The 56,859-nt window shown below is 72.4% G+C and carries 47 protein-coding genes and 3 tRNA genes (2 of these 50 only partly in view); 25 read left to right on the top strand and 25 right to left on the bottom strand.

Features of this window, described 5'->3' with window-relative positions:
• The 4 genes in view from SCK26_RS25440 to SCK26_RS25455 are tightly spaced (at most 38 nt apart) and all read left to right on the top strand, a layout consistent with a single transcriptional unit that may run on beyond the window.
• Positions 1–145: the 3' portion of a hypothetical protein gene (locus SCK26_RS25440; protein ID WP_318203637.1), read on the top strand. It extends 71 nt beyond the left edge of the window; the window shows 145 of its 216 coding nt (coding positions 72–216); its start codon lies beyond the left edge, outside the window; it ends in the stop codon at positions 143–145.
• A gap of 31 nt (positions 146–176) precedes the next feature.
• A complete protein-coding gene (gene recO, locus SCK26_RS25445; protein WP_030604856.1) occupies positions 177–923 on the top strand; it encodes a DNA repair protein RecO in 747 nt (248 codons plus the stop codon).
• A gap of 31 nt (positions 924–954) precedes the next feature.
• Complete coding sequence (locus SCK26_RS25450) at positions 955–1,803, top strand: isoprenyl transferase (RefSeq protein WP_318203638.1); 849 nt, start codon at positions 955–957, stop codon at positions 1,801–1,803.
• A 38-nt stretch (positions 1,804–1,841) separates the two neighbouring features.
• Positions 1,842–3,167 carry a histidine-type phosphatase gene (locus SCK26_RS25455; protein ID WP_318203639.1) on the top strand — a complete coding sequence of 442 codons (1,326 nt, stop codon included), beginning with the start codon at positions 1,842–1,844 and terminating at the stop codon, positions 3,165–3,167.
• Between the two features lie 37 nt (positions 3,168–3,204).
• On the opposite strand, the gene SCK26_RS25460 is transcribed toward SCK26_RS25455, so the two are convergent.
• From SCK26_RS25460 to SCK26_RS25475, 4 genes are all read right to left on the bottom strand, one after another.
• Complete coding sequence (locus SCK26_RS25460) at positions 3,205–3,618, bottom strand: Fur family transcriptional regulator (protein ID WP_318203640.1); 414 nt, start codon at positions 3,616–3,618, stop codon at positions 3,205–3,207.
• A gap of 62 nt (positions 3,619–3,680) precedes the next feature.
• Positions 3,681–4,583: a metal ABC transporter permease gene (locus SCK26_RS25465; protein ID WP_318203641.1), complete on the bottom strand. Its 903-nt coding sequence runs from the start codon at positions 4,581–4,583 to the stop codon at positions 3,681–3,683.
• On the bottom strand, positions 4,583–5,356 hold the full coding sequence (locus SCK26_RS25470; protein WP_318203642.1) for a metal ABC transporter ATP-binding protein: 774 nt from the start codon (positions 5,354–5,356) through the stop codon (positions 4,583–4,585). Before SCK26_RS25470 ends, SCK26_RS25465 begins: the two co-directional genes overlap by 1 nt.
• Positions 5,357–5,373: 17 nt before the next feature.
• A complete protein-coding gene (locus tag SCK26_RS25475; protein ID WP_318203643.1) occupies positions 5,374–6,333 on the bottom strand; it encodes a metal ABC transporter substrate-binding protein in 960 nt (319 codons plus the stop codon).
• Positions 6,334–6,493: 160 nt separating this feature from the next.
• On the opposite strand from SCK26_RS25475, the gene SCK26_RS25480 reads away from it, so the two are divergent.
• On the top strand, positions 6,494–7,876 hold the full coding sequence (locus SCK26_RS25480) for a glycine--tRNA ligase (RefSeq protein ID WP_318203644.1): 1,383 nt from the start codon (positions 6,494–6,496) through the stop codon (positions 7,874–7,876).
• Between the two features lie 65 nt (positions 7,877–7,941).
• Here SCK26_RS25480 and SCK26_RS25485 read toward each other — a convergent pair whose 3' ends face one another.
• Positions 7,942–9,003 (bottom strand): chitinase, encoded by a 1,062-nt coding sequence (locus SCK26_RS25485; protein WP_318203645.1) that lies wholly within the window; start codon positions 9,001–9,003, stop codon positions 7,942–7,944.
• A gap of 157 nt (positions 9,004–9,160) precedes the next feature.
• On the opposite strand from SCK26_RS25485, the gene SCK26_RS25490 reads away from it, so the two are divergent.
• The 3 genes from SCK26_RS25490 to SCK26_RS25500 all read left to right on the top strand — a co-directional run bounded on the left by SCK26_RS25490 (position 9,161) and on the right by SCK26_RS25500 (position 12,327).
• Positions 9,161–10,171 carry an aldo/keto reductase gene (locus tag SCK26_RS25490; RefSeq protein WP_318203646.1) on the top strand — a complete coding sequence of 337 codons (1,011 nt, stop codon included), beginning with the start codon at positions 9,161–9,163 and terminating at the stop codon, positions 10,169–10,171.
• 25 nt (positions 10,172–10,196) lie between these two features.
• Complete coding sequence (locus tag SCK26_RS25495; protein WP_318203647.1) at positions 10,197–10,793, top strand: TetR family transcriptional regulator; 597 nt, start codon at positions 10,197–10,199, stop codon at positions 10,791–10,793.
• A gap of 976 nt (positions 10,794–11,769) precedes the next feature.
• On the top strand, positions 11,770–12,327 hold the full coding sequence (locus SCK26_RS25500) for a DUF2690 domain-containing protein (RefSeq protein ID WP_318203648.1): 558 nt from the start codon (positions 11,770–11,772) through the stop codon (positions 12,325–12,327).
• 9 nt (positions 12,328–12,336) lie between these two features.
• Here SCK26_RS25500 and SCK26_RS25505 read toward each other — a convergent pair whose 3' ends face one another.
• On the bottom strand, positions 12,337–13,791 hold the full coding sequence (locus SCK26_RS25505) for an MFS transporter (RefSeq protein ID WP_318203649.1): 1,455 nt from the start codon (positions 13,789–13,791) through the stop codon (positions 12,337–12,339).
• A 156-nt stretch (positions 13,792–13,947) separates the two neighbouring features.
• Here SCK26_RS25505 and dusB point away from each other — a divergent pair, with 156 nt between their 5' ends.
• Complete coding sequence (gene dusB / locus SCK26_RS25510; RefSeq protein ID WP_318203650.1) at positions 13,948–15,081, top strand: tRNA dihydrouridine synthase DusB; 1,134 nt, start codon at positions 13,948–13,950, stop codon at positions 15,079–15,081.
• Positions 15,082–15,098: 17 nt separating this feature from the next.
• Here dusB and SCK26_RS25515 read toward each other — a convergent pair whose 3' ends face one another.
• From SCK26_RS25515 to SCK26_RS25525, 3 genes are read right to left on the bottom strand one after another with little or no spacing between them, the layout of a single operon-like run.
• Positions 15,099–16,817, bottom strand: coding sequence for a CDP-alcohol phosphatidyltransferase (locus SCK26_RS25515; RefSeq protein ID WP_412080781.1), 1,719 nt, complete (start codon positions 16,815–16,817; stop codon positions 15,099–15,101).
• A gap of 60 nt (positions 16,818–16,877) precedes the next feature.
• Positions 16,878–18,815 (bottom strand): glycogen debranching N-terminal domain-containing protein, encoded by a 1,938-nt coding sequence (locus SCK26_RS25520; RefSeq protein ID WP_318203651.1) that lies wholly within the window; start codon positions 18,813–18,815, stop codon positions 16,878–16,880.
• On the bottom strand, positions 18,812–20,281 hold the full coding sequence (locus SCK26_RS25525) for an MGH1-like glycoside hydrolase domain-containing protein (protein WP_318203652.1): 1,470 nt from the start codon (positions 20,279–20,281) through the stop codon (positions 18,812–18,814). Before SCK26_RS25525 ends, SCK26_RS25520 begins: the two co-directional genes overlap by 4 nt.
• A gap of 120 nt (positions 20,282–20,401) precedes the next feature.
• On the opposite strand from SCK26_RS25525, the gene SCK26_RS25530 reads away from it, so the two are divergent.
• Together SCK26_RS25530 and ppdK are read left to right on the top strand one after the other, a co-directional pair.
• Entirely contained in the window at positions 20,402–21,640 is a 1,239-nt protein-coding gene (locus SCK26_RS25530) for an ROK family protein (RefSeq protein ID WP_318203653.1), read from the top strand.
• 440 nt (positions 21,641–22,080) lie between these two features.
• Positions 22,081–24,801: a pyruvate, phosphate dikinase gene (gene ppdK / locus SCK26_RS25535; protein WP_318203654.1), complete on the top strand. Its 2,721-nt coding sequence runs from the start codon at positions 22,081–22,083 to the stop codon at positions 24,799–24,801.
• A 154-nt stretch (positions 24,802–24,955) separates the two neighbouring features.
• Here the strand turns inward: ppdK and SCK26_RS25540 are convergent, their stop codons facing one another.
• Entirely contained in the window at positions 24,956–25,441 is a 486-nt protein-coding gene (locus SCK26_RS25540; RefSeq protein ID WP_318203655.1) for an excalibur calcium-binding domain-containing protein, read from the bottom strand.
• A 180-nt stretch (positions 25,442–25,621) separates the two neighbouring features.
• Positions 25,622–26,200 carry a DUF4232 domain-containing protein gene (locus tag SCK26_RS25545; RefSeq protein WP_318203656.1) on the bottom strand — a complete coding sequence of 193 codons (579 nt, stop codon included), beginning with the start codon at positions 26,198–26,200 and terminating at the stop codon, positions 25,622–25,624.
• 215 nt (positions 26,201–26,415) lie between these two features.
• Between SCK26_RS25545 and SCK26_RS25550 the strand changes: the two genes are divergently transcribed.
• From SCK26_RS25550 to SCK26_RS25560, 3 genes are read left to right on the top strand one after another with little or no spacing between them, the layout of a single operon-like run.
• Positions 26,416–27,657 carry a sugar ABC transporter substrate-binding protein gene (locus SCK26_RS25550; protein ID WP_318203657.1) on the top strand — a complete coding sequence of 414 codons (1,242 nt, stop codon included), beginning with the start codon at positions 26,416–26,418 and terminating at the stop codon, positions 27,655–27,657.
• Positions 27,654–28,556 (top strand): sugar ABC transporter permease, encoded by a 903-nt coding sequence (locus SCK26_RS25555; RefSeq protein WP_318203658.1) that lies wholly within the window; start codon positions 27,654–27,656, stop codon positions 28,554–28,556. Before SCK26_RS25550 ends, SCK26_RS25555 begins: the two co-directional genes overlap by 4 nt.
• Positions 28,549–29,382: a carbohydrate ABC transporter permease gene (locus SCK26_RS25560; RefSeq protein ID WP_318203659.1), complete on the top strand. Its 834-nt coding sequence runs from the start codon at positions 28,549–28,551 to the stop codon at positions 29,380–29,382. Before SCK26_RS25555 ends, SCK26_RS25560 begins: the two co-directional genes overlap by 8 nt.
• A gap of 56 nt (positions 29,383–29,438) precedes the next feature.
• Here SCK26_RS25560 and nirD read toward each other — a convergent pair whose 3' ends face one another.
• The 4 genes from nirD to SCK26_RS25580 all read right to left on the bottom strand — a co-directional run bounded on the left by nirD (position 29,439) and on the right by SCK26_RS25580 (position 34,654).
• Positions 29,439–29,813 (bottom strand): nitrite reductase small subunit NirD, encoded by a 375-nt coding sequence (gene nirD / locus SCK26_RS25565; RefSeq protein WP_318203660.1) that lies wholly within the window; start codon positions 29,811–29,813, stop codon positions 29,439–29,441.
• A complete protein-coding gene (gene nirB, locus SCK26_RS25570; RefSeq protein ID WP_318203661.1) occupies positions 29,810–32,419 on the bottom strand; it encodes a nitrite reductase large subunit NirB in 2,610 nt (869 codons plus the stop codon). The genes nirD and nirB overlap by 4 nt, the downstream gene beginning before the upstream one ends.
• Positions 32,420–33,634, bottom strand: coding sequence for an NAD(P)/FAD-dependent oxidoreductase (locus SCK26_RS25575; RefSeq protein WP_318203662.1), 1,215 nt, complete (start codon positions 33,632–33,634; stop codon positions 32,420–32,422). It abuts the gene before it with no gap.
• A 132-nt stretch (positions 33,635–33,766) separates the two neighbouring features.
• The gene (locus SCK26_RS25580; protein WP_318203663.1) at positions 33,767–34,654 is read right to left on the bottom strand and encodes an NAD(P)-dependent oxidoreductase; all 888 of its coding nucleotides are present in this window, start codon (positions 34,652–34,654) and stop codon (positions 33,767–33,769) included.
• 98 nt (positions 34,655–34,752) lie between these two features.
• On the opposite strand from SCK26_RS25580, the gene SCK26_RS25585 reads away from it, so the two are divergent.
• Positions 34,753–35,097, top strand: coding sequence for a winged helix-turn-helix transcriptional regulator (locus SCK26_RS25585; RefSeq protein ID WP_318203664.1), 345 nt, complete (start codon positions 34,753–34,755; stop codon positions 35,095–35,097).
• 17 nt (positions 35,098–35,114) lie between these two features.
• On the opposite strand, the gene SCK26_RS25590 is transcribed toward SCK26_RS25585, so the two are convergent.
• The 6 genes from SCK26_RS25590 to SCK26_RS25615 form a co-directional block, all read right to left on the bottom strand.
• Entirely contained in the window at positions 35,115–35,744 is a 630-nt protein-coding gene (locus SCK26_RS25590) for a class F sortase (protein ID WP_318203665.1), read from the bottom strand.
• 117 nt (positions 35,745–35,861) lie between these two features.
• On the bottom strand, positions 35,862–36,398 hold the full coding sequence (locus SCK26_RS25595) for a hypothetical protein (RefSeq protein WP_318203666.1): 537 nt from the start codon (positions 36,396–36,398) through the stop codon (positions 35,862–35,864).
• Positions 36,399–36,721: 323 nt separating this feature from the next.
• Positions 36,722–38,371 (bottom strand): M4 family metallopeptidase, encoded by a 1,650-nt coding sequence (locus SCK26_RS25600; RefSeq protein ID WP_318203667.1) that lies wholly within the window; start codon positions 38,369–38,371, stop codon positions 36,722–36,724.
• Between the two features lie 193 nt (positions 38,372–38,564).
• Positions 38,565–39,398: an arylamine N-acetyltransferase family protein gene (locus SCK26_RS25605; RefSeq protein WP_318203668.1), complete on the bottom strand. Its 834-nt coding sequence runs from the start codon at positions 39,396–39,398 to the stop codon at positions 38,565–38,567.
• A 70-nt stretch (positions 39,399–39,468) separates the two neighbouring features.
• A complete protein-coding gene (locus tag SCK26_RS25610) occupies positions 39,469–41,910 on the bottom strand; it encodes a molybdopterin oxidoreductase family protein (protein ID WP_318203669.1) in 2,442 nt (813 codons plus the stop codon).
• Positions 41,911–42,014: 104 nt separating this feature from the next.
• A complete protein-coding gene (locus tag SCK26_RS25615; RefSeq protein WP_318203670.1) occupies positions 42,015–42,692 on the bottom strand; it encodes a vancomycin high temperature exclusion protein in 678 nt (225 codons plus the stop codon).
• A 154-nt stretch (positions 42,693–42,846) separates the two neighbouring features.
• On the opposite strand from SCK26_RS25615, the gene SCK26_RS25620 reads away from it, so the two are divergent.
• From SCK26_RS25620 to SCK26_RS25640, 5 genes are all read left to right on the top strand, one after another.
• Entirely contained in the window at positions 42,847–43,629 is a 783-nt protein-coding gene (locus tag SCK26_RS25620; protein WP_318203671.1) for a sirohydrochlorin chelatase, read from the top strand.
• A gap of 57 nt (positions 43,630–43,686) precedes the next feature.
• Positions 43,687–44,961, top strand: a complete 1,275-nt coding sequence (locus tag SCK26_RS25625; RefSeq protein ID WP_318203672.1) for a deoxyguanosinetriphosphate triphosphohydrolase — start codon at positions 43,687–43,689, stop codon at positions 44,959–44,961.
• Between the two features lie 104 nt (positions 44,962–45,065).
• Positions 45,066–46,331: an NAD(P)/FAD-dependent oxidoreductase gene (locus tag SCK26_RS25630; protein ID WP_318203673.1), complete on the top strand. Its 1,266-nt coding sequence runs from the start codon at positions 45,066–45,068 to the stop codon at positions 46,329–46,331.
• A 47-nt stretch (positions 46,332–46,378) separates the two neighbouring features.
• Positions 46,379–48,280: a DNA primase gene (gene dnaG / locus SCK26_RS25635; protein WP_318203674.1), complete on the top strand. Its 1,902-nt coding sequence runs from the start codon at positions 46,379–46,381 to the stop codon at positions 48,278–48,280.
• A 158-nt stretch (positions 48,281–48,438) separates the two neighbouring features.
• On the top strand, positions 48,439–49,578 hold the full coding sequence (locus SCK26_RS25640; protein WP_318203675.1) for an RNA polymerase sigma factor: 1,140 nt from the start codon (positions 48,439–48,441) through the stop codon (positions 49,576–49,578).
• Positions 49,579–49,608: 30 nt separating this feature from the next.
• Here the strand turns inward: SCK26_RS25640 and SCK26_RS25645 are convergent, their stop codons facing one another.
• The 4 genes from SCK26_RS25645 to SCK26_RS25660 all read right to left on the bottom strand — a co-directional run bounded on the left by SCK26_RS25645 (position 49,609) and on the right by SCK26_RS25660 (position 55,212).
• Positions 49,609–51,537 (bottom strand): ABC transporter ATP-binding protein, encoded by a 1,929-nt coding sequence (locus SCK26_RS25645; protein WP_318203676.1) that lies wholly within the window; start codon positions 51,535–51,537, stop codon positions 49,609–49,611.
• Positions 51,537–53,270: an ABC transporter ATP-binding protein gene (locus tag SCK26_RS25650; RefSeq protein WP_318203677.1), complete on the bottom strand. Its 1,734-nt coding sequence runs from the start codon at positions 53,268–53,270 to the stop codon at positions 51,537–51,539. Before SCK26_RS25650 ends, SCK26_RS25645 begins: the two co-directional genes overlap by 1 nt.
• A gap of 150 nt (positions 53,271–53,420) precedes the next feature.
• Entirely contained in the window at positions 53,421–54,860 is a 1,440-nt protein-coding gene (locus tag SCK26_RS25655) for an FGGY family carbohydrate kinase (protein ID WP_318203678.1), read from the bottom strand.
• 58 nt (positions 54,861–54,918) lie between these two features.
• Positions 54,919–55,212 (bottom strand): YtxH domain-containing protein, encoded by a 294-nt coding sequence (locus SCK26_RS25660; protein ID WP_318203679.1) that lies wholly within the window; start codon positions 55,210–55,212, stop codon positions 54,919–54,921.
• 157 nt (positions 55,213–55,369) lie between these two features.
• Here SCK26_RS25660 and SCK26_RS25665 point away from each other — a divergent pair.
• From SCK26_RS25665 to SCK26_RS25685, 5 genes are all read left to right on the top strand, one after another.
• A tRNA-Asn gene (locus SCK26_RS25665) sits at positions 55,370–55,442 on the top strand.
• Between the two features lie 6 nt (positions 55,443–55,448).
• A tRNA-Asn gene (locus SCK26_RS25670) sits at positions 55,449–55,521 on the top strand.
• Positions 55,522–55,698: 177 nt separating this feature from the next.
• Positions 55,699–55,772, top strand: a tRNA-Ile gene (locus SCK26_RS25675).
• A 118-nt stretch (positions 55,773–55,890) separates the two neighbouring features.
• Complete coding sequence (locus SCK26_RS25680) at positions 55,891–56,484, top strand: RNA polymerase sigma factor (protein ID WP_318203680.1); 594 nt, start codon at positions 55,891–55,893, stop codon at positions 56,482–56,484.
• Positions 56,481–56,859 carry the beginning of an MGMT family protein gene (locus tag SCK26_RS25685; protein ID WP_318203681.1) on the top strand. It continues 422 nt past the right edge of the window, so the window shows 379 of its 801 coding nt (coding positions 1–379); the start codon lies at positions 56,481–56,483; the stop codon falls past the right edge of the window. Before SCK26_RS25680 ends, SCK26_RS25685 begins: the two co-directional genes overlap by 4 nt.

The following is a 56,859-nucleotide window of genomic DNA, read 5'->3' on the forward strand; positions in this document are numbered from 1 at the left end:
GGGCCCGTACGTGCAGGTGAGACCGTACGGCGGTGGGCGCGAGTGGGACGCCGAGCCGGGAGCGCTGCGCTGCGCCACCCCGGCCGAGCGGCTCAGCGCGGCGACCGCCTACGCCAATGCCCGCAGCCGCGGGGAGGTGCTCTAGCCGGCCCCGCGCATGGGCGAGAATGGGGGGCATGAGTCTGTTCCGCGACGACGGCATCGTGCTGCGCACCCAGAAGCTGGGTGAGGCGGACCGGATCATCACGTTGCTCACGCGCGGGCACGGACGGGTGCGCGCCGTGGCCCGGGGGGTACGGCGCACGAAGTCGAAGTTCGGGGCCCGGCTGGAGCCGTTCTCCCATGTGGACGTGCAGTTCTTCGCCCGGGGGAGCGAGCTGGTCGGGCGCGGCCTGCCGCTGTGCACGCAGAGCGAGACGATCGCCCCGTACGGCGGCGGGATCGTCACGGACTACGCCCGGTACACCGCCGGGACGGCCATGCTGGAGACCGCCGAGCGGTTCACCGACCACGAGGGCGAGCCGGCCGTGCAGCAGTACCTGCTGCTCGTCGGGGCGCTGCGGACGCTCGCCCGGGGCGAGCACGCCCCGCACCTCGTCCTCGACGCCTTTCTGCTGCGGTCCCTGGCCGTGAACGGCTACGCGCCCAGCTTCGGCGACTGCGCGAAATGCGGCATGCCGGGACCGAACCGGTTCTTCTCCGTGGCCTCCGGCGGCTCGGTGTGCGCCGACTGCCGGGTGCCCGGCAGCGTCGTGCCGTCCCCGCAGACCCTCGTCCTGCTCGGGGCGCTGCTTACGGGAGACTGGGAGACGGCGGACGCCTGCGAGCCGCGGTACGTCCGCGAGGGCAGCGGGCTGGTGTCCGCCTACCTGCACTGGCACCTGGAGCGCGGGCTGCGCTCCCTGCGCTACGTAGAGAAGTAAGCACGGCTACGGTCGAGGAGACGAGAAGCACATGGTCGTACGCGGGATCCTGGGGCGCCAGCGGCGCGAGTACACGGCGCCGGAGCCGCATCCGTCCGGTGCGCGCGCGCCCAAGCTCCCCGGTGAGCTGGTGCCGAACCACGTCGCGATCGTCATGGACGGCAACGGACGGTGGGCCAAGGAACGCGGCCTGCCGCGCACCGAGGGCCACAAGGTCGGTGCCGAACGGGTGCTGGACGTCCTCCAGGGCTCGATCGAGGTCGGTGTGCGCAACATCTCCCTGTACGCCTTCTCCACCGAGAACTGGAAGCGCTCGCCCGACGAGGTCCGCTTCCTGATGAACTTCAACCGCGACTTCATCCGCAAGACCCGCGACCAGCTCGACGCCCTCGGCATCCGGGTGCGCTGGGTGGGCCGGATGCCCAAGCTGTGGAAGTCGGTCGCCAAGGAGCTCCAGATCGCCCAGGAGCAGACCAAGGGCAACGACCTGCTCACTCTGTACTTCTGCATGAACTACGGCGGCCGGGCCGAGATCGCCGACGCGGCGCAGGCGATCGCCGAGGACGTGAAGGCGGGCCGGCTCGACCCGTCGAAGGTGACCGAGAAGACCATCCAGAAGTACCTGTACTACCCGGACATGCCGGACGTGGACCTGTTCCTGCGGCCGAGCGGCGAGCAGCGCACCTCCAACTACCTGCTCTGGCAGAGCGCGTACGCCGAGATGGTCTTCCAGGACGTGCTGTGGCCCGACTTCGACCGCCGTGACCTGTGGCGGGCCTGCCTGGAGTTCGCCTCCCGGGACCGGCGCTTCGGCGGAGCCGTACCGAACGAGGAACTGCTCGCCATGGAAGCCGCCATGAAGGGCGATTCCACCTCGTAGCCACCGGCGGTTCACCCGGGCCGCCGAGGATGCGGATCATGAGACGTCTCGCCCCTGTCCTCGCCCTCGGCGCCCTGCTGCTCACCGCTCTGCCCGCGCACGCGGCCGAGGCCCCCGCGCACCGCGAGAGCTACGGCACGAAGGCGCCGTACGCGCCGCGGCAGAGCCCGCGCGCCTACCAGCGGCCCCCGGCCGGTTTCACGCCCGTCTTCACCGAGAACGTCTCCCGGCACGGCTCCCGCGCCGCGAGCGACGGCGCGGACGCCGATCTGGTCCTCGCGCTGTGGGACCGGGCCGAGGCCGAGGGGCAACTGACCGGCAAGGGCGAGGAGTTCGGGCCGGTCGTGCGCGGCCTGCGGGCCGCCATGGCGAAGACCGGCTACGGCAGCCTCAGCGGGCGCGGCCGGCAGGAGATGGCGGACACCGCCGTACGCCTGGAGCGGCGGCTGCCGGCCCTCTTCCGGCGCATCGCCGACGACGGGGAGAAGATCGATGTCGTCAGCTCCGGGCAGGGCCGGGCCGTGGCCAGCGGCACCGCGTTCACCAACGCCCTCGCCGACGCCGAGCCCGCGCTGAAGCCGCTGATCGGACCGGTGCGCACCGACAAGGACCTGCTGTACTTCCACAAGGCCGCGGGCGGCGCCGCCTACCGCGACTACATCGAGAACGACCAGCGCCTGAAGGACACCCTGGGCGGCATCACCGCAGGGCCGAGGACCCGCGAGGCCGCGCACGGCATCCTGCGGAAGATCTTCAAGGAGCCCTTCGTCGCGCGCGTCGACGACCAGGTGGCCGCGGCCCGGGCCGTCTACGAGCTGTACGCCATCGCCCCCGCCATGAGCGAGGAGAGCCCGGACGGCGGGGGCTGGGGCATGGAGCGGTTCGTCTCCCGGTCGGACGCGGCCTGGTTCGGCTATCTGTCCGACGCCGAGGACTTCTACGAGAAGGGGCCCGGGTTCGCCGGCAGCGACATCACCTACAAGATGGCGGACGTCCTGCTCGACGACTTCTTCCGGCAGGTCGAGGCCAAGCGGGCCGGCACCAGCGATCTCGGGGCCGAACTGCGGTTCAGCCACGCGGAGGAGATCATTCCGCTGGCCGCGCTGATGGGACTGCCGGGCAGTACGGAGCCGGCGGAGCCGGGAGAGGCGTACACGTACGCGGACAATCCCTGGCGGGGCGCGGACGTGTCGCCGCTGGGAGCGAACATCCAGTGGGACGTCTTCGCCAAGGGCGACCGGTACCTGGTCCGGATGCTCTACAACGAGAAGGAGACGCCGTTCAAGGCGGGATGCCGTCCGGTCGCCGAGGGCAGCGCGTTCTACGACCTGGACGAGCTGGAGCGCTGCTTCGGACGGGGCTGAGCCGGGGCCGTCCGCGCCCCGCGGGGGCGCGGACGGCTCAGGCCGTCGCCGCGCAGTCCGCGCAGGTACCGAAGATCTCGACCGTGTGGGCCACGTTGACGTAGCCGTGCTCCGCGGCGATCGCCTCCGCCCACTTCTCGACGGCCGGGCCCTCCACCTCCACCGCCTTGCCGCAGGCGCGGCAGACCAGGTGGTGGTGGTGTTCGCCGCTGGAGCAGCGGCGGTAGACGGACTCGCCGTCGGACGTGCGCAGGACGTCGACCTCGCCGGCCTCGGCGAGGGACTGGAGGGTGCGGTAGACCGTGGTCAGGCCGACGGAGTCGCCCTTGTGCTTGAGCATGTCGTGCAGTTCCTGCGCGCTGCGGAACTCGTCGACCTCGTCCAGGGCCGCCGCCACGGCTGCACGCTGGCGGGTCGCGCGACCCTTCACGGGCGGTCCAGCGGTCGTCACCGTTGCCTCCTTCGATGGCTCGCTTCTGCCCGGGCCATTGTGCCAGCCCGGGCCGGCAGCGGTCAGACGCCGATCTCGTCCGTCGCCCCGCGCGCGGCCGGAATCGTGCACTCCGCGGGGTCCGGGGCGGGTTGCGCCGCGGCCGCCGCGCGGGCGCGGCGCCGGGCCAGCGGGGTGGCGAGCGCGGTCAGCGCGATGAAGGCGGCGATGGTCAGCAGGACGATCGTGGCGCCGGGCGGCACGTCCTGGTAGTAGGACGTGACCGTGCCGCTGACGGTCACGGCCACGCCGATGGCCACCGCGATCACGAAGGTGACGGTGAAGCTGCGGGTGAGCTGCTGGGCCGCCGCCACGGGCACCACCATCAGCGCGGACACCAGCAGCAGTCCGACGACCCGCATGGCGACGGTCACGGTGACGGCCGCGGTGACGGCCGTCAACAGGTTCAGCGCGCGCACCGGCAGGCCGGTGACCCGCGCGAACTCCTCGTCCTGGCTGACCGCGAACAGCTGGCGGCGCAGGCCCAGGGTGACCAGCAGCACGAAGGCGGCGAGCACGCAGATCGCGGTCACGTCGGACGGCGAGACCGTGGAGAGCGAGCCGAACAGGTACGAGGTCAGGTTGGCGTTGGAGCCGCCCGGCGCGAGGTTGATCAGCATCACGCCGCCGGCCATGCCGCCGTAGAAGAGCATGGCCAGGGCGATGTCGCCGCGGGTCCGGCCGTACCAGCGGATCAGCTCCATCAGGACCGCGCCGAGCACGGAGACGGCCGTCGCCATCCACACCGGGGAGGTGGAGAGCAGGAAGCCGAGGCCGACGCCGGTCATGGCCACGTGCCCGATGCCGTCGCCCATCAGGGCCTGGCGGCGCTGGACCAGGTAGATGCCGACCGCGGGCGCGGTGATGCCGACCAGCACGGCGGCCAGCAGCGCCCGCTGCATGAAGGCGTAGTTCAGGAATTCCATCAGCTCAGCAGTCCCGTGCGGATCGGTTCGGTGCCCGCCGGCGCGTGCGGGTGTACGTGGTCGTGGCCGGGCAGGGCGTGCTGGCCGACCGCGCGCGGCGGCGGGCCGTCGTGCAGGACGCAGCCGTCGCGCAGGACGACCGCCCGGTCGATCAGCGGCTCCAGCGGGCCCAGCTCGTGCAGCACGAGCAGGACCGTCGTGCCGGCCTCGACCTGCTGCCGCAGGGTGCGGGCCAGGACCTCCTGGCTGGCCAGGTCGACGCCGGCCATCGGCTCGTCCATGATCAGCAGTTCCGGCTCGGAGACCAGCGCGCGGGCGATCAGCACCCGCTGGTGCTGGCCGCCGGACAGGGCGGTCACCGAGTCCTTGGCGCGGTCGGCCAAGCCGACCAGCTCCAGCGCGCGCCGGACGGCCTCCCGGTCGGCCTTGCGGAAGATCCCGAAGCGGGTGCGGGCGAGGCGGCCGGAGGAGACGACCTCGGTGACCGTCGCCGGGACGCCGCCCGCGGCGGTGGTGCGCTGCGGTACGTAGCCCACGCGCGCCCAGTCGCGGAAGGACCGGCGGGGGGTGCCGAACAGCTCGACCGTGCCGCCGCTGACCGGCACCTGGCCGATGGTCGCGCGGACGGCCGTGGACTTGCCGGAGCCGTTGGCGCCGAGCAGCGCGACGACCTCGCCGCGGCCGACGGTCAGGTCGATGCCGCGCAGCACGGGGCGGGCGCCGAGTTCGGCGGTCACCCGGCGCAGGGCTATGACGGGTTCGCTGGTGGTCATGGTCTCTCCCGTGCCGCTCACTCGGCGCCCAGGGCCTGCTGGAGCGCCTTGAGGTTGGCCCGCTGCACCGCGAAGTAGTCCCGGCCGCGGGAGTGGTCGGTGATGCCCTCGACCGGGTCCAGGACGTCGGTCTTCAGGCCCGCGTCGCTCGCGATGGTCTTGGCGGTCTTGTCGCTGACGAGCGTCTCGTAGAAGACCGTGGAGACGCCGTCGGCCGCGGCCGTCTTCTCCAGGTCCCTGACCCGGGCGGCGCTCGGCTCGGACTCGGGGTCGAGGCCGTTGATGGCCTCCTCGGTGAGGCCGTAGCGCTCGGCGAGGTAGCCGAAGGCGGCGTGGGTGGTGATGAAGACCTTGCTCTTCGTGTGCGCGAGGCCGTCCCGGAACTCGGTGTTCAGCGCGTTCAGCTGCTTCACCAGGGCGGCGGTGTTCTTCCGGTAGTCGGCCGCGTGCTTCGGGTCGGCCTTCTCGAAGGCCTTGCCGACGCCTTCGGCGACCTCGGCGTAGCGCACCGGGTCGAGCCAGATGTGCGGGTCCTTGCCCGCCTCCTCGCCGCCCTCGTGGTCGTCGTGCTCCGCCGCGTGGCCGCCGACCTCGTTGCCGTGGTGCTCCAGCGTGGTCAGGGCGGCCGCGTCGATCTTCGTGTCCACCGGGGACTGGTCCACGGCCTTGTCGACGGAGGGCTGGAGGTTCTTCAGGTACAGGACCGCGTCGGACTCCTCCAGGGAGGCGATCTGCCGGGTGCTGAGCTCCAGGTCGTGCGGTTCCTGGCCGGGGGAGGTGAGGGTGGTGACGTGGACGTGCTTCCCGCCGATCCGCTCGGCGAGGAAGGTCATCGGGTAGAACGACGCGACGACGTCGAACGTGGCGGTGTTGCCCGCTCCCGCCGCGTCGCCGGAGCAGCCGGCGAGGGTGGCGGCCCCGAGGGCGGTGACCGCGGCCAGCGCGGCGGTGGGTATGAGGCGTCGTCGTACGTTCATGACACTCATTTTCATCAAACATGGAAACCGTTGTCAACAACGCTCGTCATACGGTCTGTACCGGGGCCGATTTGGTCGTGGGGGAGCCTGCGCCGGTAACCTGAATCATTCGCTGGAAGCATCTCGCTTCAACGCCCGTCGTCGTAATGAAGAGAGCACCGTGGCCGCCGACAAGATCGACACCATCGTCAGCCTGAGCAAGCGCCGTGGCTTCGTTTTCCCCTGCAGTGAGATCTACGGCGGCCAGCGTGCCGCCTGGGACTACGGACCGCTGGGTGTCGAGCTCAAGGAGAACATCAAGCGCCAGTGGTGGCGCTACATGGTGACGTCGCGCGAGGACGTGGTCGGTATCGACTCGTCCGTCATCCTGGCTTCCGAGGTCTGGGTGGCCTCCGGCCACGTCGCCACCTTCACGGACCCGCTGACCGAGTGCACCTCGTGTCACAAGCGGTTCCGCGCCGACCACCTGGAGGAGGCGTACGAGGAGAAGAAGGGCCACGCCCCGGCCAACGGCCTCGCGGACGTCAACTGCCCGAACTGCGGCAACAAGGGCCAGTTCACCGAGCCCAAGCAGTTCTCCGGCCTGCTGTCCACCCACCTCGGCCCGACCCAGGACTCCGGCTCCGTCGCCTACCTGCGCCCCGAGACCGCCCAGGGCATCTTCACCAACTTCGCCCAGGTGCAGACCACCTCGCGCCGCAAGCCGCCGTTCGGCATCGCCCAGATGGGCAAGTCGTTCCGCAACGAGATCACGCCGGGCAACTTCATCTTCCGCACCCGCGAGTTCGAGCAGATGGAGATGGAGTTCTTCGTCAAGCCGGGCGAGGACGAGCAGTGGCAGGAATACTGGATGGAGCAGCGCTGGAACTGGTACACCGGCCTGGGTCTCCGTGAGGAGAACATGCGCTGGTACGAGCACCCGAAGGAGAAGCTCTCCCACTACTCCAAGCGCACCGCCGACATCGAGTACCGCTTCCGGTTCGGCGGCAGCGAGTGGGGCGAGCTGGAGGGTGTCGCCAACCGCACGGACTACGACCTCTCCGCGCACGCCAAGGCCTCCGGCCAGGACCTCTCCTACTTCGACCAGGAGGCCGGCGAGCGCTGGACGCCGTACGTCATCGAGCCGGCGGCGGGTGTCGGCCGCACCATGCTGGCCTTCCTGCTCGACGCCTACGTCGAGGACGAGGCGCCGAACGCCAAGGGCAAGATGGAGAAGCGGACCGTCCTGCGGCTCGACCACCGCCTCGCGCCGGTGAAGGTGGCCGTGCTGCCGCTGTCCCGCAACCCGGAGCTGTCGCCGAAGGCCAAGGGCCTGGCCCAGGCGCTGCGGCAGAACTGGAACATCGAGTTCGACGACGCCGGCGCCATCGGCCGCCGCTACCGCCGTCAGGACGAGATCGGCACGCCGTACTGCGTGACCGTCGACTTCGACACCCTCGAGGACAACGCCGTCACCGTGCGCGAGCGTGACTCGATGAAGCAGGAGCGGGTGTCGCTCGACCAGATCGAGGGCTACCTGGCGCAGCGTCTGCTGGGCGCCTAGTCAAGACCGCCTGATGCCGGGCGGGCCGTCATCGGCCCGCCCGGCATTCGCGTGTCCGCACCCGCTCAACGGCCCTGGAGCGCCTTGACGTTGTCGCCGAACGTCCAGTTCTTCGAGCCGTCCCAGTTCACGGACCAGGTCATCAGGCCCTTGAGCGAGGTGCCGTAGTTCCGCCAGGCCTGGGCGACCAGGGACGGGGACATGTAGCCGCCGCCGGCGCCGGGCTGGGCGGGCAGGCCCGGGACCTGCTTGTCGTAGGGCACCTTGATCGTCGTGCCCTGCACCACCAGGCCCTTGTTCAGGCAGTCGGTCTGCGCGGTGAAGCCCTGCACGGTGCCCGCCGAGTAGGAGTCGCCGGAGCAGCCGTACATGCTGCCGTTGTAGTACTGCATGTTCAGCCACCACAGACGGCCGTTGTCCGCGTACTTCTTGATGACGGGCAGGTACGCGCCCCAGATCGAGCCGTAGGTGACGCTGCCGCCGGTGACGTACGCCGTCTCCGGGGCCATCGTCAGGCCGAAGCCCGCCGGCATCTGGGCGAGGATGCCGTCGATGATGCGGATCAGGTTGGCCTGGGACGCGGACAGCTGGTTGATGTTGCCGCTGCCGACCAGGCCGGTCTCTATGTCGATGTCGATGCCGTCGAAGTTGTACTTCTTCAGGATCGGCACGATGGTCGCCACGAACCGGTCGGCGACCGCCTGGGACGACAGGTCGATGCCAGCCGCCGCGCCGCCGATGGACAGCAGGATCGTCTGGCCGGACGCCTTGGCCTGGCACATCTCGGCGGGCGTGGCCACCTTGACGCCGGCGTCCATGCCGTCCTCCCACAGCGCGGTGCCGTCGGAGCGGATCACCGGGAAGGCCGCGTTGATCACGTTGTAGCCGTGGGCGGCGATGCGGGAGTCGGTGATCGGGGTCCAGCCGAAGGGCGGGTGGACGCCGTTCGCGGAGCCGTCCCAGTTCTCCCAGTAGCCCTGGAGCACCTTGCCCGCCGGCCGTGACTTCACCGCGCAGGTGTCGGCGGTGGCGGAGGCGGACGCGGCGGGCGCGGTGGCGATGGCGAGCGGGGCGAGGACGGCGCCGGTCAGGGCGGCGGTGAGCAGGCGCAGGGTGCGGCGGAGCATCGGGCCTCCCGGCGGGGGTTCGGGTCGATGGGGTGTCGCAGACATGACAGTGCGCTGGTCCAGACCATTCGTCAAGAGGTCTGGACCAGGACCGTCGGCGGACATTGTTGGAGTGACAGATATTGAAATCTGTCAGCTGTCATGTCACAGTGGAGGCATGACGATGCGAACCCGCGCCCTCGGCGCCACCGGTCCCCAGGTCTCCGCCCTCGGCCTCGGCTGCATGGGCATGTCCGGCATGTACGGCGAGGCGGACCGCGCCGAGTCGATCGCCACCCTCCACGCGGCCCTGGAGGCCGGCGTGACCCTGCTCGACACCGGCGACTTCTACGGCATGGGCCACAACGAACTGCTGATCAACGAGGCGCTCCGCACGGCCCCGGCCGGTCTCCGTGAGAACGCGCTGGTCAGCGTGAAGTTCGGCGCGCTGCGCGGCCCGGACGGCGACTGGTACGGCTTCGACGGCCGCCCGGCCGCCGTGAAGAACTTCGCCGCCTACTCCCTCCAGCGCCTCGGCGTCGACCACATCGACGTCTACCGCCCGTCCCGGCTCGACCCGGACGTGCCGATCGAGGAGACCGTCGGCGCCGTCGCCGAACTGGTCGAGAAGGGCTGGGTCCGGCACATCGGGCTCAGCGAGGTCGGCGCGGACACCATCCGCCGGGCCGCCGCCACCGCCCCCATCGCCGACCTCCAGATCGAGTACGCGCTCATCTCCCGGGGTCCCGAGCGGGAGATCCTGCCCACGCTGCGGGAACTGGGCATCGCCGTCACCGCGTACGGCGTGCTCTCGCGCGGCCTCCTCTCCGGCCATGTCTCGGCCGGCCAGGGCTTCGCCGCGAACGACTTCCGCGCCCACTCGCCGCGCTTCCAGGGCGACAACCTCCGGCACAACCTCAACCTGGTCGAGTCCCTGCGGAAGATCGCGGAGGAGAAGGGCGTCTCCGTCGCGCAGATCGCCATCGCCTGGGTGCTCTCCCGTGGTGAGGACATCGTGCCGCTGGTCGGCGCCCGCACCCGGGAGCGGCTCGGCGAGGCCCTGGGCGCGCTGGACGTGACCCTGGAGGAGGCCGACCTCGCCGCCATCGAGGCGGCCGTGCCGGCGGACGCGGCGGCCGGCGACCGGTACGCGGCGGAGCAGATGGCCATGCTCGACAGCGAACGCTGACGGTCGTGCCGGGTACCGTCTAGACATGCCATCGACCAGCGAAATTCTGACCGCCGAGCGCATCCTCGAAGCCACCGAGGAGGTGCTGCGCCGCCACGGCCCGGCCAAGGCCACCGTGGTCGACGTGGCCCGCGCGCTCGGCGTCAGCCATGGCAGCGTCTACCGCCACTTCCGCACCAAGGCGGCCCTGCGCGAGGCGGTCACCAAGCGCTGGCTGGACCGCACCTCCGAGCGGCTCGCCGGCATCGCCGCCGCCGAGGACCTCGCTCCGGAGCGGCGGCTGCGGGACTGGCTCGCCGCCCTCTTCGAGGCCAAGCGGCACAAGGCGGGCGACGATCCCGAGCTGTTCGCCACGTACACCGTGCTCGTCGACGAACTCGGCGGCGTGGTCCACGACCACCTCGCCGACCTCACCGGCCAGCTGACCCGGATCATCGCGGCGGGCACGGAGTCGGGCGACTTCACCGTCCCCGACCCGGCCACGACGGCCCGCGCCGTCTTCCAGGCCACGGGCCGCTTCCACGACCCGGGTTACGCCCGCGAGTGGACGTCCCCGGGCATCGAGGAGGAGTTCGAGGCGGTGGTGGGGTTGCTGGTGCGGGGGTTGAGGGCGGCGGGGTAGGAGCCCTCGGGGCGGCTACGCGCGGCCGTCCGGTCGCCGGGCGGGCGACGGGGTCGTCCGGTGCGGCCGGTGCGCCGCAGGCACCAGTCCCGGACGGTGTCCCGGCCGCCCTTCGGGCCGGACGCCTCCGGCACGTGCCGGATCGTGCGGGACGCTTGTGATCCGAACCGCTGGCGGACCAGGGCGCCTTGGGAGATTCGCAGGCCGGTGACGGCGTCAGTGAACACGTCACCGTTCTCGACACCGCGCTGCCTCGTCCTTTGTAAGAGTGCTTTCGGGAAGCTTGGAATCCTTCATCGCACGGGCGGTGAAATTCATGATGCGTCCCGGAGGAACAGGGCGACGTTCAGCAGAGCGCTGGGAGAGGTCGGCGTCCGAGGAAATGGCGAACTCGGATCGCATACCGCTCCGCCGCCGACGGGCCCTCCGTCTGCGGGCAGCAAGGTCACGGCGAGGATGTCGCCAAGCACAGGGCGATCGGAATGAACCAGACGAGCAGCCCAGGAATGGCCTGAACGGACGCGTCGATCACGATAGCGGCGGTCCTGTCGGGAGGGGAATGGGAACGAGACCAGGGAAGGAGCCCATTGTGCAGGGCTTCTTCCCTCTGTGGTCGAAGGGGCGTATCAGCAGAAAGTGACCGGCGGGGTGTAGTACTTACCTGTGGTGGCGTCCATCAGGCCTGTGGCCGAGCAGTCCGGAGCGTACTTGGCTATGGACCGGGCGCCGAAGGAGTGCGTGCGTATTCCATCGACCGTGCCACTCCGTGAATCGCGGATAAATTCAAGCCATTCATGAAGAGGTTTAATAATTATGATGTGATGAAGTAATAACCATGCTGAGGGATCTCTCGTGGCGGTGTGGGGGCGCATGCGTCGGCAGTCGACGCGCCCTTCCGCTTCCGTGTGCGCCTTACGGCGGTGCCCGGCGGTGGTTGATCCTGGCCGTAAGGACCGGCTCATCAAGGTGGGTTCTCATGGCGACGGCCGACACCGGCGACAACTCCACCGCACCCGCGGACCCTCCGCCCCAGCCCCCGTGGTGGAAGAAATGGCTCAGCGGCCCGGCGGCGTTGGCGTACGCGGTCGCCATTGTCGGTGCGGGGGCCGCCGCCGTGATGACCCCGCTCGGGGACCACGTACTGAGTGCGCTCTTCGACCAGCCGACCTGCCCCGGCGACGGAGACGCCTGCGAGGGCAAGAACCCGCAGAACCAGGGATGCGGCGAGGACGCGCGCACCTTCAAGCCCACCGTGGACAATCCCGCGCTGCTCCAGATCCGCTACAGCGAGGACTGCGAGGCGGTCTGGGCGAAGATCGAGCAGGGGAATCCCGGCGACCGGGTGACGGTCCGCGTCTCGGGCGGCACGACGCGCTCCGCCGAGATCGAGTACGACAACGACCAGTTCACCCACATGGTGACGGTCCCCGACGGCGAGTTCCAGGTCACCGCGTGCGCGGTGCCGAAGGCCGGTGGCGCCAGCACCTTCGAGCGGTACTGCATCCACGCGACCGAGGCCACCGCCTGGCAGTGACCGCCCGGGTCACGCCCCCTTCGACGCCGTCTCCGCGACCGGGTGTATCCGGGCCGTCTCCAGGCTCGCCGCCGCCCGTTCCGCCGTGCGGCGGGCCCAGCGGCCGCTGCTCAGCAGGCCGAGGACCAGGACGGCCAGGCCGCAGCCGGTGAGGATCCACCAGCCGGGGCGGGCCGCCGTCACGAACGCCTCGCGGTACGGCGACGAGCCGATGCCGGAGGCGAGGGCCGCGCCGACCACCGCGACGCCGAGCGTCGAGCCCAGCTGCCGGCTGGTGGAGGCGACGGCGGCGGCGACCCCGGCCTGGGCGCGGGGCATGCCCGACACGGCCGTGTTGGTGATCGGCGCGTTCACGAAACCGAAGCCGATGCCGAACAGGACGTAGCCCAGCAGCAGGGTGGTGTTCGACGTCTCCGCCTCGAACGCGGCGAACAGGACACCGCTCGCGGTCATCGCGGCACCGGCCACCAGCAGGGAGATCCGGGGGCCGCGGCTGCCGACCAGGCGGCCGGACAGCGGGGCGCACAGGAACGTCGGCACGGCCATCGGCAGCATCCACAGGCCCGCGTGCAGGGCGTCGAGGCCGCGCACGTTCTGCAGATACAGGGTGGACAGGAACAGGAAGCCGCCCAGGGACGCGAACGCGCTGATCGCGATGACGGTGGCGCCGCTGAACGGAGCCGAGCGGAAGAAGCGCAGGTCGATCAGCGGTTCGGCGCGCCGGGGCTCGTACCGGAGGAGGGCCAGCAGGGCGGCCACGGCGATCACGGCGAAGGGGACGACCGGGCCGGCGCCGGACTCCGGCGCCTCGATGATCGCGTACGTCAGCGCGCCGAACAGCGCGATCACCAGCACCTGGCCGACCGGGTCGGGACGGCGGGCGCGGGGCGCGCGGGACTCGGGGACGAAGCGCAGGGTGAGCAGGAGGGCGGCCAGGCCGACCGGGAGGTTGACCCAGAAGATGGCGCGCCAGCTCACCGACTGCACCAGCAGCCCGCCGACCAGCGGGCCCGCCGCCATGGCGATGCCGACGACCGCGCCCCACACACCGATCGCGCGAGCGCGCTCACGCGGGTCGGTGAAGGTGTTGGTGATGATCGACATGGCGACCGGGTTGAGCATCGAGCCGCCCACCGCCTGCACCATGCGGAAGACGACGAGCAGTTCCAGGTTCGGTGCGAGCGAGCAGAGCACCGAGCCGGCGGTGAACACCGTCAGGCCCGCCATGAAGACGCGCTTGCGGCCGATCCGGTCGGCCGTGGAGCCGGCGAGCATCAGCAGCGAGGCCAGGACGAGCGTGTAGGCGTCGATCGTCCACTGCAGACCGGAGGTGGTGGCGTCCAGATCGCGCTGCATCGCGGGCAGCGCCACGTTCAGCGCGGTGGTGTCCAGGCTCACGATCAGCAGGCTCATGCAGCAGATCGCGAGCACGAGCATGCGTCGGCGATGGCTCAACTCGGGCATGCCCGTCATCGTACGCCCACTTCGATAGTGCGTCTAACTAATGACCGTTGCACGATTCGCCGGGCGGCTCGCCCGGCTGCCGGACGGGCGCTGCGCCGGGTGAGGGACAATGGGGTCCTGCCCCTGTCGCCGTAGATCCGTCCCGGAGCCCTGACGATGACCCAGCCTCTGTCCATCGGACCGCACGCCGTGACGCCGCCGGTCGTGCTCGCACCCATGGCGGGGATCACCAACGCGCCCTTCCGCACCCTGTGCCGGGAGTTCTCGGGCGGCAAGGGACTCTTCGTCAGCGAGATGATCACCACCCGGGCGCTGGTCGAGCGCAACGAGAAGACCATGCAGCTGATCAGGTTCGACGCGAGCGAGCGGCCGCGCTCGATCCAGCTGTACGGCGTCGACCCCGCGACCGTCGGCAAGGCCGTCCGCATGATCGCGGAGGAGGACCTCGCCGACCACATCGACCTGAACTTCGGCTGCCCGGTGCCGAAGGTGACGCGCAAGGGCGGCGGCTCCGCGCTGCCGTACAAGCGGAACCTGCTGCGGGCCATCCTGCGCGAGGCGGTCTCCGGCGCCGGCGACCTGCCGGTGACCATGAAGATGCGCAAGGGCATCGACGACGACCACATCACCTTCCTCGACGCCGGCCGCATCGCCGTCGAGGAAGGAGTGACCGCCATCGCCCTGCACGGCCGTACCGCCGCCCAGCACTACGGCGGCACCGCCGACTGGGAGGCCATCGCGCGGCTGAAGGAGCACGTGCCGGAGATCCCGGTGCTCGGCAACGGCGACATCTGGTCGGCCGAGGACGCGCTGCGGATGGTGCGGGAGACCGGCTGCGACGGGGTCGTGGTCGGCCGGGGGTGCCTGGGCCGGCCGTGGCTGTTCGCGGACCTGGTGGCCGGGTTCGAGGGGCGGACCGAGGACTTCGTACGGCCCACCCTGCGGGAGGTCGCCGACGTCATGGTCCGGCACGCCACGCTGCTCGGGGAGTGGAGCGGTGACGAGTCCAAGGGCGTGGTGGACTTCCGCAAGCACGTCGCCTGGTACCTGAAGGGCTTCGCGGTCGGCTCCGAGATGCGCAAGCGGCTCGCGATCACCTCGTCGCTCCGGGAGCTGCGGGCCGGGCTGGACGAGCTGGACCTGGACCAGCCGTGGCCGGCCGGGGCGGAGGGGCCGCGGGGGCGGACGTCCGGCAACAACCGGGTCGTCCTGCCGGACGGGTGGCTGAAGGACCCGTACGACTGCTCGGGCGTCGGTGAGGACGCGGAGCTGGACACGTCCGGCGGCTGACCTGCCGAGAGGGCCCGTCAGTTCCTCCTCGGGCCCGGTGTCGAGCCGTACGCGCTCAGGAAGCGGTCCCGGAAGGCGCTCATCTTCCAGACCGGGGCGTCGTGGGCGGGGCGCAGGCCGTCGGTCCAGTGCCAGCCGGCGATCCTGTCCAGCAGCTTCGGGTCCTTGGCGACGAGCGACACCGGCACGTCCCGGCCGGCGTGGTTGCCGCTGACCCGGGCGATGGGCTGGTGGTCGCCGAGGAAGACCAGCACGGTGTCCTTCGTGCCGTACCGCGCCAGCCACTCGGTGAGGGCGGTCACCGAGTAGCGGATCGACCTGCCGTACTCCTCGCGGGACCTGGTGGTGTCGGCGATGACGTCCGCCGCCTTCGTGCCCGTCGCCTCCATCTCCTCGAAGTCCGAGCCGTCCCCGAGCCGGTCCCAGTCCACCATCTTCGGGACCGGCGCCCAGGGCTGATGGCTGGAGGTCAGGATGAGCAGCGACATCCGCCCCTTGCCGGCGGCCGGGCGCTTGCCGTGCACGCGCTCCTGGTACTGCTGGAGCGCGTACTGGTCGGGCATGGTCGACCAGCTGAACTTGGGCCCGCGGTAGCCCAGCCGGAAGGCGTCGTAGACCTTGTCCAGGCCGTACCACTTCTGCTCCGGCCAGCCCTTCTGCACACCCGGCATCACCCCGACCGTCTCGAACGCGCCGGTCCTGCGGAACGCGCCCGTCAGGCTGAGGTGGTCGCTCGCCATGACCGTGCGGTAGCGCTGCTGGTTGCTGATCCACAGGCCCGACATGGTGGTGGAGTGGCCCAGCCAGCTGTTGCCGCCGTACGTCGCCGAGGTCAGCCAGCCGCTGCGGGCGTGGAAACCGGACTCGGCCAGGGCCTTGGTGCGGGCGTCGAGCATCCGGTCCACGCCGGGCGCCGTGACCGGGTCCTCGATCGCGCTGCGGCCGTAGCTCTCGACGAACGTGAAGATCACGTCCTTGCCGCGCAGATCGGGCACGAGCCGGCTGCCCGGAGTGTTCCCGAACGCGTCGACGCGGGCCGCCTCGCGGAACTCCGCCTCGTCCCGGAGGGTGTCGGAGACCCGGTGGACCTGGCCGCGCAGCGCGGTCACGGCGCCGTGCGAGGCGAGCGGCACGGCCGCCGGCCGGAGGCCGAGCGAGGCACAGACGACCCAGGCGACGGCGGCGACCAGGGTGCCGCGGCGGGCGGCGCCGGGATGCCGGGCGAGCAGTCCGGTCAGCCGCACCATGGACAGCGCCAGCAGCACGAAGAGCAGCAGGACCAGGCCGGCCGCCCCGCACACGGCGGTGAGAGCGACTCCGTGGCCGAGGGAGTCCTCCAGGTACGACTCCGCGTCACCGAGCAGGCTCCAGTCCAGCACCACGTCGAACGTCCGGCCGAGGTACTGCTCGAAGCCCATGTCCAGCGCGTTCAGCACGGTCAGCGCCGCGAGCAGCACCCCGCACACCGCCGCCACCGCCGTCCGGGACCGGCGCGGCAGCGCGGGCAGCACCGCCGCCCCGACGACGGCCTCCGCCGGTATCCGCACGAAGGCGGCGGGCCCGAGCCGGTCGACCGAGTCCGGCATCACGAGCGCTGCGAGCACGAGCAGGGCGGCGAGGCCGGTGAGGCCGGCGGACAGCGCGCGTGCCCTGCCCGGCCACCGCCACCACGCACCGCGTACGACGGACTCCTGCGGCCCGGCCGCCCCGGGCTCGACCACGACTGACTGACGCATGCCCGTGGGTACGGCCCGCGGCGGACCGCTGTTCACCGAGGAGCGCGGGACACCGTGCGCTCAGGCGCCCCCCACCGCCGTCAGCAAGGCGAGCGGCGCCGCCGCGGACCGGGCCTCGCGGCCGCACGCGTGCGGGTACGGGACCGGCTCGCCGTGGGTGTCCCGTCCGTAGCCGGCCCAGGCCTCCGGCAGCCGGTACCCCGTCGCCGCCGCCGCGTCGACCAGCGCGTGCGCCACCGCGCGGGCCTCGTCGTGCAGGCCGTAGCGCGCGAGGCCCAGCGTGATCAGCGCGTTGTCGTGCGGCCAGACGGAACCGCGGTGGTAGGACAGCGGATGGTAGGCCGCCTGCCCGGAGGCCACCGTGCGCACGCCCCAGCCGGAGAAGAAGTCCGGTTCCAGCAGCCGCCGGCCCACCACCTCGCCGTACTCCTTGTCCAGCAGCCCCGACCACAGCAGATGCCCGGCGTCGGAGGCGAGCGCGTCGACGCGCCGGCCCTGCCCGTCCAGCGCCAGCGCGGGAAACGACTGCTCCCGCATCCAGAAGTCCCGCTGGAACCGGTCCCGCAGATCGGCCGCCGCCTGCTCCAGCAGCGCCGCGTACGTCTCGTCGCCCCACACCCCGCGCGCCACCGACGCCGTGCGGCGCAGCGCGTCGTACGCGTAGCCCTGCGCGCCCGCCGCCATCACCGCGCCGGTGGGCCGGGTGCCGTCGGCGCAGCAGATCGCGCCGGGTGAGTCCTTCCAGTTCTGGTTGGCGAGGCCGCCCTCGTCGGCGCGGTAGACGAGATAGCCGCGCGAGGTCAGCCCGCCGTGGTCGAGCATCCAGCCGACGGCGGCCCGGGCGTGCGGCTCCAGCCGGCGGGCCAGGGCCGTGTCGCCGGTCTGCTCGACGTAGGCGCCGAGCAGGACGAGGAACAGCGGGGTGGCGTCCACCGAGCCGTAGTAGCGGCCGAACGGCACCTGCCCGAAGTGGGCCAGCTCCCCGTGCCGTACCTCGTGCACGATCTTGCCGGGCTGGGCCACCGGGGAGTCGCCGGCGCCGGTCGCCTGCGTGGCGGCCAGGGCGAGCAGGGTGGCGGCGGCCAGCCCGGGGCGGTAGGGCAGGACGAACAGGGAGGTGAGCAGCGCGTCCCGGCCCAGCAGGGTGAGGAACCAGGGCGCGCCGGCCGCCGGGACACGCAGCTCCTCGCCGTCCGGTCCGCCGGCCGGCACCTGGAGCGCGGCGAGGTCGGCGAGGCCCCGGACACAGGCCGCGGCCAGCTCCGGCCACTCGGCCGGGAAGGCCACGCCCTGGGTGAACTCCTCCTCCTTCGCGCGTAACTGGCGGTGGACGGCGGCCGGGTCGCGGGGCACGCGCAGGGCGCGCCTCTCGCCGTGCGGGCGGGCGATCACCCGCAGCAGCAGCTCGGTCGTGCCGTGCGGCGCGAGGTCGAGGGACCACACCAGGCGGCGGGCGCCGGTGCCGGTCTCCTCCACGGCGTCCGGGGCGGGGTCGGCGGTGATCGTCGTACAGGAGCGCCAGTCGGCCCGCTGGTAGGCGAACTCGATGCCGTCGGCGACGAGCCGGCGGGAGCGTACGGCGCCGGCCTTGACGTAGGTGCGGTGGTCGGAGCGGAGTTCGAACTGGTCGGTGAAGTCGGCGTCCACGGTGAGCGCGAGCCGGACGGTGGTGGGCACCGGGCGGTTGCTGGTGACCCGCAGCGACTCCACGAACGAGCTGTCGCCGACGGCCTGCGCACGGAAGACGGTGTGGGCCGGCGGTTCCTGCCGGCCGCCGCGCGGGACCAGCACACAGCGGGTCTCGTCCCCGTCCGTCACCGGGCTGAGCACCTCGGGCACCGCCCCGTCGACGGTGAGCTGCCAGCGGCTGAGGTGCCGGGCGTCCCGGACGAACAGCCCGTCCGGGGAGCCGCTGCCGCGTACTCCGCTGATGTCGCCGCGGTCGCCCACGGCGGCGAAGGTGGCGCCGTGCACGAGCAGATGATGCCGGTCCGTCATCCCCGGTCCCCTCCTTGGTCACTCTTGTCGAACGTGCCGGTGCCGAGCCGGGACACGCCCCTTTGAGGGCTCTTGTCCGGCCCTTGACGTTCACGCGGTACGCGCTCGCGGTGGTACAGGTCCAGCGCGAGCGCCGCCGTCCAGCTGAAGCCGGTCGCGCCGCAGGCATCGCCGGTGTACGGGTCGACGTACTCGGCGAAGCCGGTGGCGCCGGCCAGGTCCAGGAACGCCGTGCGCAGGGCGTCGGCCGCGGCCGTCTCGCCGTGCGTGCGCAGGCCGCGTTCCAGCAGCCAGCCGGTGTTGAACCAGGCCGGGCCGCGCCAGTACCGGTGCGGGTCGAAGGCCTCTCCGAGCAGGTCGTAGCTCGGCACCAGCCGGGTGCGGTCGCCGAGCGAGAAGTGCGGCCCGCGCAGGGTGCGCACCAGCGCGGCGGCCACGGCCCGGGGCAGGCCGGGCAGGAGCAGCGGGACCAGCCCGGAGACCGAGCGCTCGGGCCGGAGCCCGCCGCCGCCTCGCAGGTCCCGGCACAGGAACATCCCGGCGGCCGGCTCCCACAGCCGCTCCACCAGGGCCGCCGTCAGCCGCTCGGCGCGCTCCCGGCGGGCGGCGCCGGCCGCGCCCAGCTCCTCGGCGATCCTCGCGAGGGCGTGCTCGGAAACGATCAGCAGGGCGTTGAACGCCGGGTCCTCCACGGCGAACTCCCCGTCCCCGTCCGCGTATTCACGGTCCCGGTAGTCGGCGGCCAGCCGTACGTACCTGCCGTAGTCCAGGTCCGTCGGCCGGTCCTCCGCCGCGCCGTGGTCGAGGTCGGCGCGGCGGAAGGAACGGGCGGGCGCGGGGGTGATCCGGGCCAGCGGGGCGTCCCAGCAGGGGCTGTTGTCCATGCCCTGCTCCCACGGGTGGACCACGGCCACCAGGCCGGCGCCGCCCAGGTCCCGCCGGTGCAGCAGATACCGGTGCCAGGCGGCCAGCCGCGGATAGACGCGGGCCAGGAAGCCGCGGGCGCGGGACAGGGCGGGGTCGGCGCGGTGCACCAGCCAGGCGGCGAGCGCGTGCACCGGTGGCTGCACGATGCCGGAGGTCTGTACGGTGCGCGGGGCGCCCGCGGCGCGCCCGGCGGTGGAGGAGCGCCAGAAGTCGGGGCTCGGGAAGTAGGCGTCGAGCGGGACGGAGGGGTTGAAGACGATGTGCGGGACGCGTCCGTCGGCCCACTGCGCGGCCAGCAGCGTCTCCAGCTCCGTCTGGGCCCGCGCCGGCGAGACGTGCCGCAGCCCGATGGCGATGAACGCCGAGTCCCAGGACCACTGGTGCGGGTACAGCTTCCGGGACGGGACCGTCGAGGCGCCCGTCCAGTTGGCCTCCAGCAGCCGGGCGGCCCTGACGTGCGGGAACGCCGACGCGGTCGGTGGATCGTATGCGATCTCGTACGGAAAGGGACGGCTGCTGACCTGGGCGGTGCGATCCACTCGGGGCTCCCCGAAGACGTGCGGCCGATCGGGTTCGGCCGCGGCCACCGTAGGGTTACGTCTAATTAACACGCAAAACTCAATATGTAATGCAAGCTGGAGAAACACAAGGGGGTGCGCATGACCGGACGTCCGGGAAGGACCGGCAGGGCCGTCAGGAGCGGCAGGAGCGGAGGCCAGGCGGGAGCCGGCGATCTGCTCGCCCTCGTGCGCAACGGCCGGGCCGTGACACGCGGAGCGCTCCAGCAGGCGACCGGACTGTCCCGGGCCACCGTGGGCCAGCGCCTGGACCGGCTGTTCCGGGCGGGCTGGCTGCGCGAGGGCGCCGGCGGCCCGGTCGACTCGCCGCTCGGCGGACGCCCCTCCATCACCCTGGAGTTCGACGACTCCCACGCCGTGGTCCTCGCCGCCGACCTGGACACCCGGCACGCCCGCGCGGCCGTGCTCACGCTGACCGGCGAGATCCTGGCGGAGCACGCCGGCACGCTGGTGGTGGAGGAGGGCCCGGAGAAGGTCCTCGGTGAACTGGGCGGCTGGTTCGAGGAGTTGCTGGTCAAGGCCGGGCACCGGGCCGAGGAGGTGTGCGGGATCGGGATCGCGGTGCCGGGCCCGGTGGACAGCGAGACCGGCCGCGTGGTGCAGCCGCCGATCATGCCGGGCTGGGACGGGTACGACATCCGGAGCCGGATGTCACGCGTCTTCACCGAGCGCACCGGGGCGCCCGCGCTGCCGGTGCTGGTCGACAACGACGCCAACCTCATGGCCTACGGCGAACAGCGCACCGGATACCCCGACTGCACGGCCTTCGTACTGGTCAAGGTGTCCACCGGCATCGGCGCCGGAGTGGTGGTGGACGGCTCGATCTACCGGGGCGTGGACGGCGGCGCGGGCGACCTCGGGCACATCCGGGTCGGCGCCGACGCGCTGTGCCGGTGCGGTTCGCGGGGCTGCCTCGCGGCGGTCGCCAGCGGTGGCGCGGTGGCCCGGCGGCTGGCGGCGACCGGAGTGCCGGCCGCCTCCGGGTCGGACGTGCGGGACCTGCTGGCCGCGGGGCACCCGGAGGCCGCGGCGCTGGCGCGGGAGGCCGGCCGGCAGGTCGGGGACGTGCTGGCGACGGTGGTGACCCTGCTCAACCCGGGCGTGCTGATGATCGCGGGCGACCTGGCCGGGACGCCCTTCCTGACCGGCGTGCGCGAGTTGCTCTACCAGCGGGCGTTGCCCCGCTCCACGGCCCACCTGGACGTGGTCACCTCCCGGCTCGGCGAGCGCGCCGGGCTGATCGGGGCCGGGGCACTGGTGGTGGAGCACCTGTACGCGCCGGAGCGGGTGGAGGAGCGGCTCGCGGCGATGGGGGTGTGACGGCCGGGAGGCGGGCCGAAGGACGGTCCGGAGCCGTCTCCGACTGGTGTCCGGAGTGTCGTCCGCATGGTGGAATCCGGCGGCCTGTGGCAGCGTGATTCTCGCCACCCTTGATAGGGGCACCGCTCAGATGAGCGGATCTTGCACGACTGCACTTCTCCAAGGGGTGGCACTGGGTGCCACCCCTTGATCGTTCAGCGATCGAAATCAGTCGTGTCGGTGGATGCTCATGTGAGCAGGAAACCGCGCCTATGGGCGACGTTGTGTTCAAGAAGTGAAAACATAATCCCGGCCAGGCTTGCCAAGCTTTGACTTTCGATCCGCTGGCGGACGGGTGGTTACAGGCGCATGACGAGCAAGTAGACGTACCCAACCGCCTTCGATCTGGGTATGTTCCTCGCCGTCAGGGCAGCCACCGTGGCCTCAAGGAGTCGAGACCCGTGTCGGAAAACAAAGAACCCCACGCGCCGAAGTTCGTTTACGACTTCACCGAGGGCAACAAGGACCTCAAGGACCTTCTCGGTGGCAAGGGTGCCAATCTCGCCGAGATGACCAACCTCGGTCTGCCGGTCCCTCCCGGCTTCACCATCACCACGGAGGCCTGCAAGGTCTACCTGGACAGTGGCGAGGAGCCCGCGGCACTGCGTGACGAGGTCGGCGCGCACCTCGACGCCCTGGAACAGAAGATGGGCAAGAAGCTCGGCCAGGCGGACGACCCGCTGCTGGTCTCGGTCCGCTCCGGCGCCAAGTTCTCCATGCCCGGCATGATGGACACCGTCCTGAACATCGGCCTGTCGGACGCGTCCGTGCAGGGCCTGGCCGCCCAGGCCGGCGACGAGCGGTTCGCCTGGGACTCCTACCGCCGCCTCATCCAGATGTTCGGCAAGACCGTCCTCGGCGTCGAGGGCGACCTCTTCGAGGAGGCCCTCGACAAGGCCAAGGCCGCCAAGAAGGTCACGGTCGACACCGACCTGGAGGCCGCGGACCTGAAGAAGCTGGTCACCGCCTTCAAGAAGATCGTCAAGAAGGAGGCCGGCCGGGACTTCCCGCAGGACCCGCGCGAGCAGATGGACCTCGCGATCAAGGCGGTCTTCGACTCCTGGAACGGCGACCGCGCCAGGCTCTACCGCCGCCAGGAGCGCATCCCGCACGACCTGGGCACCGCCGTGAACGTCTGCTCGATGGTCTTCGGCAACCTCGGCCCCGACTCCGGCACGGGCGTCGCCTTCACCCGCGACCCCGCCTCCGGCCACCAGGGCGTCTACGGCGACTACCTGCAGAACGCGCAGGGCGAGGACGTGGTCGCGGGCATCCGCAACACCGTCCCGCTCGCCGAGCTGGAGCGGATCGACAAGAAGTCGTACGACCAGCTCATGCGGATCATGGAGACGCTGGAGAACCACTACAAGGATCTCTGCGACATCGAGTTCACCATCGAGCGCGGCCAGCTCTGGATGCTCCAGACCCGCGTCGGCAAGCGCACGGCGGGCGCGGCCTTCCGGATCGCCACCCAGCTGGTGGACCAGGGCCTGATCGACGAGACGGAGGCGCTCCAGCGCGTCACCGGCGCCCAGCTCGCCCAGCTGATGTTCCCGCGCTTCGACGAGGACGCGAAGGTCGAGCAGGTCGGCCGGGGCATCGCGGCCTCGCCGGGCGCGGCGGTCGGCAAGGCGGTCTTCGACTCGTACACGGCCGTCAAGTGGTCCCGCTCCGGCGAGAAGGTCATCCTGGTCCGCCGCGAGACCAACCCGGACGACCTGGACGGCATGATCGCGGCCGAGGGCATCCTGACCAGCCGCGGCGGCAAGACCTCCCACGCGGCCGTGGTCGCCCGCGGCATGGGCAAGACCTGTGTGTGCGGCGCGGAGGAGCTGGAGGTCGACACCAAGCGGCGCCGGATGACGGTCCCCGGCGGGCACGTCGTCGAGGAAGGCGACGTGATCTCCATCGACGGCTCCACGGGCAAGGTCTACCTGGGCGAGGTCCCGGTCGTCCCGTCCCCGGTCGTGGAGTACTTCGAGGGCCGGATGCACCCGGGCGCCGACGACGCCGACGAGCTGGTGGAGGCCGTGCACCGCATGATGGCCTTCGCCGACCGCAAGCGCCGGCTGCGGGTACGGGCCAACGCCGACAACGCCGAGGACGCGCTGCGCGCCCGCCGCTTCGGCGCCCAGGGCATCGGCCTGTGCCGCACCGAGCACATGTTCCTCGGCGACCGCCGCGAGCTGGTCGAACGCCTCATCCTCGCCGACACCGAGGAGGAGCGCGAGGCGTCCCTGAAGGCCCTGCTGCCGCTCCAGAAGCAGGACTTCGTGGAACTCTTCGAGGCGATGGACGGCCTGCCGGTGACGGTCCGGCTGCTGGACCCGCCGCTGCACGAGTTCCTCCCCGACATCACGGAGCTGTCGGTCCGGGTGGCCCTCGCGGAGTCCCGGCAGGAGCCGCACGAGAACGAGCTGCGCCTGCTGCAGGCGGTGCACCGGCTGCACGAGCAGAACCCGATGCTGGGCCTGCGCGGCGTACGCCTCGGCCTGGTCATCCCCGGCCTGTTCACCATGCAGGTCCGCGCGATCGCGGAGGCGGCGGCCGAGCGCAAGGCGGCCAAGGGCGACCCGCGCGCGGAGATCATGATCCCGCTCGTCGGCACGGTCCAGGAGCTGGAGATCGTCCGCGAGGAGGCGGACCAGGTCGTCGCCGAGGTCGAGGCGGCGACGGGTACGAGGCTCAAGCTGGCCATCGGCACGATGATCGAACTCCCGCGCGCCGCGCTCACCGCGGGCCAGATCGCCGAGGCGGCGGAGTTCTTCTCCTTCGGCACGAACGACCTGACGCAGACGGTGTGGGGCTTCAGCCGCGACGACGTGGAGGCGTCCTTCTTCACGGCGTACCTGGAGAAGGGCATCTTCGGCGTCAGCCCGTTCGAGACGATCGACAAGGACGGCGTGGGCTCCCTGGTGAAGGCGGCGGCGGAAGCCGGCCGGCGCACCCGCCCCGACCTCAAGCTGGGCGTCTGCGGCGAGCACGGCGGCGACCCGGAGTCGGTCCACTTCTTCCACGAGGCGGGCCTGGACTACGTCTCCTGCTCTCCGTTCCGCATCCCGGTCGCCCGCCTGGAGGCGGGCCGCGCGGCCACCCAGTCGGCGGGCAGCGACCACCGCTGACCCTCCAGACCCCGGAGCCGTCGCCGGTCCCCGACCCTCACCGATCGACGACGGCCCCGGCGCACGAAAGAGAAGGGGCGGCACCCCAGTGCGGGGGGTGCCGCCCCTTCGCGCGTTCCCCGTTCGCCCGCCCACGGCGGCCGGACGGCCCCGGTCACTCGCAGGCCACTCCGTCGCCGTCCCGGTCGAGGTGGGAGTCGTAGCCCGGGTCGCCGGTGTGCAGGGGAGTGACGCCGGCGGCGCGGGCGGCGGTGCAGTTGGCGTAGTAGACGGAGCCCGAGCCCGAGCCCGAGCCGGAGCCGTCGGCGTCGGCGGCTTCGCCGGCGGACGCCGGCTGGGCCGTGACCGTCCTGGTGACCTTGACGGTACGGGTCTCGGTCACGGTGGGAGCGGGTTCCGGGGCCGCGGTGTGCGTCGCCGTCGCCGTCTCCGTGGCGGTGGCCGTGGCCGTCACGGTGACGGCCGGGCGGGGACGGGCGGCGGCCGGCTTCGCGTCGGAGGCCGGGTCCTCGCCCGCGGCGCCTATGCCGACGCCGGCGAAGAGGGCGAGGGCGAGGGCGGGGAGCACGTAGCGCTTCCGGGCCCAGCGAGGGGTCCGCGGCGCGGGCGGTGTGGACGGCGGGGTGTACGGGTTTGTCATGTGTGCCCCCCTCAGGCGACGCGCGCCTTCCGGACGGTGGCACGCGCCGACCACCGTAGTGGCGCGGTGCCGCTTGTGAAGGGAGGTGATGGTTTCGTGATGAACGAATGGAGGGGCGGGCGGGGCGGAGGCCGGCGCCCGGTGTGTGGCGCCGGCCCCTCGTCCCGGTTCCTCAGCCGGTCAGAACGCGCCGTCCACGTTCACCGGTCCCGTCTGGAAGACCCCCGAGCAGGTCTTCCACGGTGCCGGGACGAGGGTCGCCGTGCGGGAGGCCGGCGGATAGACCCGGAGGTAGGTGCCGGTGCGTTCGCAGGGGCCGCCCACCGGGCCGTTGGTCGTGCGGAGCACCGCCGTGGCGGAACGGCCGGGGCTCAGGGCGACCGTGCCGTAGCTCCGGCCGCTGTGCCCCGCCGCCGGGCCGATCCGGTGGTGGGCGCCGTCCAGGACGCTCACGCCCGGATAGCCGCGCAGGGCGCACTTGGTGGTGCTGGTGTTGGTGAACCGGACCGGCCAGTACAGGGACCCGGCCGCGCCCTCCTTTCCGCCCATGGACAGATACAGGTCGCTCACCGCGCAGGTCCGTATGGCGGCCGTGGTCCGCGCCGCCCCGGGCGTCGCGCTCCAGGCGGCCCCGGCGGCCGTGACGCCCAGCAGCGCGGCGGCCAGCGCGGTCACCGGACCCCGCCGGCGCAGGGTCCGGGGAGGTCCCGCGCGGTGCGGACCGGGGTGGGGGGCCGTCGGATGCGGCTTCTGATACATGGCACATCCTCCTTCTTCGGGGCGAAGGGGTGCATGAAGGTCACTGTGTTGGATGCGCCCCGGAGCGGAAAAGTTGTGCACCGGTACCGGGACACGGAATCCGGGTGCCCACCGGACGGCCAACGCCGACACACGGCCGCAACGCGTCTTTCGTAATCGCCGCGCATGGTTGATCGTTGGGCCGTGCATCGATGACGGACGTCAGGGGGCACAGGATGACGATCAGCCGCAGGACACTGCTGGCCGCGGGCGCGGGCACCGGACTGCTCGCCGCGTGCGGATCGAACACCGGGCGCGGGGGCGGCGGCTCCGGGCCCCGGCTGTCCCAGTGGTACCACCAGTACGGCGAGCCGGGCACCGAGCGGGCCGTGCAGCGGTACGCCGCCGCCTTCAAGAAGGCCGAGGTCTCGGTGCAGTGGCGGCCGGGCAACTACGACCAGCAGACCGCCGCCGCCCTGCTCACCGACTCCGGGCCCGATGTCTTCGAGGTCAACGGCCCGACCCTCGACCAGATACGCGGTGGCCAGGTCCTCGACCTCACCGACCTGCTGGCGGGAGTGAAGGACGACTTCAACCCGGCCGTCCTCGCGCCGAAGACCCACGAGGGCAGGATCTACGGCATTCCGCAGGTCATCGACATGCAACTGCTGTACTACCGCAAGAGCCTGCTGCGCGACGCCGGCGTGGAGCCGCCCGCCACCCTGGACGCCCTGGTCGAGGCCGCCCGCAAGCTCACCGACGGCAGGACCAAGGGCCTCTTCCTCGGCAACGACGGAGGCGCCGGCGTCCTCGGCGGAACTCCCTTGTACGCGGCCGGATTCCCGCTCGTCACCGACGACGGACGCGTCGGCTTCGACGACCCCGCCGCCGCCCGCACCCTCGGCAAGCTGCACCGGCTGTACGCCGACGAGTCCCTCCTCCTCGGCGCGCCCGCCGACTGGTCCGACCCCTCCGCCTTCCTCCAGGGGCTGACCGCGATGCAGTGGTCCGGACTGTGGGCGCTGCCCCGGGTGCGGAAGGAACTCGGGGACGACTTCGGGGTGCTGCCCTTCCCGGCGGACGGCAGCCGGGGCCGGCCCGCCGTGCCCGTAGGGGCCTACGGCGCCGCCGTGAGCGCCCGCAGCAGGCACAAGGAACTGGCCAAGGAGTACGTGCGGTGGCTCTGGGTCCGGCGCACCGACTACCAGAAGGACTTCGCGCTCTCCTACGGCTTCCACATCCCCGCCCGGCGCTCCCTCGCCGCCGAGGCCGCACCGCTGCGCGAGGGCCCGGCCGCCGACGCCGTACGGTTCACCACCGACCACGGCTACGCCCAGCCGCTGCTGTGGACCCCGGCCGGCCAGACCGCCTACCAGGACGCGCTCAGCCGGATCATCAAGGGCGGGGCGGACCCGGAGCGTGAACTGCGGGCCGTCGTACGGAAGGTGACGGAGGAGATCGGCAGGGTGCGGAAGTGAGGCGGCACAGAACCCTGTGGTTCTGGGTGTTCGTCGGGCCGTTCGCGCTCGGGCTCGCGCTGTTCACGTACGTGCCGCTGCTGTGGAGCGTGGGCCTGAGCTTCTTCGACGCGCACAACACCGTCACGCCGACGCGCTTCACCGGACTGGACAACTACACGGCGATGCTGCGGGACGCGGCGTTCCGCGACAGCCTGAAAACCTTCCTCCTCTTCACCGCCTTCATCGTGCCCGTCACCTACGGGTTCTCCCTGGCCCTCGCCCTGATGGTCAACCGGGTGCGCCGGGCGCGGGCGTTCTTCCGGTCGGTGTTCTTCCTGCCGGCCGCGTGCAGTTATGTGGTGGCCGCGCTGATCTGGAAGATGTCGATCTTCAGCGGGGTGCGGTTCGGGCTGGCGAACACCGTGCTGGGCCTCTTCGGCAGCGACTCCGTCGCCTGGCTGTCCACCACCGACCCGCCCTGGTACTGGCTGGTCATCGTGACCGTACGGCTGTGGCTCCAGGCCGGGTTCTACATGATCCTGTTCCTCGCCGGGCTCCAGCGGATCGACCCGGCGCTGTACGAGGCGGCGGCCGTGGACGGGGCCCGGCCCGGCTGGACGGTGCTGCGGCACATCACCCTGCCCCAGCTGCGGGGCACCTCGGTCGCGGTGGTGCTGCTGCTCGTCGTGAACGCCTTCCAGGCCTTCGACGAGTTCTACAACCTGCTCTCCGACGCCCGGGGCTATCCGCCGTACGCCCGGCCGCCGCTGGTCTACCTCTACTACACCGCGCTCGGCCAGGGACAGGACCTGGGCCTGGGCAGCGCGGGCGCGGTGATCCTCGCCCTGGTCATCGCGGTCGTCACCGTGGCACAGGCCCGCTGGCTGCGGCTGGGAAGGACGGACGGCGATGGATGACGCCCTGGTGCGGGCCGGGCGGGCGCTGCGGCTGGCGCTGCTGACCGCGCTCGCCCTGCTCTTCCTGATCCCCTTCTACCTGCTGGTGCGCAACGGGCTGGCCGACGAGCGGGACATCACCTCTCCCGAATGGACGTTCTTCCCCGCCGACGTGCGGTGGGGCAACGTCCGGGAACTGTTCGCCGACCCGTCGGTGCCCTTCGCCCGGTCCCTGCTCAACTCCGCGCTGATCGCCGTCGCCACCACCCTCGGCACCCTGCTGCTCGCCTCCCTGGCCGGCTACGGCCTGGCCCGCATCCCCTACCGGCACGCGAACAAGGTGTTCTACGGCATCCTGGGCACCCTGCTGGTCCCGGCGGCCGTCACCTTCGTCCCCAGCTTCGTGCTGGTGTCGTCGCTGGGCTGGATCTCCACGCTGCGCGGGCTGATCGTGCCGACGCTGTTCTCCGCGTTCGCCTGCTTCGTCTTCCGGCAGTACTTCCTCGGCTTCCCCCGGGAGCTGGAGGACGCGGCGCAGGTGGACGGGCTCGGGTACTGGCGGACGTACTGGCGCGTCGTCGTCCCCAACGCCCGTCCGGTGTTCGCGGCGGTGGGGACGATCGTGTTCCTCGGCGCGTGGAACTCCTTCCTGTGGCCGCTGGTGATCGGGCAGGACCGGAGCGCCTGGACGGTGCAGGTGGCCCTGTCCTCGTTCACCACCGCGCAGGTCGTCCGGCTGCACGAGCTGTTCGTCGCGGCGGCCGTGTCGATCCTGCCGTTGCTGCTGGTGTTCCTGTTCTTCCAGCGGTGGATCGTGGCGGGGGTGGAGCGCACCGGGATCGACTGACCCGCGGGACGGACCGGCTCAGGCCGCGGAGCCGCCGTCGACGCGGACCGTTTCCGTCAGGAGACCCGGGCGTCGGACAGCTGGTGGGCGCGCACCTCGTACACCGCGATCCGCACCGTCTCGTCGTCCAGGCAGGCGCCGCTGACCAGGTCGAAGCGCTGCTTGAGCAGCGGCGAGGCCACGAACGGGCGGCCCTGGTGGGTGCCGGTCAGGCCGCGGGAGAGGACGGCCGCCCCGGTGAACGGGTCGCGGTTGTCCACGGCGTACAGCCGGCCGGCGCGGTCCCGGAAGACCGCCGCCTGGCGGCCGTCGGGCAGCAGGGCGGCCACGCCGCGGCCGGGGACCAGCATGCTCAGGTCGCAGACCGTGAACCAGCCGTCCGCCAGCTGGAGCTGCACCTTCAGATCGGTCGTCTCAATGGCCAGGGTCATCGCTGGGCGCTTCCTTCCAGGACGTCGTCGGCGGGCCGCAGCCCGATGTTCAGCAGCGGGAGGTCGGGCTTGATCTGGTCGCGCTCGGGGACGAAGGAGACCACCGGGTCGGGGGTGTCCGGCGCGTTGACGAAGGACACGAACCGGGCCAGCTTCTCGGGGTCGCCCACGGTCTCGGCCCACTCGTCCCGGTAGTGCGCGACGTGCTCGCGCATCAGCCGCTCCAGTTCGTCGCAGATGCCGAGCGAGTCGTGCACCACCACGTCCCGTACGTGGTCCAGGCCGCCGGGGATGCGCTCCAGCCAGGCGGAGGTGCGCTCCAGCCGGTCGGCGGTGCGGATGTAGAACATCAGGAACCGGTCGATCAGCCGGACCAGTTCGGCGTCGGACAGGTCCTGGGCGAGCAGGTCGGCGTGGCGCGGGGTGGCGCCGCCGTTGCCGCCGACGTACAGGTTCCAGCCGCCCGCGGTGGCGATCACACCGAAGTCCTTCGACTGCGCCTCCGCGCACTCGCGCTGGCAGCCGGAGACCGCCGACTTCAGCTTGTGCGGGGACCTCAGGCCCCGGTAGCGCAGCTCCAGGTCGATCGCCATCCGGACCGAGTCCTGCACGCCGTAGCGGCACCAGGTGGAGCCCACGCAGGACTTCACCGTGCGCAGCGCCTTGCCGTAGGCGTGCCCGGACTCGAAGCCGGCGTCCACCAGCCGGGCCCAGATCAGCGGCAGCTGCTCCACCCGGGCGCCGAACATGTCGATCCGCTGACCGCCGGTGATCTTCGTGTAGAGGCCGAAGTCCCGGGCGATCTCGCCGATCACGATCAGCTTCTCGGGCGCGATCTCCCCGCCGGGGATGCGCGGCACCACCGAGTACGAGCCGTTCTTCTGGAGGTTGGCGAGGAAGTGGTCGTTGGTGTCCTGGAGCGCGGCCTGCTCGCCGTCCAGGACATAGCCGCTCGCGCCGATGGAAGGGGCGAGGGAGGCGATGATCGAGCCGACCGTCGGCTTGCACACCTCGCAGCCCTCGCCGCCCCGGGCGTCCTCGCGGCCGTGACGGTCCAGCAGCTCCCGGTACGAGGTGATGCGCAGCGCGAGGACGATCTCGTACAGCTCCTCGCGGGTCTGGGAGAAGCAGCCGCACAGCCCCTTGTCGACCTCGACGCCGGACGCCTCCAGCTCGGCGGTGAGCAGCTGGCCCAGCACCTTCACGCAACTGCCGCAGCCGGTGCCGGCCTTGGTGCACTTCTTCACCTCGGGCACGGTCACGCAACCGTGCTCGGTGACCGCGCCGCGGATCGTGCCCTTGCTGACGTTGTGGCAGGAGCAGATGATCGCGTCGTCCGGGAGGGCGGACGGGCCGAGCTGGGCCCCCGAATCGGCTCCGGCGGGCAGGACGAGCGACTCGGGGGAGATCGGCGGCACCGAGCCGGTGAGCGCGCGCAGGGTGCCGTACGCCTCCGCGTCGCCGACCAGGATGCCGCCGAGCAGGGTGCCGTCCGCGCCGATGACCAGCTTCTTGTACAGGCCCGCGCGCGAGTCGGAGTAGACGACGTCGAGGCAGTCCTCGGTGGTGCCGTGCGCGTCGCCGAAGGAGGCGACGTCCACGCCGAGCAGCTTCAGCTTGGTGGACAGGTCGGCGCCGGTGAAGGACGCCTCGTCGGCGGCGATGGTCGCGGCGGCCGTCTCGGCCTGCTCGTAGCCCGGCGCCACCAGTCCGTACACCCGGCCGTCGGCGGCCAGCGCGCACTCGCCGATCGCGAAGACGTGCGGGTCGGACACGGTCCGGCACTGCTCGTCCACCGCGATGCCGCCGCGCTCGCCGACCGTCAGGCCCGCGTCCCGGGCCAGCTGGTCGCGGGGGCGGACGCCGGCGCTGAACACCACCATGTCGGCGGCGAGTTCGGAGCCGTCGGACAGCTTCATGCCGGTGACGGCGCCGTCGGGGCCGGTCACGATCTCCTGGGTGCCCACGCCGGTGTGGACCGTCAGGCCCATCTGCTCGATGGTCCGCAGCAGGGCCGCGCCGCCGCCCTCGTCGACCTGCACCGGCATCAGGCGCGGCGCGAACTCCACGATGTGCGCGTTCAGTCCGAGCCCCTTGAGCGCGCCGGCGGCCTCCAGGCCGAGCAGCCCGCCGCCGACCACGGCACCGGTCTTCGCCCGGGACTTCGCGTACTCCTCGATGGCGAGCAGGTCCTCGATGGTCCGGTAGACGAAGCAGCCGGTGGCGTCCTTGTTCGGTACCGGCGGCACGAACGGGTAGGAGCCGGTGGCCAGGACGAGGACGTCGTAGTCCACGACCAGGCCCGAGCGGGCGGTCACCTTCCGCGCCGCGCGGTCGATCGTCTCGGCCGGGTCGCCGATGTGCAGCTCGATGCCGTGGTCCTTGACGAACTCCATGTCGGTCATGGAGAGGTCCTCGGGGGTCTTCCCCGAGAAGTACGAGGTGAGCTGCACGCGGTCGTACGCCGGACGCGGCTCCTCGCACAGCACGACCACGCGGTGCGTGGCGGTCAGGCCGCGCTCGGCGAGCGCTTCGAGGAAGCGCTGGCCGACCATGCCGTGGCCGACGAGCACGATCGTGGGGGTGGCCTCCGGGGTGGCGGACATTCAGGAGCCTCCATCGTTGGTGAGCAGGTGCAGCAGGGGCCCGTCGTCGGGGAGCGGCTCCGCTCCCTCCCAGGCGCGGGCGAGCGCGCCGACGGTCCCGAGTTCGCCGACGAGGACCCCGCCGACCAGGCGGTCGTCGCGGACGACGACCTTGCGGTAGGTGCCCCGGGTGGCGTCGGCGAGCCGCACGACGTCGTCGCCGGGGCGCGCCTCGGTCTCGCCGAACGCGGCGAGGTCGAAGGGGGAGCCGGGACCGGTCAGGGTGAGCCGGGTCAGGGAACGGGTGCCGCGATAGCGGGCGGCGGTGTCGCCCGCGAGCAACTCGGCGAGTGCGTCGGCCTGTTCGAGGGCCGGCTCGGCGAGGCCGTAGACGGTGCCGTCGTGCTGGGCGCAGTCGCCGATAGCGTGGACGAGCGGGTCGGAGGTGCGCAGCTCGTCGTCCACGAGGACGCCCTTGCCGACGGCGAGACCGGCCTGCTCGGCGAGTTTGGTGCGGGGCCGAACCCCGCAGGCGAGGACCACGAGGTCGGCGTCGAGGGCGTAGCCGTCGGCCAGCTCCACCGAGCGGACCGCGCCGGCCACGCAGCGCACGTCCCGCACCCGGCACTCGGTGTGCACCTCCACACCGAGGTCGGTGAGGTGGCGCAGCACCAGCCGGGAGGCGTCCGGGTCGAGCTGGCGCTCCATCAGCCGCTCGGCCTGCTGCGCGAGGACCACCTGGGCGCCGCGCGCGGCCAGCGCGCGGGCCGCGGAGACGCCGAGCAGGCCGCCGCCGATGACGACCGCGCGCACCCCGGGCCGGACCGCCTTCGCCAGGCCCAGGCAGTCGTCCAGGGTGCGGAAGGCGTGGACGCCTTCGGGCAGCCGGCGGTCGGGCGTGAACAGGCCGCGCAGCGGGGGCAGCACCGGGTTGGAGCCGGTGGCCAGGACCAGCCTGTCGTAGGCGATCGACATGCCGTCGGCGCAGGAGACGGTGCGGGCGGCCCGGTCGATGCCGGTGACGCGGGTGCGCAGCAGGCCGGCGGGCGGCGGGAGGGTGATCACCTCCGGGGCGTACCGGCCGGCCAGCACCTCGGCGAGGAGCACACGGTTGTACGGCGCGTGCTCCTCGTCGCCGACGAGCAGCGCGGGCGTGCCCAGCTCACCGAGCCGCCGGGCGAGCCGCACGCCCGCGAGGCCGGCGCCGATCACCACCACACGCGTATTCGAGGTCATGTCCCCGAGCGTGCGGCCCGGACGTTACCCGGCGGCATCACGGCTGTTTCCCGGGAGGAACGCTGCCCTCAGCGGGGAGAGGCGGAGGGTGTGAGGGGTCTGCGGGGGAGCCGGGGAGGCTGGTGAGGCCGGTCACCGGGTCCGGAGCAGGTGCACCAGGCCGGTGGTGTCCTCCGCGCCGTGGCCGTCGGCCAGGCGGCGCCGCATGAGGTCGAAGAAGGGGGTGACCAGTTCCGCGCTCACTCCTTGCTCTTCGGCCGTACGCAACAGGGTGCCGGTGCCCGCGACCTGCATCGCGAGGTGGGAGACGACATCGGTGGTGTAGTCGCCGGACGCCAGCCGGGCGGCCATGCCGTGCGCCTGGCCGGCCATCGCGGTCAGCCAGGACACGAGCAGCGGCGCGAACTCCTCGGGGGCCACCTCCGTGTCCCGCAGCAGCGCGAAGGCGCTCGTGATGCCCGCGAACATGCCGTACATGCCGGTCAGCAGCGCCACGTCGTGCAGCGCGGCGAGGGCGGGGCCGGCGCCGACGTACTCGGTGCCGGCCGGGACGGCGAGGGTGCCTCGGTGCTCCTCGAACAGCTCCCGGTCACCGCTGTAGAACACGAAGGCGCCGGGCGCGCCGATCATCGGCGGTACGGCCATGATCCCGCCGTCCAGCAGCCGGGCGCCGCGTTCCTCGGCCCAGGCGGCGCGGGCGCGGGCGTCGGCGGGCGTGCCGGTGGTGAGGTTCACCAGGTCGCGGCCGGCCAGGTCGGCACCTTCCAGGGCGGCGCCCACCGAGGCGTCGTCCAGCAGACAGGCCACGACGAGCCGGTTCGCGGCCACCGCCTCCGCCGCGCTGCCGGCCGCCACCGCGCCCTCGGCGGTCAGCGCGTCCGCCCGCCGCGGCGTGCGGTTCCAGACGGTCAGCGGATGCCCGGCGGCGAGCCAGGCCCGTCCGAGCGCGGTGCCCATCGCGCCGGTGCCGAGCAGGGTCAGAGGGGTAGGGGGGCCGGAGGAAAGGGAGTTGTCGTTCATGACGACTAGGCTCGCCGGGGGAGCCGCCGCGCATAAGTACGTACTTCGGAGTGGGTGGTTACCCGCAGGGAAGGGTGCAGGTCGGAAGGGGGAACACCATGCCGGTGGGACGGCGGCCGGGGGCGTATGTCTGCGGCACGGACGCGGCGATGGACATCATCGACGGCAAGTGGAAGGTGTCGATCCTGTGGGCGCTGGGGGAGGGCACCCGCCGGTTCGGTGAGCTGCGGCGGCTGCTGCCGGGCGTCACGGAGAAGGTGCTCGCCGCGCAGCTGCGCGAGCTGGAGGCGGACGGCATCGTGTACCGCGAGGACCACGCCGAGGTGCCGCCGCGCGTCGAGTACTCGCTGACGGAGGCCGGCGACCGGCTGAACGAGGCGCTGGCGCCGCTGGGGGCGTGGGGCAAGGAGCACGTGCTGGGCGGGCAGCCGGCGGTGGGCTGACGGTTCGCGCAGTGCGGTCAGCGGCTGCCCGTCAGGTGCGCGAACACCACGACGTTGCCCTGGTAGCCGGTGGTCTTCGAGTAGCCGCCGCCGCAGGTGATGACGCGGAGTTCGGGACGGGGCGCGGCGCCGTACACCTTGTCGTCGGGGAAGTCGCGGGCCGCGTACACCTCCACGGCGTCCACGGTGAACAGCGCCACGGTGCCGTCCCGGCGGTCCACCTCGATCCGGGTGCCGCGCCGGAGCGCGCCGAGGCGGTAGAAGACGGCGGGGCCGTCGGCGTTGTCCACGTGGCCGGCGACGATCGCGGTGCCCGTCTCGCCGGGCGTGGTCCCGGCCTCGTACCAGCCGGCCAGGTTCGGCTCCTTCGCGGGCGGGGCGTCCAGGCTGCCGGAGGGGGTGAGGGACAGGCCGGTCAGGGGCGCGTCGACACCGATCGCGGGGATGCGGATCCGCAGCGGCGGGGAGGGGTCGAGGGCGGGGGCCGTGTGCCGGTCGCCGCCGGGCTCGGTCCGGCCCTCGGCGGCCGCCGGCTGCGGCGGGGTCCGTGCTCCGGTGCCGCCGAGCAGCCACACTCCCGAGCCGAGGGCCACGAGTGTGACGGCGGCTATGACGGCGTCCCCGGCCCTCCCGCCGCTCCGACGCATGGGGAACCCCTCTCGTCAGGTGTCCTGAGATGCCCGCCTCCTCCGGGCCGCGAGGGGCGTCGGACCCGGAGGGGGCGGGTTGTGCGGTACCGGTGGACGGACAGCGGAGGGTGTCCGTCAGATCCCGTCGCCTCTCGCCCGGCGATGCAGGAGCCAGGTACCGCCCGCGGCGGCGACGGCCAGTGCCGCCACACCCGCCGTGGTCTGTACGGGGTCGGGGCCCAGTCCGCCGCCGACCCCCGTCTTCACGCTTCCCCGCGGCCGCACCTGTGCGTGCGCCGCGCTGAGGGCCACCACCAGTTCGCCCGCCACCTGCCGGTCCCCCTCGGCGCACCGGGCGACGATCTCGTACGTCCCCGGCTGCGCGCTCGGCGGCACCCGGAACCGGCCGGTCGCCTGGCTGTCCTCGGCGCCGGGCGCCAGCGGGAAGGTGCCGGCGCCGAGCGCCCCGGCGTCCCCGGTCGCGGTGCCCGGGGACCCGCACGCGGCCGTGTGCACGGTGACCTGGCCGCCGGGCGTCACGGTGGCCGGCCGGACGTCCAGCCGGCCGGCCGGGCCCGGGGCCGTCGGTTCCGTGGCCGCCATGGCGTGGACGGGTGCCGTGGCGGCCACGGTGAGCGCGGTACCGGCCAGGAGACGGGCAGTGCGTCGCATGGTGCTCCCCAGAGCTTTGTCCGACTCGTCCAGGGGTGCGCCCCTGCCCTACCGAGATAAGTGGCTCGGCGGCCGGACCGCTTCCTGAGGGAGCGTCAGGAATGCGGCGAACGGGTGGCGGCCCCGCCACCCGCACGGACCAGCCCGGATGACGTTCGGGCAGGTCGCGGGCGGGCGCGGGGCGGCCGGGAGAGAGAAGTATGAAAAGAACACGAATGGAGCGGTGGAGCCGGTGAACGGGTGACGGCACGTCAGCGTCCGTCGGCGCGCACACCGCGGGCCGGTGCCCGGCCGGGCACCGGCCCCTTGGAGCGGCACGGGGGTCAGGCGACGTTGACCGCGCTCCAGGCCGCCGCCACGGCGTTGTACTCCGCGCTGCCGGTGCCGTAGAGGTCCTTCGCCGCGTTCAGGGTCGCCGTGCGGGCGCCCTTGTAGTTCGTCGAGGACGTCATGTAGACCGTCAGCGCCCGGTACCAGATCTTGCCGACCTTGTCCCGGCCGATGCCGGTGACCGTGGAGCCGTTGGAGGTCGGCGAGTCGTAGCCGACGCCGTTGATGGTCTTCGCGCCGCTGCCCTCGGCGAGCAGGTAGGCGAAGTGGTTGGCGACGCCGGAGGAGTAGTGGACGTCGAGGTTGCCGACCGACGAGCTCCAGTAGTCCGCCGAACTGCCGTCCTTGGAGGGCTTGTCCATGAAGCGCAGGGCCACCTTGCCGAACCCGGGCTTCACGATCTCCTCGCCGATGAGGTAGTCACCGGCGTCGGAGGGGTTGTCCGCGTACCACTCCACCATCGTGCCGAGGATGTCGGAGGTGGCCTCGTTCAGCCCGCCGGACTCGCCCGAGTAGGCCAGCGCGGCCGTCTTCGAGGTCACGCCGTGGGACATCTCGTGCCCGGCGACGTCGAGGGCGACCAGCGGGCCGAAGGTGGTCCCGTCGCCGTCGCCGTACGTCATGCAGAAGCAACTGTCGTCCCAGAACGCGTTGTTGTAGTTGCTGCCGTAGTGGACGCGGTTGTACGAGCCCTTGCCGTCCCCGGCGATGCCGTTGCGGCCGTGGACGTTCTTGTAGTAGTCCCAGGTCTCGTCGGTGCCGTACTGGGCGTCGACGGCGGCCGAGGCGCGGTCCGCCGTGGCGCCCGTGCCCCAGTGGTTGTCGGCGTCCGAGAACAGGGTCGCGGGGGCCCGGCTGAGGCAGATGCCGAAGATGCACAGGTCGGTCTTGTTCTCCGCGTCACCGGTGTAGGTGTTGCCCCGGGTCGGGTCCTTGAGCTGGTACGACGACCCGGACTGGGTGGTCTCCAGCGGCACGGTCCCGCTGTAGAGGGAGGCGCCGTCGCCGGTGGCGGTCTCGATGCTGTCCCAGGCGTCGATCCGCGCGCCGCCGCGGGCGTCGGTCAGCACGGTCCGGGCGACGGGGTTGCCGAGCGAGTCCAGGCCGACGGCGGTGGTGCGCCAGGCCAGCCTGGGCGTGCCGTGCAGCGCGTCGACCACCAGCTCGGGCCTGGCCTTGGCCTGCTTCAGCGGTGTGCCGGGGTGGGCCGCGCGCAGGGCGTCCACCGCGAGCCGGGCGGCCTCGGGGCCGGGGACCTCCGGTGTGACGGTGGGCACGGAGACGGTCCGCCGGGTGGCGCGGTCGGCGCCCCGGTAGGTGCCGTCCGGGGCCAGGTGGACGACGAAGTCGCCGCCGAGGACCGGCAGATGGCGGTAGGTGCGGTCGTAGCGGACGTGCTGGGTGCCGTCCTTGTCCACGATCACGTCCCGCACGCCGGTGTCCTGCGGCGCGGTGAGGCCCAGCGCGGAGGCGTGGGCCAGGAGCGCGGAGGCCGCGTTCTCGATCGCGGTGGCCCGGGTCGGTCCGCCGCCGGCGTGGGCGGCGGGGGAGAGGCCGACGGCCAGCAGGGTCGCGGTGGCGGCGGCGACACCGGCGGTGAGCGTGCGGCGGGTTCCTCGGACGTGCTGCCGTGTCCGGCTCATCTGTCTCCTCGGGAAGGCGCCCGTCAGGCGTGGGGGTGGCGCTGATGTCCCAAAGATTTAAGTGAGCATGACATGTCATGTCCATAGCGCTGCCGAGGAGCTTCGTGGATCTTCGGAGGGAGGTGTGGCGGGGCGACGGGGGTAGGGAATCGTTTCCGTGAGGCCGGGGTGCGCGGCCTCCACGCGGTCGTGCTCAGCCGAGCAGGACGGTCCCCTCGGGCACGTCGATGCCGAACTCCTCCTCCGCCACCCGCCGCGCCTCCGCCTCTCCGGTCAGCGTGCGTTGCGTGACCGTGCCGTCCGCGAGGGTCTCGGTGAGCAGGGCTCCGTCCAGGGAGAGGTGGCGACCGCCGGGGAGGGTCCGCTGGAGGTAGGGGCGGCGGGTGAACGGGGAGCGCGGGTGGGTGCCGACGAACCAGTTGAACACTTCCAGGTCCGGCGCGGTGAACGACTCCTGGGTGAACGCGTACTGGCCGGCCCACCGCCCGGTCCGCCGGTCCCGCGTCTGCAACTCCCACAGCGGGAGCGGCCCGTCGTGCGGCAGCGGGGCCAGCCGGTGCCGGCGTCCGGCGCCCTCGTACTCGGTGCCGGCCACCAGCGGCACCGGCAGCAGCAGCGCGCCGACCGAGCCGAAGCCGACGTCCGCCAGATACGGCCACGGCTCGCCGGCCACCTCCACCCGGAGCATCGCGTGCGTACGCGGCCGGCTCTGCGGGGTCTCGGCGCCCACCGTCACCCGGCCGGCCAGCGGCGTCACCCGGAACCCGAGCGCCTCCAGCGCCAGCCGGAGCAGGGTGTTGTGCTCGTAGCAGTAGCCGCCGCGCCGGCCGCGCACCATCTTGGCCGTCAGGTCGGCGGGCTCCAGGGAGGGGGCCGAGCCGCGCACCGGGTCCAGGTTCTCGAAGGGCAGCGCCAGCGCATGCGCCAGGTGTACGCCCCGCAGCGTGGCCGGATCGGCCCGCCGCTCGCCCTTGAAGCCGATGCGGTCCAGATAGGCGTCGAGGTCGTACCGCTGTTCGTCGGACATGCCCCGAACCTACGCGACTCCGTCCGTGCCCGCCGCGTCCCCGGGACCGATCCGCGCTCCGTCCGCGGCCCTACGACCGCCGTACGACCTCCACCCGCACCGCGCACGACTTGAACTCCGGCATCCGGGACGTGGGGTCCAGGGCCGGGTTGGTGAGGGTGTTGGCGCGGCCCTCGCCCGGCCAGTGGAACGGCATGAAGACGGTGTCCGGGCGGATCGTGTCGGTGATCCGGGCCGGCGCCACGGCACGGCCGCGCCGCGAGACCACGGCCAGCGGGTCGCCGTCGGCCGCGCCCAGCCGGGCCGCGAGCCGGGGGTGCAGCTCCACGAACGGTCCCGGGGCCGCCGCGTTCAGCTCCGCCACGCGCCGGGTCTGCGCCCCCGACTGGTACTGGGACACCACCCGGCCGGTGGTCAGCAGCAGCGGATACTCGGCGTCCGGCTCCTCGGCGGTCGCCCGGTGCGCCACGGCCACGAACCGGGCCCGGCCGTCCGGGGTGGCGAAACGGTCGAGGAAGAGACGAGGCGTACCGGGATGGTGCCCGACGGCACGCGGGGGCCGCTCGCCGTCACCGGAACCGGCGTCCGGTACCGGGCTGCCGGGCGAGGCGTCGGAGGCCGCGTCGGGGGCTGCGTCGACGGACGGGGCCTCCGGTGCGGGGCCGGCGGGCGGGGCTTTCGGTGCGGGGACGCTGGGCAGGGCTGCCCGGGCTGCGTCCGGCTCGCCGGGCAGGGCGGCCGGGGCTGTGTGTCCGCTGTCCGGCAGGGCGGCCGGGGCTGCGTCCGGCTCGCCGGGCAGGGCCTCCGCCGCCGGGGCGCCGGTCAGCGCGGCCACGGCTGCGAACCCGGTGTCGGGCAGGGCTGCCGGGGACGTCACCCCGGTGTCGGTTCGCGATTCCCCGGCCGGTTCCTCCGGGCAGGGCCAGAAGACGCCGTTCTCCTCGCTCAGGCGGCGGTAGGTGATGCCCGAGTAGTCCGCCGGGCCGCCCGCGCTGGCGCGGCGCAGTTCGCCGAAGACCTCCTCCGGGTCGGTCGGGAAGCCCTTCTCCACGCCGAGCCGGCCGGCCAGCTCGTGCAGGACGTACAGGTCGCTGTGGACGCCCGGCGGCGGCGCGACCGCCCGGCGGCGCAGCAGCACCCGGCCCTCCAGGCTGGTCGTCGTGCCCGTCTCCTCCGCCCACTGGGTCACCGGCAGCACCACGTCCGCCAGCTCCGCCGTCTCCGACAGCACCACGTCGGCCACGGCCAGGAAGTCCAGCGAGCGCAGCCGCTTCTCGACGTGCGCCGCGCGCGGGGCCGACACCACCGGGTTGGAGCCCATCAGCAGCAGCGTCCGTACGTCCGTGCCGAGCGCGTCCAGCAGCTCGTACGCGCTGCGTCCGGGACCCGGCAGGCTGTCCGGGTCCACGCCCCACACCCCGGCCACGTGCCGCCGCGCCGCCGGGTCGTCCAGCTTGCGGTAGCCGGGCAGCTGGTCGGCCTTCTGGCCGTGTTCGCGCCCGCCCTGCCCGTTGCCCTGCCCGGTCAGGCAGCCGTACCCGGACAGCGGACGTCCCGCCCGGCCGGTCGCCAGGCACAGGTTGATCCACGCGCCCACCGTGTCCGTGCCCTTGGACTGCTGTTCCGGCCCGCGCGCGGTGAGCACCATCGCCGCCTCGGGCTCGCAGAACATCCGTACCGCCTCGCGCAGCCGGGGCACCGGCACGCCGGTGATCCGCTCCACGTACTCCGGCCAGTGCGCCATCGCCGCGGCCCGGGCCTCCTCCCAGCCCGTGGTCCGCTCCCGGATGTACTCCTCGTCCGTCCGGCCCTCCGCCACCACCAGGTGCAACAGGCCGAGGGCGAGGGCCAGATCGGTGCCGGGCCGGGGCGCCAGGTGCAGGTCGGCCTGTTCGGCGGTCTTCGTCCGGCGCGGGTCCACGACGATCAGCGTGCCGCCGTTCTCCCGCAGCTCGGTGAAGAACCTGAGCGACGGCGGCATCGTCTCGGCCGGGTTGGAGCCGACGAGGATCACGCAGCCCGTCCTCGGGATGTCCTCCAGCGGGAACGGCAGCCCCCGGTCCAGGCCGAACGCCTTCACGCCCGCCGCCGCGGCCGACGACATGCAGAACCGGCCGTTGTAGTCGATCTGCGAGGTGCCCAGCACCACCCGCGCGAACTTGCCCAGCGCGTACGCCTTCTCGTTGGTCAGCCCGCCCCCGCCGAACACTCCGAGCGCGTCCGGCCCGTACCGCTCCCGGGTCGCCGCGAGCCGTCCGGCGATCCGGTCCAGGGCCTCCGGCCAGTCCGCCGCCACCAGCCGCCCGCCCTCCCGCACCAGCGGGGTGGTCAGCCGCACCGCCGGGGACAGCACCTCGGCCGCCGTACGGCCCTTGCCGCACAGCGCGCCCCGGTTGACCGGGAAGTCCGGGCGTTCGGTGACCTCGACGCCCCCCCGGGGCAGGGGCGTGATGTTCATCCCGCACTGCAAGGCGCAGTACGGGCAGTGGGTGGGCGTCGAGGTGTTCTCCATGCCGCCCAGCGTGCGTCCGGCGTGTTACGCCCCCGGGCCGACTCCGGTTACACCCCCGGCACGGCGACCTCCCCGCGCCGCCCGGCCCGCCGTGAGGGCGGGCGTCACCGCCCGGCGGCCAGCGCCCGCGCCACCCCCGGCTCCCGTGGCCCGAGGAACCGCGGGTCCGGCCGGAACACCGCGTCCAGCGCCGCCTTGCCCGCCGCGAACAGCTCCCGCGTCCCGCCGTAGTACCAGGTCGCGTCGTGTTCGGCGGCCACCCCGACGCCGTACGAGTCCACCCCCGCCGCCTCGCACAGCGCCACCGCGCGCCGGATGTGGAAGTCCTGGCTGATCAGCACCGCCCGGTCCACCCCGAAGATCCGCTTGGCCCGGACGCAGGAGTCCCAGGTGTCGAACCCGGCGTAGTCGCCGACGATCCGCCCGTCCGGCACCCCGTGCCGGGTGAGGTAGGCGCGCATCGCGTCGGGCTCGTCGTAGTCCTCGCGGCCGTTGTCGCCGGTGACCAGGACGACCTCGACGCGCCCCGCCCGGTACAGCGTCGCCGCCGCGTCCAGCCGGTGCGCGAGGTACGGCGACGGCCTGCCGTGCCACAGCCCCGCCCCGAACACCACCGCGACCTCGGCGCGCGGCACGTCCGCCGTGCCGCGCAGCCGGTCCGCCGTGGACAGGCGCAGCCAGGTCGCCGGCAGCAGCGCCAGCACACACCCGGCCATCACGGCCCACAGCAGCCGCCGCTGCCCGGCCCGGCTGCGCGGCCATCGCGGCCTGCGGAATCTCATACGGTGCCCCCCTTGATCGTCCCCGACCATGGAGGACGCCGCCGGCACCGGTCCGGTTCGCCTCACACTCCGCCGCCGGCCGTGGTGATGGCATGGAAAATGCCCGTGACGGCCCGGCAACGGGGGCGCAACCTCCGGGGGCCAGGATCCTGCCATGACGGCGACGATCCCACTCCGCACCCGGCCGGTCACCGCGCTCGGCCGCCGCCGCCCGGCACCGCCGGCCCTGGTCCTGGTCGCCCACGGCAGCCGCGACCCGCGGGCGCTCACCACCGTTCGGGCCCTCATGGCACAAGTCCGCGCACTGCGCCCCGGCCTGCCGGTCCACCTGGGCCACATCGAACTGAACGAGCCCCTGCTGCCCGACACCCTCGCGGCCCTCGGCGACACCCGCGCCGTCCTCGTCCCGCTGCTCCTCAGCCGGGGCTACCACGTCAAGCAGGACATCCCGGAGCTGGCCGCGGCGGCCCGCGGCGACATCCGCGCGGCCCCGCCGCTCGGCCCGCACCCGCTGCTCGCCGAGGCCCTGCACGCCCGCCTGACCGAGGCCGGCTGGCCGGCCGCCCCGGACGGCACCGCCCGCCGCACGACCGCGGTCGTCCTCGCGGCCGCGGGCTCGCGCGACGCGGACTCGGCCGCGGACACCCGCCGCACGGCCCGCCTCCTGGCCGCCCGCCTCGGCGTCCCGGTGATCCCCGCCTACGCCTGCGCGGCGACCCCGACGGTCCCGACGGCACTGCGCGCGCTGGCGGCCCGCGGCCGGCACCGGGTGGCGGTGGCGTCCTGTTTCACGGCCCCGGGCCGCTTCGCGACGCAGTGCGCGCAGGCGGCGCCGTGGATCGCCTCGGACCCCCTGGGCGCGCACGAGACGATGGCCCGCCTGGTCCTGCACCGTTACGAACAGAGCGTCGCCGCACCGTGGACGTCGGCCGCCTGAGGTCCCGCGGCCGCCCGGGAGGAGAACCCGGCGGGCGATCAGGCTTACTGTCGACCCATGGAAGGCACCGCACTCGCCACCGCGTACGACCCGTCGTCAGCCGAACGCTGGGCCCCCGAACCCGACAAACGACCAGGCCGTACCGCCTTCCAGCGCGACCGCGCCCGCATCCTCCACTCGGGCGCGCTGCGCCGCCTGGCCGGCAAGACGCAGGTGGTGACCCCGGGAACCAGGAGCCAGGCCTGGGACGCCAGCCCGCGCACCCGCCTCACCCACTCCCTGGAATGCGCCCAGGTGGGCCGGGAACTGGGCGCGGCCCTCGGCTGTGACCCGGACCTGGTGGAGGCGGCCTGCCTCGCCCACGACCTCGGTCATCCGCCCTTCGGCCACAACGGCGAGACCGCGCTGAACGAGTTCGCCGACGACTGCGGCGGTTTCGAGGGCAACGCCCAGTCCCTCAGGCTCCTCACCCGCATCGAGCCGAAACGGTTCACCGAGGACCGCTCCGTCGGCCTCAACCTCACCCGCGCCACCCTGGACGCCGCCACCAAGTACCCCTGGCCGCGCGGCGGGCACCCCACCGCGCCCGGGTCGCCGAAGTTCGGCGTGTACGACGACGACCGCGCGGTGTTCGACTGGGTCCGGGCCCACGCCCCCGGCACCCGCACCTGCTTCGAGGCGCAGGTCATGGACTGGTCGGACGACGTGGCCTACTCGGTGCACGACGTCGAGGACGGACTGCACGCCGGTCACATCGACCCCAACTGCCTGGAGGCGGAGCCGGAACGGCAGGCGGTGTTCGAGGTGGCCGTCGGCCGCTACGTCCCCGCCGGCACCGACCCGGCCGAACTCTCCGCCGCGCTGGACCGCCTCCAGGACGAGGAGTGGTGGCCGCACGGCTACGACGGCACGGCCGTCGCCCAGGCCCGGCTGAAGGACGCCACCAGCCAGCTCATCGGCCGGTTCTGCCTGGCCGCCGAGACCGCCACGCGCGCCGCGTACGGCAGGGGCCGGCTCACCCGGTACGCCGCCCGGCTGGTCGTACCCCGCGCGACCCGGATGGAGTGCGCGGTGCTCAAGGCGGTCGCGGACCGCTATGTGATGCAGCGCGCCGAGCAGGAGCGGCTGCGCGCCGACCAGCGGGTGATCGTCGCCGAGCTGGCCGAGGCGCTGACCGCCCGCGCGCCCGACGGACTGGACCCCCAGTTCCGCGCGCTGTTCGACGCGGCGGACGACGACCGGGCGCGCAAGCGGGTGATCGTCGACCAGATCGCCTCCCTCACCGACGGCTCCGCGCTGTCGCTGCACGCGAGACTGACGGGACGCGGGTGACGGGAACGTGACACTCCGTGGCCTGATCGGGTCACACCCTCTTCCCGCATCACGCTCCGTGCGGGAGGCTCCCATGTGGCGGAAACCTCAAGAGGAGGCATCAAGTGGTCGACGCGGATCAGACATTCGTCATCGTCGGAGGCGGTCTCGCCGGTGCGAAGGCGGCCGAGACGCTCCGGGCGGAGGGTTTCAGCGGACGGGTGATACTGATCTGCGACGAACGCGACCACCCGTACGAGCGTCCGCCGCTGTCCAAGGGCTTCCTGCTCGGCAAGGAGGAGCGCGACAGCGTCTTCGTGCACGAGCCCGCCTGGTACGCGCGGCACGACGTCGAGCTGCACCTCGGCCAGACCGTGGACCGCGTCGACCGCACGGCGAAGACGGTCCGCTTCGGTGACGACGGCACCCTCGTCCGCTACGACAAGCTGCTGCTGGTCACCGGCGCCGAACCGCGCCGCCTGGACATCCCCGGCACCGACCTGGCGGGCGTCCACCACCTGCGCCGCCTCGCGCACGCCGAACGCCTCAAGGGGGTCCTCCAGCACCTCGGCCGGGCCAACGGGCACCTGGTGATCGCGGGCGCCGGCTGGATCGGGCTGGAGGCCGCGGCGGCGGCCCGGGAGTACGGCGCCGAGGTGACGGTGATCGAACCGGAGCCGACCCCGCTGCACGGCGTCCTCGGGCCGGAGCTGGGCAACGTCTTCGCCGAACTGCACCGCGAGCACGGCGTCCGCTTCCACTTCGGGGTCCGGCTCACCGAGATCGTCGGCCAGGACGGCGTGGTCCTCGCGGCCCGCGCCGACGACGGCGAGGAGCACCCGGCGCACGCCGTCCTCGCGGCGATCGGCGCGGCACCGCGGGTGGCGCTCGCCGAGGCGGCCGGGCTGGAGATCGCCGGCCGGGCGCACGGCGGCGGCATCGTGGTGGACGAGCGGCTGCGCACGTCCGACCCCGACATCTACGCGGCCGGCGACGTGGCGTCCTTCCCGCTCGCGCTGTTCGGCACCCGGCTGCGGGTGGAGCACTGGGCGAACGCCCTGAACGGCGGCCCGGCCGCGGCGCGCGCGATGCTCGGCCGGGACGTCACCTACGACCGCGTGCCGTACTTCTTCACCGACCAGTACGACCTGGGCATGGAGTACAGCGGGTGGGCGCCGCCCGGGTCGTACGACGAGGTGGTGATCCGGGGTGACGCGGGCAAGCGGGAGTTCATCGCGTTCTGGGTGCGCGAGGGGCGCGTGCTGGCCGGGATGAACGTGAACGTGTGGGATGTCACAGAGCCGATCCAGAACCTGATCCGTTCCCGGGCCCGGGTGAACGTCGAGGCCCTGTCGGACCCGCACGTGCCGCTCGCCGGGCTCGTCCCGTGACCCCCGAAGGCACCGGAAGCGTCACCGCGCCCCCGTAGAATTCATCCGTGGCAGGACGGATCAACGACGAGGACGTGAAGGCGGTACGGGACGCGGTCCCGATCGACGCCGTGGTCTCCGAGTACCTCCAGCTGCGCAACGCGGGCGGCGGCAACCTCAAGGGCCTGTGCCCGTTCCACGACGAGAAGTCGCCGTCCTTCCAGGTCAGCCCGAGCAAGGGACTCTTCCACTGCTTCGGCTGCCAGGAGGGCGGCGACACCATCACCTTCGTGATGAAGGTGGACCACCTCTCCTTCTCGGAGGCGGTCGAGCGGCTGGCCGCGCAGGCCGGCATCACGCTGCGGTACGAGGAGGGCGGATACAACCCGGCCCACCAGCGCGGCGAGCGCATCCGCCTGGTCGAGGCGCACAAGGTCGCCGCGCAGTGGTACGCGGAGCAGCTCGCCACCGGTGCCGAGGCCGAGGCCGGCCGGGTCTTCCTCGCCGAGCGCGGCTTCGACCAGGCCGCCGCCGTGCACTTCGGGGTCGGCTACAGCCCGCAGGGCTGGGACCACCTCACCCGCTATCTGCGCGGCAAGGGCTTCACCGACAAGGAACTGATCCTCTCCGGACTGGCCCAGGAGGGCCGCCGCGGGCCCATCGACCGCTTCCGGGGCCGCCTCATGTGGCCGATCCGGGACATCGGCGGCGAGGTCGTCGGCTTCGGTGCCCGCAAGCTGTACGAGGCGGACAACGGGCCGAAGTACCTGAACACGCCCGAGACGGCGATCTACAAGAAGAGCCAGGTGCTGTACGGCATCGACCTGGCGAAGAAGGAGATCGCCAAGACCAGCCGCGCCGTGGTGGTCGAGGGCTACACCGACGTGATGGCCTGCCACCTCGCCGGGGTGACGACGGCCATCGCGACCTGCGGCACGGCGTTCGGCGGCGAGCACATCAAGATCCTGCGGCGGCTGCTGATGGACAACGGCAGCGCTCGGGTGATCTTCACCTTCGACGGCGACGCGGCCGGGCAGAAGGCGGCGCTGCGGGCCTTCGAGGACGACCAGAAGTTCGCCGCCGAGACCTACATCGCGATCGCGCCGGACGGCATGGACCCCTGCGACCTGCGGCTCGCCAAGGGCGACGAGGCGGTGGCCGACCTGGCCGAACCGCGCACCCCGCTCTTCGAGTTCGCGCTCCGGCAGATCGTGAGCCGGTACGACCTGGACACCCCGGCCGGCCGGGCCGCCGCGCTGGACGAGGCCGCGCCGATCGTCGCGAAGATCAAGAACAGCGGCGCGCAGCACGAGGTGGCCGTGGAGCTGGCCGGCATGCTCGGCATCCTCGACACCCAGTTCGTGGTCCGCCGCGTCGCCCAGCTGGCCCGCTGGGCCCGCGAGGGCGGCAAGGGACAGCAGCGGCCCCGGCAGCCGCAGGCACAGGCGCAGTGGGAGAACGCCCCGCGGCCCGCCCACACCGGCCCGTCCCTCACCCTGCGCAACCCGGTCTACGCCACCGAACGCGAACTGCTCAAACTCGCCCTCCAGCGCCCGGAGCTGGTGTCGCCCGCGTTCGACGCGTACGGCGTCGACGAGTTCACCGCTCCTCCGTACGCGGCGGTGCGCCAGGCCATCGCGGAAGCGGGAGGCGCCGAGTACGGCGTCCAGGACCCGCAGGAGTACCTGGTCCGCGTCCGGGAGGCGGCCCCCGACGACACGGTCCGGGCCATGGTGACCGAGCTGGCGGTGGAGGCGATCATGCGCCGCACGGTCGACGAGACCTATGCGGGCGAACAGCTGGTCACCGTCCGGCGCCGCGCCGTGGCCCGCCGGCTCACCGACCTCCAGGGCACCCTGACCCGGCTCGGCCACTCGGATCCGGCCCAGTCGGCCGCCGTGCAGAACGAGATGATGATCCTCACCAGGTACGACAGGGCCCTCCAGGACGAGGGTCCGTCGGCCCTCTAGCCACCGGGATCACCACCCCGTCACCGGACGGATGCAAAAAGTCACCGCACGCCCCTCGTGGCGGTGTTGTGTCGTACCCCACACTGGGGGCGGTGCCCGAGCCTCGGAGCGCACGCTGCCGCTCGGCTTCGCAGCGATCATCCTGGAGGTCGCCCCCCGTGCAGACCCGGACCCTCGCCCAGACCGACAGCGCCACCCGCGCCACCCGCACCGAAGCGGACGAGCCGGACGCGGAGACCGGCGCTCTCGTGGCCGTGCCACCGCAGGGCCGGGCCGGCCTGGACCCGGAGCCGGCCGCCGAGGAGGCCGAGCGGCCGGAGGAGCCGGACGATCCGGAGGAGCCCGCGGAGGTCGAGGTCCCGGTCGTCGCGCGGACGGAGTCCGGCGGGCCCTCGGCCGACCTGTTCCGGCAGTACCTGCGCGAGATCGGCCGCATCCCGCTGCTCACCGCCGCCGAGGAGGTGGACCTCGCCCGCCGGGTCGAGGCCGGCCTCTTCGCGGAGGAGAAGCTGAGCGGCACCCCCGACCTGGACAGCGAACTGGCGCTCGACCTGGACCGGCTCGTCGTCCTCGGCCGGATGGCCAAGCGACGGCTCATCGAGGCGAACCTGCGGCTGGTCGTCTCCGTCGCCAAGCGGTACGTCGGCCGGGGACTGACCATGCTGGACCTGGTCCAGGAGGGCAACCTCGGGCTCATCCGGGCCGTGGAGAAGTTCGACTACGCCCGCGGCTACAAGTTCTCCACCTACGCCACCTGGTGGATCCGCCAGGCCATGTCCCGCGCGCTGGCCGACCAGGCCCGCACCATACGCGTCCCGGTGCACGTCGTGGAGCTGATCAACCGGGTCGTCCGGGTGCAGCGGCGGATGCTCCAGGAACGCGGCCAGGAGCCCACCGCCGAAGAGGTCGGCGCCCACCTCGACCTGTCGCCCGAGCGGGTCCGCGAGGTGCTGCGCCTCGCCCAGGAACCGGTGTCGCTGCACACCCCGGTCGGCGAGGAGGACGACGTCGCCCTCGGCGACCTCATCGAGGACGGCGACGCGGCCAGCCCGGTGGAGTCGGCGGCCTTCCTGCTGCTGCGCGAGCACCTCGACGCGGTGCTGTCCACGCTGGGCGAGCGCGAGCGGAAGGTCGTACAGCTGCGCTACGGCCTGGTCGACGGGCGCCCGCGCACGCTGGAGGAGATCGGCCGGCTGTTCGGCGTGACCCGGGAGCGGATCCGGCAGATCGAGTCCAAGACCCTGAGCAAGCTCCGCGACCACGCCTTCGCCGATCAGCTCAGGGGCTACCTGGACTGAGGGGCCGCCGCGCCGCGGCGGCCCCCGCGCCTAGTCCACCTCGGCCACGGCCTGCGCGAACTGCGCCTGGTACAGCCGGGCGTAGGCGCCGTCGGCCGCCAACAGCTCGGCGTGCGCGCCCTGTTCGACGATCGACCCGTTCTCCATCACGAGGATGGTGTCCGCGTCCCGGATCGTCGACAGCCGGTGCGCGATCACGAACGACGTACGGCCCGTCGCCAGTTTGGCCATCGCCTTCTGGATCAGCACTTCCGTGCGCGTGTCCACGGAACTCGTCGCCTCGTCCAGCACCAGGATCACCGGGTCGGACAGGAACGCCCGCGCGATGGTGATCAGCTGCTTCTCACCGGCGCTGACCCCCGTGCCCTCGTCGTCGATCACGGTGTCGTAGCCGTCGGGCAGCGTACGGATGAACCGGTCCGCGTGCGCGGCCCGCGCCGCCTCCTCGATCTCGCCGCGGGTCACCTCGCGCGCGGCGCCGTAGGCGATGTTCTCCGCGATGGTGCCGCCGAACAGCCAGGTGTCCTGGAGCACCATGCCGATTCCGGACCGCAGCTCGTCCCTGGTCATCTCGCGGACGTCCACGCCGTCCAGCGTGATCCGGCCGTCCGAGACGTCGTAGAACCGCATCAGCAGGTTGACCAGCGTGGTCTTGCCCGCGCCGGTCGGGCCGACGATCGCCACCGTGTGCCCGGGCTCCACCGTCAGCGACAGGTCCTCGATGAGCGGCTTCTCGGGGTCGTACCGGAACGACACATGCTCCAGGCACACCCGTCCGCGCAGCTCGGCCGGCCGCTTGCCCGGCACCGGGTCCGCCTCCTGCTCCTCCGCGTCCAGGAGTTCGAAGATCCGCTCGGCGGAGGCCACCCCGGACTGCACCAGGTTCGCCATCGACGCGACCTGCGTCAGCGGCATGGAGAACTGCCGTGAGTACTGTATGAACGCCTGCACGTCACCGATGGACAGCGAACCGGAGGCGACCCGCAGACCGCCGACGACCGCCACCAGCACGTAGTTCAGGTTCGACACGAACATCATCAGCGGCTGCATGACGCCGCTGTTGAACTGCGCCTTGAACGCGGCCTGGTACAGCGCCTCGTTCTGCTCGGCGAACTGCCGCGCCGACTCCTCCTGCCGCCCGAACACCTTCACCAGCGTGTGCCCGGTGTACATCTCCTCGATGTGGGCGTTGAGCTTGCCGGTGGAGCGCCACTGCTGCACGAAGTGCGGCTGGGACCGCTTGCCGACCCGGGTGGCGACCACGAACGACAGCGGGACGGTGACGAGCGCCACCAGCGCCAGGATCCAGGACACCCAGAACATCATCGCCAGCACGCCGACGATGGTCAGCACCGAGTTGATCAGCTGGCCCATCGACTGCTGGAGGGTCTGCCCGATGTTGTCGATGTCGTTGGTCGCCCGGGACAGCACCTCGCCGCGCTGGCGCTTGTCGAAGTACGACAGCGGCAGCCGCGACAGCTTGGTCTGCACGTCCTCCCGCATCCGGTACATCGTGCGGTTCACGGCCCGGTTGACCAGCCGGGTCGCGACCGCCATCAGCAGGCCCGCGACCAGGAAGGTGCCGAGGGCGAGCAGCAGCACATGCCCCACGGCGGTGAAGTCGATGCCCTTGCCGGGCGTGAAGTCGGTGCCCTTCAGCATGTCCGCGACCCGGCCCTGGCCGCGCTCGCGCATGGAGTCGAGCACCTGCTCCTTCGTGGCGCCGTGCGGCATCTCCCGGCCGATGAGGCCGGCGAAGACCAGGTCGGTGGCGCGGCCGAGGATCTTCGGGCCGACCACGCTCAGGGCCACGCTGACGACCACGCACAGCAGCAGCGCGTAGATCGTGAGCCGCTCCGGCCGGAACCGGGCGACGAGCCGTTTGCCCGACCCCTTGAAGTCCATCGAGCGCTGGTCGGGGCCGGCCCCGGCCATCATGCGTCCCATGGGACCGGCCATCAGGCGGCCTCCGCTTCCGTCAGCTGGGAGAGCACGATCTCCCGGTAGGTCTCGTTGGATGCCATCAGCTCGGCGTGCCGGCCGGAGCCGACCACCCGGCCCTCGTCCAGCACGATGATCCGGTCCGCGTCCCGGATGGTCGACACCCGCTGGGCGACGATCACCACGGTGGCCTCGGCGGTCTCCCGCGCCAGCGCGGCGCGCAGGGCGGCGTCGGTGGCGTAGTCGAGCGCGGAGAAGGAGTCGTCGAAGAGGTAGATCTCCGGGCGCTGCACCAGCGTGCGGGCGATGGCGAGCCGCTGCCGCTGACCGCCGGAGACATTGGTGCCGCCCTGCGCGATCGGCGCCTCCAGGCCGCCCTCCAGCTTCGTGACGAAGTCCTTGGCCTGCGCCACCTCCAGCGCGTGCCACAGCTCCTCGTCGGTGGCGTCCGGATTGCCGTAGCGCAGGTTGCCGGCGACCGTGCCGGCGAACAGGTACGGCTTCTGCGGGACGAGCCCGACGGTCTTGGCGAGCAGCACCGGGTCGACCTCGCGCACGTCCACGCTGTCGACCAGCACCTCGCCGTCGGTGGCGTCGAACAGCCGGGGGACGAGCCCGAGCAGCGTCGACTTGCCGCTGCCGGTGGAGCCGATCACGGCGGTGGTCTCGCCGGGCCGGGCCGTCAGGTCGATGGACTTCAGCACCGGCTCCTCGGCACCCGGGTAGCGGAAGCCCGCGCCCCGGATCTCCAGGTGCCCGTGCGCGCGCAGCTCGGTGACGCCGGCCGCCGGCGGCACGACGCTGGAGGAGGTGTCCAGGACCTCCTGGATGCGCTCGGCGCAGACCTCGGCGCGCGGCACCATCATGAACATGAAGGTGGCCATCATGACGGACATCACGATCTGCATCAGATAGGCGAGGAACGCCGTGAGGTCGCCGATGGCCATGCCGCCGCTGTCGATCCGGTGCGCGCCGAACCACACCACCGCGATGGACGACAGGTTCACCACCGTCATGACGATCGGGAACATCAGGGCCAGCAGCCGGCCGGTGGCCAGCTGCATCTCGGTCAGCTCGCCGTTGGCCCGGCCGAACCGCCCCTGCTCGTAGCCGTCCCGGACGAAGGCGCGGATCACCCGGTTGCCGGTGATCTGCTCGCGCAGCACGCGGTTGACCGTGTCCAGCCGGTCCTGCATCGACCGGAACAGCGGGCGCAGCCGGCGCACGATCAGGGTCACGGAGACGCCGAGCACCGGTACGACCGCGATCAGCACGGCCGACAGCGGCACGTCCAAGCCGAGTGCCAGCACGATGCCGCCGACGCACATGATGGGCGCCGACACCATCAGGGTGAACGTCATCAGGGCCAGCATCTGGACCTGCTGTACGTCGTTCGTCGTACGGGTGATGAGAGAGGGCGCCCCGAAGTGACCCACCTCACGCGCGGAGAAGGACTGCACCCGGTCGAAGACGGCACCGCGCACGTCCCTGCCGAGCGCGGAGGCGGTCCGGGCGCCGTAGTACACGGCTCCGATGTTGCACACGACCTGCGCCAGCGAGATGCCGATCATCAGGGCGCCGAAGGACAGGATGTAGTCCGTGTCGCCCTTCACGACACCGTTGTCGATGATGTCGGCGTTCAAAGTGGGCAGGTAGAGGGTCGCGCAGGTCTGGAGGAACTGGAGCACCACCAGAAGGGTGATGGGTTTCTTGTAGGGCCTGAGATAGGTCCGTAGAAGTCGTATGAGCACGCTGCGTCTCTCGGGGTCGGCGACAGGGGCTGGTCGGTTGCCCTTGGCCCCTATCGTCGGACACTCCACCCGCGTTACCTCAACCGATTAACCCGAAGGTTTCTCCTCTACTGGACCGGGGTTTCGGGGAGTTACGGCCTGTTGTGCCCTTTATGGGCGGAATGCCCCCGGATGGGTCTGCTCCCGCACCGCCGTGAACTGCTGCCGCACCGCCTGCCCCACGGCCAGTTCCTCGCCCGGCTCCAGCACCTGCGCCGCCGCGCCCTGCCAGGCCGGCGGGGTGCGCGGATCGAGGGCGCCCTGCGACACCCCGAGCGCCCAGGCCGCCTGCCGGGCCGCGCCGATCGCCGCGTAGTCCGCCGGCTGCGGTACGACGACCTGCGCGCCGAACAGCGACGGCGCCGAGGCCTGGACGGCGGGCAGCTCGGCGGCGGCGCCCAGCAGGAAGATCCGGCGCACCTCCACACCCCGTCCGCGCAGCACGTCCAGCGCGTCCGCCAGCCCGCAGAGCATGCCCTCGAAGGCGGCCCGCGCCAGGTGCTCGGGCTTCATCGACTCGCGCCGCAGCCCCGCGAGGGTGCCCGCGGTGTGCGGCAGGTTCGGCGTCCGCTCGCCCTCCAGATACGGCAGCAGCACCAGCCCGTGCGCGCCCGGCGTGGACTTCATCGCCAGGTCGGACAGGCTCTCCAGGTCCGGCAGGCCGAGCAGTTCGGCGGTGCCGCGCAGGGCGCGTACGGCGTTCAGGGTGGTGACGACGGGCAGGTGCATGCCGGTGGCGTCGGCGAGCGAGGTGATCATCCCGGACTGGTCGGCGAGCGCCTCCGGGTGCACGGCCATCACGGAGCCGGAGGCGCCGAGCGACACCACCACGTCCCCGAGGCCGAGTCCCAGCCCGAACGCGGCGGCCATGGTCTCCCCGGTGCCGGCGGAGATCAGCAGCCCCTCCGGAGTGGTGCCGGCCGCCTCGGAGGGGCCGATCACCTCCGGCAGCACCGCGTGGTGGCCGAGCGCCAGCTCGACCAGGTCGGGGCGGTAGGCGCCGGTGGCCGCCGACCAGTAGCCGGTGCCGGAGGCCCCGCCGCGGTCGGTGGTGCGCCGCAGCGGCCGCCCGAGCAGTTGCCAGACCAGCCAGTCGTGGGCCTGGAGCAGGACGGCCGTGCGCTGCGCGTTCTCCGGTTCGGTCTTCGCCAGCCAGCGCAGCTTGGTGACCGGCTGCGCGGCCTGCGGCACAGAGCCGACCGCCTGCGCCCACGCCTCCCGGCCGCCGAGCGCGTCCACCAGGTCGGCCGCGGCGACCTGTGCGCGCTTGTCGCCGCCGACCAGGGCCGGGCGGACGGTGCCGCCCTGGGCGTCCAGGGGGACCACGGCGTTCTGCTGGGCCGACACCCCGATGGCCTGCACCCCCTCCAGCAGCCCGCCGCCGGCCGCCTCACCGAGGGAGAGCAGCCAGGCCTGCGGGTCGACGTCGCTGGGCCGGCCCTCCACCGGATGCGGGGCGTACCCCTGTCGTAGTACGGCACCGGTGTCCGTGTCGCAGACGACGATGCGCGTGAACTCCGGTGAGCTGTCCAAGCCGGCGACTATCCCCATGCGGAGAATTTTGCCGTACCGCCGCGGCCGGCTCGTGGCCGGTGCCGGGAAGCGGGGCTCAGGTGTTGCTGGTGCCCCAGTCGTCCTCGCGGGTGCCGTGGCCGTTGCGCTCCCGCAGCGAGCGGACCCGGTGGGTCACCGACTCCGGGATGCGGTCGCCGACCGTGTGGAAGGCCTTGCCGGCGTAGACCCGGCCCTGCTGGGCCGCGGTCTCGGCGGTGTTGCGGACCGCGGGGTTCTGCGCGATCTGCTGGGCCGACTTCTTCAGCTGTTCGTAGCGCTCGCGTCCGGCCTTGGTGCCGAGTACGTAACCGAGGGCCAGTCCGACGACGAACGTGAGCCGGTAGCGCATGGCTGCCACCCTTCCCGTGTGTAGGTATCTGGTGCGGCGCTGGCGCCGAGGGTACCGATTGGCGGAGCACCCCCCTGCTTGCGCTAATGTATGTGTCGCAGCGAGCAACCGCCCCCTGGCGAATACCCAGGTAGGTACGTTCGATGCAACGAGGCGATCCTCCGTAGCTCAATTGGCAGAGCAGCCGGCTGTTAACCGGCAGGTTACTGGTTCGAGTCCAGTCGGGGGAGCTTCGGTCCTCCGTAGCTCAATTGGCAGAGCAGCCGGCTGTTAACCGGCAGGTTACTGGTTCGAGTCCAGTCGGGGGAGCGCTGAACGAGGACCCCTCAGGGGTCCTTTTTCATGTCCGGCGGAACCGCCGCGCCCGTGGCGCTGTCCTCAAGGTCATGAGCGGCAGCGCGGAAGCCGACCAGCCGAGGCAGGAGATCGTATGAGCGGCTATGCTGCGGCAGACGGCGCGCACACTTGTACGCGACACGCCGCTATGGGGCGGTAGCTCAGCCGGTTAGAGCAGCGGACTCATAATCCGTCGGCCGTGGGTTCGAGTCCCACCCGCCCCACCTCAGCACGGCGATGCAGGATCGTTTTGACCTGCACCGGCCCCGTGTCCACCGCACGCTACGCGGTTTCCGCCGCCCCGCTGCAACCCTTTGCCCCGTCCCGGTGTTCTGTTCGGTGATGGATGAGAGTGCCGAGCGGCAGCTGACCGAGCTCCTGGCCGTGGACCTCGACGACGGCTTCACCGAGCTGGTCCGGGTCCACGGCAGAGCCGTGTACACGTTCCTGCTCCGGGTCTCCGGCTCGGCCACCGAGGCGGACGACCTGGGACAGGACGTCTTCCTGCGCGCCTACACCGCGTTACAGGGCTACGACCGCGAGCGCCGGCGGCAGCTCAAGACGCGCGCCTGGCTGCTCACCGTCGCCGCCAACGTCTGGCGCAACCACCTGCGCACCTGCTCGCGCCGCCCGGCCCTGACGGGCGTGCCCGTGGAGGACTCCGGCGACGCCTGGACGGACCACAGTCCGGGACCGGAGGAGCTGGCCGCGCTCGCCGAGGACCGGCGGCGCCTGGTCGTGGCGTTGCTGGAACTGCCCGAGCACCACCGCGCGCCGGTGGTGCTCCGGCATGTACTGGGACTGAGCTACACGGAAGTCGCCGAGGTGCAGCGGTGCGCGGTCGGGACGGCCAAGGCACAGGTGTCCCGCGGCCTGAAGGGCCTGCGCCGGCTGCTGGAGCCGGAGACGGCCCTGCTGGAGGAGGTGATGACATGAGGAGTGACCGAGAGGTACCGCGCCTCGACGCGGCCCGGTCCGGCCTGGCCGGACTCGTCACGGAACCACCGGCGGACTTCGCCGTGCGCGTGCTGCGCCGCGCCGGCGTCCCGCGTGAGCGCTACGACACCTATGTCCGCCTCGACACCGCCGCCGGCGGTCTCTTCGTGGCGGCGAGCGCGGAGGCGGTGACCGGAGCCGCGCTGGACACCGGCGGGCTGAGCGCACCGGGCTTCGAGGAACTGCACCGCTCCCGGACCCGCCGTCCGGCCCTGCGGTCGGCCAGACCGTTCCCGGGGGTCGTCACCGCGCTGCGCACCGGCCGCGCCCGGCGCCTGCCCGTCGATCTGTCGCCGCTCGGCCCGGTGGAGCGGG

The sequence above is a fragment of the Streptomyces sp. SCL15-4 genome (assembly GCF_033366695.1).
Taxonomy (GTDB): Bacteria; Actinomycetota; Actinomycetes; order Streptomycetales; family Streptomycetaceae; genus Streptomyces.

Bases quoted from the DNA above. Each gene is read 5' to 3' on its own strand.
- recO (WP_030604856.1), top strand. From the start codon at position 177: ATGAGTCTGTTCCGCGACGACGGCATCGTGCTGCGCACCCAGAAGCTG.
- SCK26_RS25450 (WP_318203638.1), top strand. From the start codon at position 955: ATGGTCGTACGCGGGATCCTGGGGCGCCAGCGGCGCGAGTACACGGCG.
- SCK26_RS25455 (WP_318203639.1), top strand. From the start codon at position 1,842: ATGAGACGTCTCGCCCCTGTCCTCGCCCTCGGCGCCCTGCTGCTCACC.
- SCK26_RS25465 (WP_318203641.1), bottom strand. From the start codon at position 4,583: ATGGAATTCCTGAACTACGCCTTCATGCAGCGGGCGCTGCTGGCCGCC.
- SCK26_RS25470 (WP_318203642.1), bottom strand. From the start codon at position 5,356: ATGACCACCAGCGAACCCGTCATAGCCCTGCGCCGGGTGACCGCCGAA.
- SCK26_RS25475 (WP_318203643.1), bottom strand. From the start codon at position 6,333: ATGAACGTACGACGACGCCTCATACCCACCGCCGCGCTGGCCGCGGTC.
- SCK26_RS25485 (WP_318203645.1), bottom strand. From the start codon at position 9,003: ATGCTCCGCCGCACCCTGCGCCTGCTCACCGCCGCCCTGACCGGCGCC.
- SCK26_RS25490 (WP_318203646.1), top strand. From the start codon at position 9,161: ATGACGATGCGAACCCGCGCCCTCGGCGCCACCGGTCCCCAGGTCTCC.
- SCK26_RS25495 (WP_318203647.1), top strand. From the start codon at position 10,197: ATGCCATCGACCAGCGAAATTCTGACCGCCGAGCGCATCCTCGAAGCC.
- SCK26_RS25500 (WP_318203648.1), top strand. From the start codon at position 11,770: ATGGCGACGGCCGACACCGGCGACAACTCCACCGCACCCGCGGACCCT.
- SCK26_RS25505 (WP_318203649.1), bottom strand. From the start codon at position 13,791: ATGCCCGAGTTGAGCCATCGCCGACGCATGCTCGTGCTCGCGATCTGC.
- dusB (WP_318203650.1), top strand. From the start codon at position 13,948: ATGACCCAGCCTCTGTCCATCGGACCGCACGCCGTGACGCCGCCGGTC.
- SCK26_RS25515 (WP_412080781.1), bottom strand. From the start codon at position 16,817: ATGCGTCAGTCAGTCGTGGTCGAGCCCGGGGCGGCCGGGCCGCAGGAG.
- SCK26_RS25520 (WP_318203651.1), bottom strand. From the start codon at position 18,815: ATGACGGACCGGCATCATCTGCTCGTGCACGGCGCCACCTTCGCCGCC.
- SCK26_RS25530 (WP_318203653.1), top strand. From the start codon at position 20,402: ATGACCGGACGTCCGGGAAGGACCGGCAGGGCCGTCAGGAGCGGCAGG.
- SCK26_RS25540 (WP_318203655.1), bottom strand. From the start codon at position 25,441: ATGACAAACCCGTACACCCCGCCGTCCACACCGCCCGCGCCGCGGACC.
- SCK26_RS25545 (WP_318203656.1), bottom strand. From the start codon at position 26,200: ATGTATCAGAAGCCGCATCCGACGGCCCCCCACCCCGGTCCGCACCGC.
- SCK26_RS25550 (WP_318203657.1), top strand. From the start codon at position 26,416: ATGACGATCAGCCGCAGGACACTGCTGGCCGCGGGCGCGGGCACCGGA.
- SCK26_RS25560 (WP_318203659.1), top strand. From the start codon at position 28,549: ATGGATGACGCCCTGGTGCGGGCCGGGCGGGCGCTGCGGCTGGCGCTG.
- nirD (WP_318203660.1), bottom strand. From the start codon at position 29,813: ATGACCCTGGCCATTGAGACGACCGATCTGAAGGTGCAGCTCCAGCTG.
- nirB (WP_318203661.1), bottom strand. From the start codon at position 32,419: ATGTCCGCCACCCCGGAGGCCACCCCCACGATCGTGCTCGTCGGCCAC.
- SCK26_RS25575 (WP_318203662.1), bottom strand. From the start codon at position 33,634: ATGACCTCGAATACGCGTGTGGTGGTGATCGGCGCCGGCCTCGCGGGC.
- SCK26_RS25580 (WP_318203663.1), bottom strand. From the start codon at position 34,654: ATGAACGACAACTCCCTTTCCTCCGGCCCCCCTACCCCTCTGACCCTG.
- SCK26_RS25585 (WP_318203664.1), top strand. From the start codon at position 34,753: ATGCCGGTGGGACGGCGGCCGGGGGCGTATGTCTGCGGCACGGACGCG.
- SCK26_RS25590 (WP_318203665.1), bottom strand. From the start codon at position 35,744: ATGCGTCGGAGCGGCGGGAGGGCCGGGGACGCCGTCATAGCCGCCGTC.
- SCK26_RS25595 (WP_318203666.1), bottom strand. From the start codon at position 36,398: ATGCGACGCACTGCCCGTCTCCTGGCCGGTACCGCGCTCACCGTGGCC.
- SCK26_RS25600 (WP_318203667.1), bottom strand. From the start codon at position 38,371: ATGAGCCGGACACGGCAGCACGTCCGAGGAACCCGCCGCACGCTCACC.
- SCK26_RS25605 (WP_318203668.1), bottom strand. From the start codon at position 39,398: ATGTCCGACGAACAGCGGTACGACCTCGACGCCTATCTGGACCGCATC.
- SCK26_RS25610 (WP_318203669.1), bottom strand. From the start codon at position 41,910: ATGGAGAACACCTCGACGCCCACCCACTGCCCGTACTGCGCCTTGCAG.
- SCK26_RS25615 (WP_318203670.1), bottom strand. From the start codon at position 42,692: ATGAGATTCCGCAGGCCGCGATGGCCGCGCAGCCGGGCCGGGCAGCGG.
- SCK26_RS25620 (WP_318203671.1), top strand. From the start codon at position 42,847: ATGACGGCGACGATCCCACTCCGCACCCGGCCGGTCACCGCGCTCGGC.
- SCK26_RS25625 (WP_318203672.1), top strand. From the start codon at position 43,687: ATGGAAGGCACCGCACTCGCCACCGCGTACGACCCGTCGTCAGCCGAA.
- SCK26_RS25645 (WP_318203676.1), bottom strand. From the start codon at position 51,537: ATGGCCGGTCCCATGGGACGCATGATGGCCGGGGCCGGCCCCGACCAG.
- SCK26_RS25655 (WP_318203678.1), bottom strand. From the start codon at position 54,860: ATGGGGATAGTCGCCGGCTTGGACAGCTCACCGGAGTTCACGCGCATC.
- SCK26_RS25660 (WP_318203679.1), bottom strand. From the start codon at position 55,212: ATGCGCTACCGGCTCACGTTCGTCGTCGGACTGGCCCTCGGTTACGTA.
- SCK26_RS25680 (WP_318203680.1), top strand. From the start codon at position 55,891: ATGGATGAGAGTGCCGAGCGGCAGCTGACCGAGCTCCTGGCCGTGGAC.